This is a genomic window from Luteimonas abyssi (assembly GCF_001482195.1).
Taxonomy (GTDB): Bacteria; Pseudomonadota; Gammaproteobacteria; order Xanthomonadales; family Xanthomonadaceae; genus Luteimonas; species Luteimonas abyssi.
Window position 1 is genome coordinate 246,637 of sequence record NZ_KQ759763.1, and the last position, 57,671, is coordinate 304,307.

At 69.6% G+C, this 57,671-nt stretch carries 48 protein-coding genes (2 of these 48 only partly in view); 21 read left to right on the forward strand and 27 right to left on the reverse strand.

All coding sequences use genetic code 11. The annotated features are described in order from the left end of the window. Positions 1–930: the 5' portion of a zinc-binding metallopeptidase family protein gene (locus RG19_RS00910; RefSeq protein ID WP_058833620.1), read on the reverse strand. The gene continues 135 nt to the left of window position 1, outside the view; only the first 930 of its 1,065 coding nucleotides appear in the window; it begins with the start codon at positions 928–930; the stop codon falls past the left edge of the window. Between the two features lie 292 nt (positions 931–1,222). On the opposite strand from RG19_RS00910, the gene RG19_RS00915 reads away from it, so the two are divergent. Further along, entirely contained in the window at positions 1,223–2,044 is an 822-nt protein-coding gene (locus RG19_RS00915) for an alpha/beta fold hydrolase (RefSeq protein WP_058833621.1), read from the forward strand. Between the two features lie 156 nt (positions 2,045–2,200). Then, positions 2,201–3,295, forward strand: coding sequence for a catalase family protein (locus RG19_RS00920; RefSeq protein ID WP_058836330.1), 1,095 nt, complete (start codon positions 2,201–2,203; stop codon positions 3,293–3,295). 95 nt (positions 3,296–3,390) lie between these two features. On the opposite strand, the gene treA is transcribed toward RG19_RS00920, so the two are convergent. The 3 genes from treA to RG19_RS00935 all read right to left on the reverse strand — a co-directional run bounded on the left by treA (position 3,391) and on the right by RG19_RS00935 (position 7,062). Beyond that, positions 3,391–5,070, reverse strand: a complete 1,680-nt coding sequence (gene treA, locus RG19_RS00925) for an alpha,alpha-trehalase TreA (RefSeq protein WP_058833622.1) — start codon at positions 5,068–5,070, stop codon at positions 3,391–3,393. A 581-nt stretch (positions 5,071–5,651) separates the two neighbouring features. Further along, a complete protein-coding gene (locus RG19_RS00930; RefSeq protein WP_058833623.1) occupies positions 5,652–6,266 on the reverse strand; it encodes a flavodoxin family protein in 615 nt (204 codons plus the stop codon). 97 nt (positions 6,267–6,363) lie between these two features. Then, on the reverse strand, positions 6,364–7,062 hold the full coding sequence (locus RG19_RS00935; RefSeq protein WP_058833624.1) for an alpha/beta hydrolase family protein: 699 nt from the start codon (positions 7,060–7,062) through the stop codon (positions 6,364–6,366). Between the two features lie 303 nt (positions 7,063–7,365). Here RG19_RS00935 and RG19_RS00940 point away from each other — a divergent pair, with 303 nt between their 5' ends. Continuing rightward, positions 7,366–8,205, forward strand: coding sequence for a glucose 1-dehydrogenase (locus tag RG19_RS00940; protein WP_058833625.1), 840 nt, complete (start codon positions 7,366–7,368; stop codon positions 8,203–8,205). Between the two features lie 133 nt (positions 8,206–8,338). Here RG19_RS00940 and RG19_RS00945 read toward each other — a convergent pair whose 3' ends face one another. Then, on the reverse strand, positions 8,339–9,220 hold the full coding sequence (locus tag RG19_RS00945) for a transglutaminase-like domain-containing protein (protein WP_082672398.1): 882 nt from the start codon (positions 9,218–9,220) through the stop codon (positions 8,339–8,341). A 203-nt stretch (positions 9,221–9,423) separates the two neighbouring features. Between RG19_RS00945 and RG19_RS00950 the strand changes: the two genes are divergently transcribed. Both RG19_RS00950 and RG19_RS00955 read left to right on the forward strand, forming a co-directional pair. After that, positions 9,424–11,304 (forward strand): PAS domain-containing hybrid sensor histidine kinase/response regulator, encoded by a 1,881-nt coding sequence (locus tag RG19_RS00950; RefSeq protein WP_058833626.1) that lies wholly within the window; start codon positions 9,424–9,426, stop codon positions 11,302–11,304. 181 nt (positions 11,305–11,485) lie between these two features. Then, positions 11,486–12,697, forward strand: coding sequence for an MFS transporter (locus RG19_RS00955; RefSeq protein ID WP_058833627.1), 1,212 nt, complete (start codon positions 11,486–11,488; stop codon positions 12,695–12,697). A 25-nt stretch (positions 12,698–12,722) separates the two neighbouring features. Here RG19_RS00955 and RG19_RS00960 read toward each other — a convergent pair whose 3' ends face one another. After that, positions 12,723–13,508 (reverse strand): hypothetical protein, encoded by a 786-nt coding sequence (locus tag RG19_RS00960; protein WP_058833628.1) that lies wholly within the window; start codon positions 13,506–13,508, stop codon positions 12,723–12,725. Positions 13,509–13,696: 188 nt separating this feature from the next. On the opposite strand from RG19_RS00960, the gene RG19_RS00965 reads away from it, so the two are divergent. Further along, positions 13,697–14,242, forward strand: coding sequence for a DUF2242 domain-containing protein (locus RG19_RS00965; protein ID WP_058833629.1), 546 nt, complete (start codon positions 13,697–13,699; stop codon positions 14,240–14,242). Between the two features lie 70 nt (positions 14,243–14,312). Here RG19_RS00965 and RG19_RS00970 read toward each other — a convergent pair whose 3' ends face one another. The 5 genes from RG19_RS00970 to RG19_RS00990 form a co-directional block, all read right to left on the reverse strand. Then, positions 14,313–14,681 carry an EF-hand domain-containing protein gene (locus RG19_RS00970; RefSeq protein ID WP_058833630.1) on the reverse strand — a complete coding sequence of 123 codons (369 nt, stop codon included), beginning with the start codon at positions 14,679–14,681 and terminating at the stop codon, positions 14,313–14,315. 13 nt (positions 14,682–14,694) lie between these two features. Continuing rightward, positions 14,695–15,774 carry an endonuclease/exonuclease/phosphatase family protein gene (locus RG19_RS00975; RefSeq protein WP_202905303.1) on the reverse strand — a complete coding sequence of 360 codons (1,080 nt, stop codon included), beginning with the start codon at positions 15,772–15,774 and terminating at the stop codon, positions 14,695–14,697. Between the two features lie 115 nt (positions 15,775–15,889). After that, positions 15,890–18,154, reverse strand: coding sequence for a pre-peptidase C-terminal domain-containing protein (locus tag RG19_RS00980; protein ID WP_162267038.1), 2,265 nt, complete (start codon positions 18,152–18,154; stop codon positions 15,890–15,892). 300 nt (positions 18,155–18,454) lie between these two features. Then, complete coding sequence (locus tag RG19_RS00985) at positions 18,455–20,482, reverse strand: M3 family metallopeptidase (protein ID WP_058836331.1); 2,028 nt, start codon at positions 20,480–20,482, stop codon at positions 18,455–18,457. 160 nt (positions 20,483–20,642) lie between these two features. After that, positions 20,643–20,840 (reverse strand): hypothetical protein, encoded by a 198-nt coding sequence (locus tag RG19_RS00990; RefSeq protein ID WP_058833633.1) that lies wholly within the window; start codon positions 20,838–20,840, stop codon positions 20,643–20,645. A gap of 253 nt (positions 20,841–21,093) precedes the next feature. On the opposite strand from RG19_RS00990, the gene RG19_RS00995 reads away from it, so the two are divergent. The 5 genes from RG19_RS00995 to RG19_RS01015 all read left to right on the forward strand — a co-directional run bounded on the left by RG19_RS00995 (position 21,094) and on the right by RG19_RS01015 (position 27,932). Next, a complete protein-coding gene (locus tag RG19_RS00995) occupies positions 21,094–22,338 on the forward strand; it encodes a putative DNA modification/repair radical SAM protein (RefSeq protein WP_058833634.1) in 1,245 nt (414 codons plus the stop codon). Positions 22,339–22,546: 208 nt separating this feature from the next. Next, a complete protein-coding gene (locus tag RG19_RS01000) occupies positions 22,547–23,911 on the forward strand; it encodes a UdgX family uracil-DNA binding protein (RefSeq protein ID WP_058836332.1) in 1,365 nt (454 codons plus the stop codon). 210 nt (positions 23,912–24,121) lie between these two features. Beyond that, a complete protein-coding gene (locus RG19_RS01005; protein WP_058836333.1) occupies positions 24,122–25,738 on the forward strand; it encodes a Na+/H+ antiporter in 1,617 nt (538 codons plus the stop codon). A 171-nt stretch (positions 25,739–25,909) separates the two neighbouring features. Next, entirely contained in the window at positions 25,910–26,353 is a 444-nt protein-coding gene (locus RG19_RS01010; protein WP_058833635.1) for a PepSY domain-containing protein, read from the forward strand. A gap of 265 nt (positions 26,354–26,618) precedes the next feature. Continuing rightward, positions 26,619–27,932, forward strand: a complete 1,314-nt coding sequence (locus RG19_RS01015) for a Glu/Leu/Phe/Val family dehydrogenase (protein WP_058836334.1) — start codon at positions 26,619–26,621, stop codon at positions 27,930–27,932. Between the two features lie 32 nt (positions 27,933–27,964). Here the strand turns inward: RG19_RS01015 and RG19_RS01020 are convergent, their stop codons facing one another. The 3 genes from RG19_RS01020 to RG19_RS01030 all read right to left on the reverse strand — a co-directional run bounded on the left by RG19_RS01020 (position 27,965) and on the right by RG19_RS01030 (position 31,343). After that, positions 27,965–28,693 carry a hypothetical protein gene (locus RG19_RS01020; RefSeq protein WP_058833636.1) on the reverse strand — a complete coding sequence of 243 codons (729 nt, stop codon included), beginning with the start codon at positions 28,691–28,693 and terminating at the stop codon, positions 27,965–27,967. Between the two features lie 467 nt (positions 28,694–29,160). Beyond that, positions 29,161–30,480 (reverse strand): ferredoxin reductase family protein, encoded by a 1,320-nt coding sequence (locus tag RG19_RS01025; RefSeq protein WP_058836335.1) that lies wholly within the window; start codon positions 30,478–30,480, stop codon positions 29,161–29,163. Continuing rightward, positions 30,477–31,343, reverse strand: coding sequence for a cytochrome c oxidase assembly protein (locus tag RG19_RS01030; RefSeq protein ID WP_058836336.1), 867 nt, complete (start codon positions 31,341–31,343; stop codon positions 30,477–30,479). The genes RG19_RS01025 and RG19_RS01030 overlap by 4 nt, the downstream gene beginning before the upstream one ends. 336 nt (positions 31,344–31,679) lie before the next feature. Here RG19_RS01030 and RG19_RS01035 point away from each other — a divergent pair, with 336 nt between their 5' ends. Continuing rightward, the gene (locus RG19_RS01035; RefSeq protein WP_058833637.1) at positions 31,680–32,135 is read left to right on the forward strand and encodes a CopD family protein; all 456 of its coding nucleotides are present in this window, start codon (positions 31,680–31,682) and stop codon (positions 32,133–32,135) included. 184 nt (positions 32,136–32,319) lie between these two features. Here the strand turns inward: RG19_RS01035 and RG19_RS01040 are convergent, their stop codons facing one another. Further along, positions 32,320–33,228, reverse strand: coding sequence for an AraC family transcriptional regulator (locus RG19_RS01040; protein ID WP_157515120.1), 909 nt, complete (start codon positions 33,226–33,228; stop codon positions 32,320–32,322). Positions 33,229–33,411: 183 nt separating this feature from the next. Between RG19_RS01040 and RG19_RS01045 the strand changes: the two genes are divergently transcribed. Together RG19_RS01045 and RG19_RS01050 are read left to right on the forward strand one after the other, a co-directional pair. Beyond that, positions 33,412–34,089, forward strand: a complete 678-nt coding sequence (locus RG19_RS01045) for a glutathione S-transferase family protein (protein ID WP_058833639.1) — start codon at positions 33,412–33,414, stop codon at positions 34,087–34,089. Then, complete coding sequence (locus RG19_RS01050) at positions 34,086–34,538, forward strand: YybH family protein (protein WP_058833640.1); 453 nt, start codon at positions 34,086–34,088, stop codon at positions 34,536–34,538. The genes RG19_RS01045 and RG19_RS01050 overlap by 4 nt, the downstream gene beginning before the upstream one ends. Before the next feature lie 29 nt (positions 34,539–34,567). Here the strand turns inward: RG19_RS01050 and RG19_RS01055 are convergent, their stop codons facing one another. From RG19_RS01055 to RG19_RS01105, 11 genes are all read right to left on the reverse strand, one after another. Continuing rightward, positions 34,568–35,098 carry a DUF2231 domain-containing protein gene (locus RG19_RS01055; protein ID WP_058833641.1) on the reverse strand — a complete coding sequence of 177 codons (531 nt, stop codon included), beginning with the start codon at positions 35,096–35,098 and terminating at the stop codon, positions 34,568–34,570. Then, positions 35,098–35,469 carry a hypothetical protein gene (locus RG19_RS01060; protein ID WP_058833642.1) on the reverse strand — a complete coding sequence of 124 codons (372 nt, stop codon included), beginning with the start codon at positions 35,467–35,469 and terminating at the stop codon, positions 35,098–35,100. The genes RG19_RS01055 and RG19_RS01060 overlap by 1 nt, the downstream gene beginning before the upstream one ends. After that, a complete protein-coding gene (gene ctaD, locus RG19_RS01065) occupies positions 35,469–37,997 on the reverse strand; it encodes a cytochrome c oxidase subunit I (RefSeq protein ID WP_157515121.1) in 2,529 nt (842 codons plus the stop codon). The genes RG19_RS01060 and ctaD overlap by 1 nt, the downstream gene beginning before the upstream one ends. Beyond that, entirely contained in the window at positions 37,994–38,848 is an 855-nt protein-coding gene (locus tag RG19_RS01070) for a cytochrome c oxidase subunit II (protein ID WP_238376564.1), read from the reverse strand. The genes ctaD and RG19_RS01070 overlap by 4 nt, the downstream gene beginning before the upstream one ends. 226 nt (positions 38,849–39,074) lie before the next feature. Beyond that, complete coding sequence (locus tag RG19_RS01075; RefSeq protein ID WP_058833643.1) at positions 39,075–39,449, reverse strand: YciI family protein; 375 nt, start codon at positions 39,447–39,449, stop codon at positions 39,075–39,077. Positions 39,450–39,645: 196 nt separating this feature from the next. Then, on the reverse strand, positions 39,646–40,017 hold the full coding sequence (locus tag RG19_RS01080; protein WP_058833644.1) for a BON domain-containing protein: 372 nt from the start codon (positions 40,015–40,017) through the stop codon (positions 39,646–39,648). Positions 40,018–40,240: 223 nt separating this feature from the next. Next, a complete protein-coding gene (locus RG19_RS01085; RefSeq protein ID WP_058833645.1) occupies positions 40,241–40,630 on the reverse strand; it encodes a DUF3037 domain-containing protein in 390 nt (129 codons plus the stop codon). Beyond that, positions 40,617–41,390, reverse strand: a complete 774-nt coding sequence (locus RG19_RS01090; protein ID WP_058833646.1) for a HipA family kinase — start codon at positions 41,388–41,390, stop codon at positions 40,617–40,619. Before RG19_RS01090 ends, RG19_RS01085 begins: the two co-directional genes overlap by 14 nt. 165 nt (positions 41,391–41,555) lie before the next feature. After that, positions 41,556–41,840, reverse strand: coding sequence for a DUF4031 domain-containing protein (locus RG19_RS01095; RefSeq protein ID WP_058833647.1), 285 nt, complete (start codon positions 41,838–41,840; stop codon positions 41,556–41,558). Between the two features lie 8 nt (positions 41,841–41,848). Then, positions 41,849–42,394 (reverse strand): DUF3016 domain-containing protein, encoded by a 546-nt coding sequence (locus RG19_RS01100; protein WP_058836338.1) that lies wholly within the window; start codon positions 42,392–42,394, stop codon positions 41,849–41,851. A gap of 205 nt (positions 42,395–42,599) precedes the next feature. Continuing rightward, positions 42,600–43,304 carry an arylesterase gene (locus RG19_RS01105; protein WP_082672401.1) on the reverse strand — a complete coding sequence of 235 codons (705 nt, stop codon included), beginning with the start codon at positions 43,302–43,304 and terminating at the stop codon, positions 42,600–42,602. 200 nt (positions 43,305–43,504) lie between these two features. Between RG19_RS01105 and RG19_RS01110 the strand changes: the two genes are divergently transcribed. The 6 genes from RG19_RS01110 to RG19_RS01135 all read left to right on the forward strand — a co-directional run bounded on the left by RG19_RS01110 (position 43,505) and on the right by RG19_RS01135 (position 56,323). Next, the gene (locus tag RG19_RS01110; protein ID WP_082672402.1) at positions 43,505–44,242 is read left to right on the forward strand and encodes an ABC transporter ATP-binding protein; all 738 of its coding nucleotides are present in this window, start codon (positions 43,505–43,507) and stop codon (positions 44,240–44,242) included. Beyond that, positions 44,239–46,737, forward strand: coding sequence for an ABC transporter permease (locus RG19_RS01115; protein ID WP_058833648.1), 2,499 nt, complete (start codon positions 44,239–44,241; stop codon positions 46,735–46,737). The genes RG19_RS01110 and RG19_RS01115 overlap by 4 nt, the downstream gene beginning before the upstream one ends. A 399-nt stretch (positions 46,738–47,136) precedes the next feature. After that, positions 47,137–49,449: a type VI secretion system Vgr family protein gene (locus RG19_RS01120; RefSeq protein WP_238376565.1), complete on the forward strand. Its 2,313-nt coding sequence runs from the start codon at positions 47,137–47,139 to the stop codon at positions 49,447–49,449. Positions 49,450–49,468: 19 nt separating this feature from the next. Then, on the forward strand, positions 49,469–51,091 hold the full coding sequence (locus RG19_RS01125; protein WP_058833649.1) for a hypothetical protein: 1,623 nt from the start codon (positions 49,469–49,471) through the stop codon (positions 51,089–51,091). Then, complete coding sequence (locus tag RG19_RS01130; protein WP_058833650.1) at positions 51,088–55,779, forward strand: RHS repeat-associated core domain-containing protein; 4,692 nt, start codon at positions 51,088–51,090, stop codon at positions 55,777–55,779. The genes RG19_RS01125 and RG19_RS01130 overlap by 4 nt, the downstream gene beginning before the upstream one ends. A 7-nt stretch (positions 55,780–55,786) precedes the next feature. Then, positions 55,787–56,323: a hypothetical protein gene (locus tag RG19_RS01135; RefSeq protein ID WP_157515122.1), complete on the forward strand. Its 537-nt coding sequence runs from the start codon at positions 55,787–55,789 to the stop codon at positions 56,321–56,323. Between the two features lie 180 nt (positions 56,324–56,503). Here RG19_RS01135 and RG19_RS01140 read toward each other — a convergent pair whose 3' ends face one another. Continuing rightward, a complete protein-coding gene (locus RG19_RS01140) occupies positions 56,504–56,764 on the reverse strand; it encodes a hypothetical protein (protein WP_058833652.1) in 261 nt (86 codons plus the stop codon). A gap of 312 nt (positions 56,765–57,076) precedes the next feature. On the opposite strand from RG19_RS01140, the gene RG19_RS01145 reads away from it, so the two are divergent. Further along, a protein-coding gene (locus RG19_RS01145; RefSeq protein ID WP_058836342.1) for a class I SAM-dependent methyltransferase crosses the window boundary here: on the forward strand, positions 57,077–57,671 show its 5' portion. 413 nt of this gene lie beyond the right edge of the window; the window shows 595 of its 1,008 coding nt (coding positions 1–595); the start codon lies at positions 57,077–57,079; its stop codon lies beyond the right edge, outside the window.

The following is a 57,671-nucleotide window of genomic DNA, read 5'->3' on the forward strand; positions in this document are numbered from 1 at the left end:
GAGCGGCAACCAGGCGTCGATCAGGCGGTGCACGTCGGTCACACGGTGCGGATCGAACAGGAAGTCGGTCTCCATCGCGGGGTCGGTGGCGATATCCGGTGCGATGCGGATGCCGAACGCGCCCGCCATCTCCAGGGTGTCGACGATGTGCAGGTAGTGGGCCCAGGTTTCGGCCCAGTCCTCCCACGGATGCATGGTGGCGTAGGCGCTGACGTACGACGACTGCCAGTCGTCGGGCGCGCCTTGCCGATAGTGATGATCGAGCGCCTGGGCGTAGTCGGCGCGTTCGTCGCCGAACAGGGCCCTGAAGCTGTCCAGTGCGCCGCCGTCGCGGCCCAGCCGGTCCCAGTAGTAATGGCCGACCTCGTGGCGGAAATGGCCGAGCAGGGTGCGGTAGAGCTCGCCCATCGAGACCCGCGCGGACTCGCGTGCGGCGTCGTCGGCCTCGGCGAGCGCGATGGTGATCAGGCCATTGTCGTGGCCGGTCATGACCTTCGGCCCGTTCGGAGGATCGGCGAGGAAGTCGAAGACCAGCGGCTGCGGGTCGCCGCTGCCCAGCGTGGGGGTAGGCAGGCGCAGACGGAGCAGGGTGTAGAACAGCCGGCGCTTCGCGGCTTCGATCTTCTGCCAGGCGCGATGGTGATCCGGGTTGGACAGGTCGGGCACGGTGCGGTTGTGGCGGCAGGCCCGGCAATAGGGGTTCTCGTCGCCGGCAGGCAGCATCCAATTGCAGGCGTGTTGCTCCCAGTTGCGGCAGAAGCGGTAACGCACCAGCGGGTTGGCGCGCGCGATCCACGCAGCGCCCTCGGGTTCGACCGCGCTCAGCCGCGCCAGGTCTGGCAGATAGCCGAGCATCGTGCCGCAACGGATGCACGCGGTATTTTCGAAATAGACGACATGCCCGCAATGCTGGCATTTGAACAGTTGCATGAGGGCACATCCGGTTGGCGCGGGGCGCGCCAGCCGGCATCGTGACCGATCGCCGTGAAGATCCGGTGGCGGGTGGGATCACGCCGTCGCAAGGGCGCCTTGCGACGGCGGTCGTCGAACGGGATGCCGGGGGCGACGTGCGCCGTGGCGCGCTGCCGCATTCATGGAAACGGGATCTCCACGACGATGACCGCCAGCTGTGTGACGCGGCGATGGGGTGCGTGCATTCACGGCGACCGACGCCCCGGCTCGCCAGCATGTCCGCTCCCCTCTCGACACTCCGGAGTCCGCCATGTCCGCGTCCACTACTGCCCGCACCCGCCTGCACATCGACGATACCGGGGGAGCGGGACGCCCGGTGGTGCTCATCCACGGCTGGCCCCTGTCGGCCGAGGCGTGGAAGGCCCAGGTCGGCCCGCTACGCGACGCGGGCTATCGCGTCGTCGCCTACGATCGTCGCGGCTTCGGACGTTCGGACAAGCCCGACAGCGGCTACGACTACGACACCCTGGCGGCCGATCTCGCCGGCGTGCTGGACGATCTGGATCTGCGCGACGTCACGCTGGTCGGTTTCTCGATGGGGGGCGGCGAGGTCGCGCGCTACATCGCTAATCACGGCGAATCGCGTTTGCACAGCGTCGTGTTCGCAGCGGCGGTGCCGCCTTATCTGATGAAGCGCGACGACAACCCCGACGGTCCGCTCACCGAGGATGCGGCGAAGGAGATGGAGGACGGCCTGAAGCAGGACCGCGACACGTTCTTCGACGGGTTCACCCGGGACTTCTTCAGTGCCGATGGCACGCTGAAGGTGAGCGAGCAGGAGCGCCAGGACGCCATCGCGTTGTGCAAACAGTCGGACCAGACCGCGGCGCTGGGCTGCATGAAGGCGTTCGCAACCACGGATTTCCGTGAGGATCTGAAGCGCGTGACCGTGCCGACCCTGGTGCTGCATGGCGACAGCGATGCCACCGTGCCGTTCGAGGGCTCCGGCAAGCGGACCCATGCAGCGATCGCGGGCAGTGAACTGGTGGTGATCGAGGACGCGCCGCACGGCCTCAATGTCAGCCATGCGGAGGCGTTCAACCGGGCGCTGCTGGCGTTCCTGGCGAAGTAAGCCGATGGACGATATCGCGGATGCGCACCGGTGCCTGGTGCGCATCCGCAACTGGCGACCTTCCTCGAGGGAGTGGCGCCGGTATGCGGTGATGTCGGCTGCCGCGTCGCGCCCGATGCGCTGCGCCGCGCGAGATCCGAACAGGAGACTGGTGCCGTGACCCGATCCGAACCCCGCTACGTCAGCTACGACCCAGTGCTCGCCGAACCCCGCGCCGACGAGACGGCCCTGGCCGACGCGCTCGCCGAGACCTTGGTGGACATCGTGCGTCAGACCTGGGAGGACGAAGGGCGTGGGTTGCGTGCGGTCCACGCGAAGAGTCACGCGCTGCTCGCCGCCGAGGTCGAGATCCCCGAACTGCCGCCCGAACTGGCGCAGGGGGTGTTCGCGCGCCCAGGTCGACACCGGGCCCTGATGCGGTTGTCGACCACGCCTGGCGACCTGCTGCCCGATCGCGTGTCCACGCCGCGCGGGATCGCGCTGCGGATCTGCGACGTCCCGGGCGAGCGGCTCGAGGGTGCCGAGCATTTGCGGGGTCAGGATGTCCTGATGGTCAACGGCCCCACGTTCAATGCGCCGGACGGCGCGACGTTCCTGCGCAACCTCAAGCTCCTGGCCAAGACCACCGATCGCATGACCCGCACCAAGCAGGTGATCTCGGCGGTGCTGCGTGGAACCGAACGCATGCTCGAAGCGGCCAGCACCGAAAGCACCGCGCTCAAGGCCATGGGCGGTGAACCGCCGCTGCACCCGCTCGGCGAGACGTACTTCAGCCAGCTGCCGCTGCGTTTCGGCGCGTACATCGCGAAGCTGCAGCTGGTGCCGGCCTCGCCCGTACTGCGGGCGTTGGAGGGTCGTCGCCTCGAACTGGCGGACGACAATGCGCTGCAGACGGCACTCGTCACCCATTTCCGCGATCACGATGCGATCTGGGAGCTGCGCGCGCAGCTGTGCACATCGCTCGACGACATGCCGATCGAGGATGCCACTGCGGAATGGAGCACGGACCAAAGCCCGTTCCGCACCGTCGCCATCGTGCGCGCGCCGAGGCAGATCGCCTGGAGCGAGACACGCAGCCGGACGGTCGACGACGGCATGGGCTTCAGCCCCTGGTACGGCATCCAGGCGCATCGCCCCCTCGGCGAGATCATGCGCCTGCGGCAGACGGCCTACGCGCGTTCACAGGCGTTCCGGTCGCGGATGCAGGGACGGCCGCTGACGGACGGGTGCCCGTTCGCACACGACGATTGAGCGGACGCCCGCTCTGATCGCCCGGGTCTGCACACGCGCGCAACGTGGCGGGGCAGGCACGGCGGGGCAGACACGACGGAGGTTGCAGGCCCACGTCAGCGTACCGGCGCTGGTCGGTGATCGGGACGCGCGCCGGCGCGGTGTTCGAGATCCGGATACAACCCCAGCAGGGCCAGGGCGACGCCGTTGCTCCAGCCGAACCCGTCCTGTAACGGGTATTCGCCGCCGCCACCGCCCTGCAGGGCGCCATCGGCGTCGTATTTCTCGACCAGCTTCCGATCGCGCGCATAGATGCCCTCGACATTGGCGATGAAGCCGGCCGCGATCTCGCGGGCGAGAGCCGGCTCGCCGTGCCGCCGCAAGCCGTCCACCGCCACCCACTGCAACGGTGCCCAGACATTGGGCGCGTCCCATTGCTGGCCGCTGTCCACCGGCGTGGTGACCAAGCCGCCGGGGCGGAGCAGGTCGCGCCGGACCGCGGTCGCGGTGGACCGTGTCCTGTCCGCGGGTGCGATATCGACGTAGAGCGGAAACAGTGCGGCGGCGGTGAGCGCGTCGCGGACGCGGCCACGTTGCCAGTCGTGGTCGGCGTAGTAGCCGTCGGGGTGCCAGAGATGCGCCTGGATGGCGGCGTCGCGGCGCTCCGCGAAGCGCCGATAACGTTCGGCGCAGGCGACATCGCCTGCCGCATCGCAGGCGTCGGCGATGGTGCGTTCCAGGTGATGCAGCAGGCTGTTGAGGTCCACCGGCACGATCGCGGTGGTGCGGATGGTGTGCAGCTGCATCGGATCGTCGAACCAGCGGCTGGAATAGTCCCATCCGCTTTCCGCGCCTGCCCGCAGGTCGCGGTAGATCTCGGCGTCCGGGCGGTCGCTTTCGGCGGCGGTCTCGCGGTCCTGCATGAAGGATTCCGGGCGCGCCGTGTCGCGGTCGTCCCAGTAGCGGTTGAGCACCTGACCGTCGCGCAGGCGGACCACGCGACGATGTGCCCGGCCGGGCGGCAACGCGTCCGCGCCGTCCATCCAGTAGGCGTGTTCGCGCTGCAGTTGCGGCAGGTGGCGGACCAGGGCGTCCGGCGTCGTCTGCGCGGCCAGCCGCACCATGTGCGAGAAGAAGGGTGGCTGCGAGCGGCTCAGGTAGTAACTGCGGTTGCCGTTGGGGATATGGCCCCAGGTGTCGATCAGGTGCGCGAAGTTCTCCAGCATGTCGCCGACCAGATCGTGCCTGCCGCTCTCGGCCAGGCCGCGCATGGTGAAGTACGAATCCCAGTAGTAGATCTCGCGGAAGCGGCCCCCGGGCACCACATAGGGACGCGGCAGCGCGAGCAGGGTGTCGTGCGCGGCCGGTGCGCTGGTGCGGGTCAGGTGTGGCCAGAGCGCATCGATGTGCGCGCGCAGTGTCGGCTGCGGTGCGATGTCGTCCGCGTCGACGGTGCCGGGCAGGTCGAAATGTGCGTCGACGAAGCCAGCCAGATCGAATCCCGATGCATCGTGCGCCGCCAGGTAGGCCGCACGAACCCGGGGCGGGGCTTCATGCGGTGCCGCATCGACGAACAGTTTCTGGTCTGGAAACAGCCAGCGCGACTGCACCGACTCGAACAATTCGGGGTAGTCGATGTCCGGCTGCAGCGGCGTGGCGGCAGCGACGCTCGTGTGCGCGGCCGGTGTGGCGCCCTGCGACACGCGCGTCTGGCCGGCATGCGGTGTGCATCCCGTGGCCAGGGCGAACGCCAGACAGGCGCCTGCCAGGCGCGGCGGAAGGGTGGAGGTGCGCATGGGGTCGACCCTCGTGAGGACCGCTCCGACCTTACCCGGGCCCATGTGCAGGCGGAACCCCGAGGGGCAGATGCCGAATCCGACGCAGGGTGATCCAGTACAGCGTGATCCAGTGCAGCATGACCCAGTGCAGCGTGGACCGGGTCGGTTCTGCCTCCGGGCGAGGGACTTCGGGTTTCGACGGGACATGGGAAGCCTCGCTTCGCTTACGCCACGTCGCGACCTGACGGGCCCCGCCGGAACCGGCAGCCTCCTCGCGCGAATGTCCCCCGGCCACCGCCATCCGGCGGCGGCCTCCTCCTTGATTTCGCCGAGAAGGCCGCCGATTCCGACGGGGCTCGGCTTGCGGATCGTGCCGGCCGCAGTCGTCGATACGCCGTTGTTTCGTGGCGCTTCGCAGACGGGAGGCAGGATCGGACGATTGCGTGAGGCACCGATGCGCAGGCGCAGTCGGATGCTGTGGAGCGTGCGGTGCCGGCCAAGACGGGGCCGTCGGATCGAGACGAGACGAAGCGAAGCGCGACGCCGATGCGACCTCGCTGCCGACGGCAGCGTCCGCCGTCGGACGGAGCGGCCGTTTATCAGCCCTTGGAAATCGCCGGATACGGCTGCGCTTTCAGCACGCCGGCGAGATGCGCGGTATTGCTGGCGATGGTCCTCAGGGTCTCGGCCACCTTGTCCGGGGTGTTGTCGAGATCGTTGTAGTCGATGCTGCCCATCGCCTCGCCGACCCAGTAGGGCGGGCTGCCCGCCGGCAGGGTGAAGCCCACATCGGCGAGCGCCTGGTAGACCTCGGCGCAGACGTGGTGGGCGCCGTCTTCGTTGCCGACCACCGCCACCAGTCCGACCTTGCCGAAGGTGGGGTAGCGGCCGTCGTCGCCGATCTCGCCGAGAAACGCGTCCATGCGCTCGAGCACGCGCTTGCACACGCTCGACGGCTGCCCCATCCAGATCGGCGTGGCGATGACCAGGATGTCGGCGGCCATCAGCCGCTCGCGCAGGCGCGGCCACGCGTCGCCGTCGCCTTCGTCGGCGCTCACACCGGGCTTCACGTCGAAATCGACCACGCGGTCGTGGCGGCTTTCCACGCCATGCCGGCCGAGCGCCGCCAGAACCTCGTCGAGCAGTTTCTGGCTGGACGACGGCGCATCGCCGGACTTGAGGGTGCAGTTGAGGCCATAGGCGCGCAGGGACATGGGGCCACTCCGATCGGGGAATGCCCAGCCTGTGCCCACCGGCGTACAGGGCGCGTGTGTCGCGGACCGGGCGTGATCCGCGACGCATCGCCGGTCACTACAGGAGGTCGGCCTGCTGGATGGCGGTGTCGGTGAGCAGGCCGAAATGGCCGAGTGCATGGGTATGGCTCGCGTTTTCGCCGGGGATCTGCGAGGCATGCACGCCGTTGACGGTGCAGATCCCGCCGAAGCAGACGATCTGGTCGATCCAGGATTTGATCGACACCACGCGCAGGCCCAGCGGACGCCCCCAGAGGTGGTTCAGCAGCGGGCTGCCGATGGACAGCCCCTGTGCGCCGCAGGTGCTGGTCGCCACGTGCATCGGATAGAGGCCGCAGCTGCGCAGGCCGCGCGGTGCGCCGGCGATGCCTACGAACGTGTCGATCGCGTTCGCCAGGCCGTAATCGACGATCTGCTTCGCGGCCAGGGTGACGCCCATCGAGTGGGCGATCACGTCGATGCGTCCGGTGCACGACCGGGCGATGGCCTCGACCAGCGCCTCGCGGACCGGAATCTCTTCGCTGCCGCTGTGATCGTTGCAGGCTGCGCAGGTCTTGCTGCCCCAGTCGGGCCGCAGGATCTCGTCGTCGCGCCAGCCGCGTGCGCGCAGTTCGACGTAGGTGTTGTCGAACTGGCCGGGATGGCCGGCGTTGCCATGGACGAGGACGACGGCATCGCGACACGTGGCCCAGGCGGCCGGGACGAACGCGAGCATGAGCGCCGCGCAGGCGGCGAGGCGGATGAGCATCGAAGACATCGTGGTTTCTCCCTGGTGGCCCGGTGCGGATGACGCGGTGCGCGCGGCCTCGGGCCGCCTTCGTGGAATCGCCTTCGCGGAACCGGGCATGGCGGACGACCGGCAAAGATGCCGGCGTGGGCTGGCCGCAGGGTGGGGGAGACCAGTGCCTCGATGCCAACCGATGCAGCGGGCTGTGCCTATTGGCCGGATGGCCATCCGTGACCGGGTGCGCATTCGCATGCATCCGGCCACGCGGCCGGATCACGATGTCTGGACGGTGGCGCGCCTAGGGTGGAGTGCCTCCCCATCCCTGGAGGCGACATGAACCAGCCCCCACAGCAGCAGGACGTCCCGGGCGTCGAGAAAGCGCTCGACCCGCCCGCCGATCACGGCGAGACCCGCTACCGCGGCAGCGGCCGGCTCGAAGGCAAGGCCGCTCTCATCACCGGCGGCGACAGCGGCATCGGGCGCGCCGTGGCGATCGCCTACGCGCGCGAAGGCGCCGACGTGCTGGTGAGCTATCTCAGCGAGGACGAGGATGCCGAGACCACCCGGCGTTGGGTCGAGAAGGCCGGACGGCGCTGCGTGCTCGTCCGCGGCGACCTGTCCGATCCCGCGCACTGCCGCGCGCTCGTGCAACAGGCGGTCGACGCGTTCGGCCGGCTCGATGTGCTGGTCAACAATGCGGCCTACCAGATGTCGCGCGCCTCGCTCGACGAGATTCCCGACGAGGAATGGGACTACACCTTCCAGGTCAACGTCACCGCGATGTTCCATCTGTGCAAGGCCGCCGTGCCGCACATGCAGGCCGGCGCGTCGATCATCAACACCACCTCGATCAATTCGGACAAGCCCAATCCCACGTTGTTGCCCTACGCCGCGACGAAAGGCGCGATCGCCAATTTCACCGCGGGTCTCGCGCAGATGCTGGCGGAACGGGGCATCCGGGTGAACTCGGTGGCGCCGGGGCCGATCTGGACGCCGCTCATTCCGGCCACGCTGCCGCCCGATGCCGTGGCCTCGTTCGGCGATCAGACACCGCTCAAGCGCGCGGGTCAGCCGGCGGAAGTCGCGCCGATCTTCGTGCTGCTGGCATCCGACGAAGCCAGCTACATGACCGGCGGGCGGCACGCGGTGACCGGCGGCATGCCGATCCTCTGAGCCGGCACCTCGATGTCCGTCCGGCGGCCGCCGGTGGGACGGCGGTGGTCGGCCGCCGGCATCGGGCCGATGTCGCGTGTGTCCGTTTCTCGGAGACGCCCGGACGGCCACCCACTTGGCAGGATCCGGCCGTTCAGGCGGCGCCGTGTCGCAGACCGCGGCGTCGAGCCAACGGCTGCCGCACACCGGTCCGCCCGGCGGCGACCACCGGTCGGTGCGTAGCGCCTTCGCGCGACAGGTCGGCCCACACGCGCATGCCGTGCGTACGCAGCGGCCGGTAGTAGGTCAGGAAGGCGACGTCCGCGGCGTCGCGGCCGTGCGCGATGACGATGCGTCCGCCGCGGACCTGTGTCTGGGTGGCGTCGAAGGTGTACCAGGCATCGCCGACGTAGGCCTCGAACCAAGCGTGCAGATCCATCGGGTCGAGCCCGTGCAGCCAGCCGACCACCATCCGCGCGGGGATGTCCAGCGCTCGGCACAAGGTGATGCCCACATGCGCGAAATCCCTGCACACACCGGCGCGTTGTTCCAGCGTGGCGAAGGCATCGGTCCCGGCGTCGCTGACGCCGTAGCGGTAGGCGAGGTTGCCCTGGATCCAGGCGCGGATCGCTTCGGCCTGGCCGTACCCCGGAGCCGCGTCGCCGACGATTTCCAGTGCCCGGCTCAGCGCCTGCGCACGGTCGGACGGGCAATAGCGGCTCGGCAACAGGAACTGCAGGGTTTCGGCCGGAAGCTGCGAGGGATCGTTCGCGCCTGCGTCCGGGTCCACCGCCAGCTCGGCGGGCGTCGCGGCGGCCGCATCGATGCGGATCCGGGTCTGGCCCCGGGGCAGGGTGAAGCGACGGCAGCGGTTGCCGAAGCTGTCCGTGTACTCGCTGGCGTCGTGCACTGCGCCGAAACCGTCGTGTCCGTCGATGCGCCACCGGGCCACGCCGGTGCGCGGTTGCAGCAGCGCCACCACCGGGCAGGGCGCATCGGTCTCGACCGTGAACTCGCAACCTGCCTGAACGTGCATGACGCGGACATCCTGTACTCGGGGATGCAGTGTGCGTGTGGACGTGTGCAGCCCATGTGCGTGCCGGGTTCGGCGCGCCTACCGGTGTGGCGTGCGCCGGCGCCCCGCCGGCGCCGCCCCACTTCGCGCGTCATACACGCGCCAGACCCGCATTCCGTATAGAGTCGGGCGCCTACGGGCACGCCCCGATCGCCCGCACGACGATGACCGACCCCGATCCGTTCCGCGATCTCGCCGATGCCGTCCCGGCCATCCTCTGGACGACCGAAGCCGACGGCCGCTGCAACTTCCTGTCCCGGGGCTGGTCCCTGACGACCGGCCAGACCGAGGCCCAGGCGATGGCGCACGGCTGGTTCGATGCGGTCCATCCCGACGACCTGCCCGAGGCACGCGTGCGCTTCGCCCGCGCGCACCAGGACCGCCGACCGTTCTCGATGGAGTACCGGCTGCGGCGCGTCGACGGCCAGTACCGCTGGACCCTGGATGCCGGCAATCCACGTTTCGGTGCGGACGGCACGTTCCTGGGGTTCGCGGGCTCGGTCGTCGACATCGACGACCGATACCGCTCGGAAGCGAAGTATCGCGCGCTGTTCGACTCCATCGACGAGGGGTTCTGCATCTTCCGGATGCTGTTCGACGACGCGCAGCGTCCCGTCGACTACCGGTTCCTGGAGGTGAACCCGACGTTCTCGCGGCAGACCGGCCTGGTCGATCCGGTGGGACGTACCGCGCGCGAACTGCTGCCCGACCTCGAGCCGCACTGGTTCGAGATCTACGGTCGGGTGGCGTTGACCGGCGAGGCGCATCGGTTCGTCGAGCAGTCGGCGGTCATGGGACGCTGGTTCGAGGTGTATGCGTTCCGCATCGGCGCGCCGGCCGACCACCAGGTGGCGTTGTTGTTCTCGGACATCACCCGGCGTCGGCGCCAGGAGCAGGCGTTGCGCGATGCGGACCGGCGCAAGGACGAATTCCTGGCGACGCTGGCGCACGAACTGCGCAACCCGCTCGCACCCATCCGCACGTCGCTGTACGTGCTCAAGCTCGACCAGGGCGCCGGTACCACGACACGCATGCTGGACATCCTGATGCGCCAGGTCGACCAGCTGACCCATCTGGTCGACGACCTGATGGAGGTCTCGCGGATCACGCGCGGCCGGATCGAGCTCCGGCCGGTGGAGATTCCGCTTTCGGCCGTATTGCGCAACGCCGCCGAGAGCGTGCAGCCCGCGCTGGACCAGCTCGGACAGACCTTGCGGATCGATGCGGACGTGGACGCGGTGATGTTGCGGGCCGACCCGGTCCGCCTGGGGCAGGTCTTCGTGAACCTGCTCAACAACGCGTCCCGGTACGGGGGCGTCGGCAGCACCATCGACCTCGAGGCGCGCCAGGACGCGGAGCACGCCGTCGTCGTCGTGCGCGACCGCGGCGTGGGGATCGCGCAGGAGCACCTGCACACCATCTTCGACCTGTTCACCCAGGTCGACACCGACCAGCGTTCGTCCGGCGGACTCGGCATCGGGCTGGCGCTGGTGCGCAGTCTGGTGACGATGCACGGCGGCGACGTCTGCGCGCTGAGCGAAGGACTCGGACAGGGCGCGGCCTTCCAGGTCCGCCTGCCGGTGAGCGGGGATGTCGCCCCGTCGGACGCGATCCCGGCCGAGCCGTCGCCCGACCGGGCCTTCGCCGGTCTGCGCGTGCTGGTGGCGGACGACAACCGCGATGCCGCCGAGAGCCTGGGCGAGTGGTTGGGGGCATTCGGCGCGGACGCCATCGTGGTGCACGACGGCCGGGCGGCGTTGCGCATGGCGCAGATGCGGATGCCGCACGTGGCCCTGCTCGACCTGGGCATGCCCGAGCTGAGCGGGCTGGAACTCGCGCGCCGGCTGCGCGACATCCCCAGTCTGTCGCGGATGTGCCTGATCGCGATCACCGGCTGGGGGCAGGCGCGCGACCGCCTGGACACCGAGGCCGCAGGATTCGACCACCACATGACCAAACCTCCGGACATTCCCGTCCTGCGCGCGATGCTGGCCGAGGTGCGCGCGCGCGTGCTGGCGGACCGAGCGTCGGGCGTGGAGGCCTAGGGCGCGCCGGACCGGGCGATCCGGCGCCGCCCGGAGCGGAAGACATGCCGGGGTCCGACGACGCCGATCGGACGCACGGGGTCTGGCATGTTCCTGAACGCGGTTTCGACATTCGTTGCGAACCGGTGGGCAACGAAGATGTTGCGGCGCACAATAGACCGCCCGTGCTGCGAATGCCGAGATGGCCGCCCCCGCGTCGAATCCCCTTCCCCCGGAGCTCACCCCGCGCCAGCAGGGCTGGATCCTGTTCGCGCTGGCGATGGGCGGGTTCGCCATCGGCACCAGCGAATTCGCCCCCATGGGAATGATGCCGGACATGGTGGCCGACCTCGGGATCACCGAGCCGCAACTGGGGCATTCCATCAGCGCCTACGCACTCGGCGTGGTGGTGGGCGCACCGCTGCTGGCGATCCTGGGGGCCCGGCTGTCGCGGCGGCACCTGCTGCTGGCGACGATGGCGTTCTACGCCCTGGGAAATCTCGCCAGCGCGCTGGCGCCGGGTTATCTGTCGCTGACCGCGCTGCGGTTCGTCGCCGGACTGCCGCACGGCGCCTACTTCGGGGTTGCCGCGCTGGTCGCGGCATCGATCAGCCCGCCGGGACGACGCGGGACCGCCATGGCGCGGGTGATGCTCGGCCTCTCCGTGGCGCTGCTGGTCGGCAATCCCCTCGCCTCGTGGCTGGCCCAGGTCCTCGACTGGCGCTGGGCCTTCGGCCTGGTGGCCGCGATGGCGTTGCTGACGATGGGGCTCGTGGCCCGCTTGCTGCCGCCCGATCCCGCCGAGCCGCGGCAGAACCCGCTCCGCGAGCTGCGCGATTTCAACCGTGCGCCGGTGTGGCTGGCGCTGGCCATCGGCGCGATCGGTTTCGCCGGCATGTTCAGTGTCTTCAGCTATCTGGCGCCGACGATGATCGAGGTCACCGGCATCGCGCCGCGTTACGTACCGCTGGGGCTGGTGGCGTTCGGCATCGGCGCGATCCTCGGCAACCTGGGCGGCGGTTGGCTGTCGGACCGGTTCGGGTTCCGCGCCGCAGGCATGGTGCTGGTGTGGTCGATCGGGGTGCTGCTGGCTTTCCCGCTCGCCGCGCAGACGCCGTGGTCGGTGCTGCTGGGGGTGATCGCGGTCGGCTCGATGGGGGCGCTGGCGACGATCCTGCAGGCGCATCTGGTCGACGTGGCGGCCGGCGCGCAGACACTGGCCGCCGCCTCGAACCATTCCGCGTTCAATCTGGCCAATGCGCTGGGTCCCTGGCTGGCCGGCATGGCGATCACGGCCGGCTATGGCTGGACCTCGACAGGGTATGTCGGCGCGGCGATGGCCGCGGCGGGCTTGCTGCTGTACGGCCTGGCGCGCCGCGACGCCCGCCTGCGCGAGGCCGACTGCGCCTGCTGACCTGCACGCGGCAGCGGCACGCCGGTCACGTCGCCGTCGGGTCGCCACCGCCGGGCAGTGCACGCTCGACCCGGTGCCAGGCATCGCGGACCGCATGCCGGGCCTGCGGCCAGTCCAGCCGGGAGTTGCCGCGCTGCCGGGCCCAGGCGTCGGCCAGCCGGGCTTCCGTCGCGTCGTCCCAGCGCGCATCCGATGCCGCCGTCGCGCGTGCCCGCGTGCCGTAGCGGTACGCCGCGCGATAGTCGTCGTAGGTGTGGTCGTCGCTGTAGGCCTCGTTCTCCGTGTAGCGCTCGGCGTAGTACGCGTCGGTCTCGGCATAGGTCCGGAACGTGCGGTCGGCCCGGGCGTAGGCGTCCGCGACGGCGGGGCGGGCGTGGTTCCACGACAACAGCGATGCACCGCGCGCCTCTTCCCAGCGGTCGCGCAACTCGGGCTCCAGTGCGTCGAAGTCACACGTCGCCTGCGCCGTGTTGCGCGCTTCGGTGCCGTAGCGATAGGCGGGCGCGTAGTCGCGGTCGAAGTCGGCATCGCGGGGGTAGTAGTCGCGATCCGGCGCGCTCGCGCGCCAGTACTCGACTTCGGTCGTGGGATCGACGCGTTCGGCGACGGCCTTGCCGCCAGCGGCACCGCCGAGTGTGCCGATGGCGCCACCGATCAGCGTGCCGATCGGACCGAACAGGCTGCCGACGGCGGCGCCCGCGACCGCCCCGAGGGTGCCGCCGGTGGCGACGCCGACCGGGTGCGCGCCGGCTTTCCCCGAGATCGGATCCCGATGCGCGTCGGGCTGTTCGGGCGCGGATTTGTCGCTCATGCGTGCGATCCTCGAGTTGGACGTGACCTGCACTGTCGGCCACCCCGCCGTGCAGGGGGTGTGCACCGTCGCCTGGCGGAGTGCGCGTATCGAGGAACGGTTCAGCCGGCGCCGTTCATGTGCGGGATGGGGCCGGGACGTCTCCACCGCCTAAGCTATCGAGCCGTTCAGCCACGATCGCCCCACGCATGCGCCTGCCCGCCCTGTGTTGTCTCTTCGTCGTCGCCGGTGTCCTCGCCGCCTGCGGGGGCAAGGCCGAGCAGACCCGTCCGGCGCTGTTGGGCGAGACCTTCGCGTTCGACGAGATGTACTCGCGCGCGTTCGAGACCACGCCGGATGTCGCCTGCGAGTCGGCGCGGCGCGCGCTGCTCGGGCAGGGCTACGTCGTCGCTCGCGCGGATGCGGGCACGGTGGAGGCGAGCAAGAATTTCCAGCCGGAGGCCGATGCGCATCTGCAGCTGGCGTTGCGCGTGTCGTGCGTGCCCCAGGATGGCGGCACGCTGATGTTCGTCAGCGCGCTGCAGGACCGGTATGCGCTGCGGCGCAGCGCCAACTCCGCCAGCCTGGGCGTCAGCGCGCTGGGCTCGCTGTCGCTGCCGATCGGCAGCAGCGAGGATTCGCTGGTGCGCGTGGCCAGCAGCACCGTCCAGGATGCGGAGTTCTACGGGCGGTTCTTCGAACGGGTAGGCCATTACCTGCCGGCGCACGTGGTCGATCGCGACGGCGACGACTGACCGCCGCCGGCCGGTCTGGTCGGCCGGCGGCCGCTGCGCGCGACGCGACGCACCGCGCGCGGGCCAGGCCTCAGCGGATCCAGCTCCGCAGTTCCTCGCGGCTCAGGCGGCCGTCGCCGTCGGTGTCCACGCCCGAGAACTCCGCCGCCAGCGTCGGGTGCGCGGCGGCTTCGCGGCGGCTGATGTAGCCGTCGCCATCGGTATCGAGCGCTTCGAAACTGATCCGGTACTGGTCGGAGGCGGCCGGGTTCGGCTCGTGCGAGCGGATGATGATCTGCTGCTGCTCGGGCCCGTCGAAGGTGACGACGCCGGTCTGCGCGGCCTGCGAGGTCGCGCGCTGGGGGCCGCTGCCGGTCTGGGCGATGCCCTGCGTCTCGACCTGCGCGAGGGCGCAGACGGGCAGCAGGCAGGCGGCGAGGGCGAGCATGTGGTGACGCATGGCGGTTCTCCTGTCAGTGGCGTCGGATGTCGTGGACAGCGGCGTCCGGTGCGGCGCCCGCCGCACGCCGCGCATCGGCGCGGTCGTCGGGGTCGGCATCGAGTCCCGCCTCGGCGTCATTCTCGCCGGGCTCGAGCGCCAACTCCACCAGGATCGGGAAATGGTCGGAGCCGATGTCGGGCAGACGCTTCACGGCGACGAGGGTGAAGTGGCGGCTGTGGAACAGGTGGTCGAGCGGCCAGCGCAGCCCGGGCCATTTCGCATGGAAGGTGTTGTACATGCCGCGGCCGATGCGCGGGTCGAGCAGACCGCTGATCTTGCGGAACAGCCGGGTCGTGCGCGACCAGGCGACGTCGTTGAGGTCGCCGGCGACGATGGTGGGCAGCCGGCTGGCGGCCGCGGCGCGGCCGACCACGACGAGTTCGGCATCGCGTTCGTGCGAGCCGTCGGATTCGGTCGGGCTGGGCGGGCGCGGATGCAGGCAGTGCAGGGCGACGTCATGTGCGCCGTCGAGTCGCAGGCGCACGTGCATCGAGGGAATGTCGTCCTCGACCAGATGCTTCACCTCGGCGTCGTGCAGCGGAGTGCGCGCATACAGGTGCATGCCGTAGAGATTGTCCAGCGGTTGCCGCAACGCATGGGGAAACAGATCGCCGAGGGTGTCGAGGCGCGCTTCCCACCAGGCGTCGGTCTCCACCGCGATCAGCACGTCCGGGCGGATGCGCCGCACCAGGTCGAGCAGCGGCTGCGCATCGCGGTTGGTCATCAACACGTTGACCGCCATGATCCGCAGCCGTGGCGCATCGGCGTGCGCGCTGGCGGCGACCTCGGTCGGATGCAGGCGGGTGTAGGGCAGGATCCACCACGCCTGGTACAGCATGCAGGCGGCATTGGCGGAAATCACCGAGACGTCGGTGACGTCGTGCATCGGATGCAGGAAGCACTGGGCCAGCAGCACGCCCGCCGACAGCAGCAGCAACTGCAGGCGCGGGAAATCGAAGATGCGGATCCACCAGGCGCCGCTGCGCGACAGGGGCAACAGGGTGGCGGCGACGAGCGCGAGGGTGAGTGCGGCGAAGAGGCCGGTGACCAAGTGCATGCATCCGGGAGCGGGGCCCGGATTCTAGGAGGCGCCGTGTCAACGTCCGCTCAGTGGGGCGACGCGCCGGCCGCCGACGCCGGGAAGAGGCGTCGGCGGCCGCGCGGGGTCACCAGCGGGCCAGGATGCTCAGCCCGGTGTAGTCCACCTTGCCCTGCACGCGGACGTACCAGGTGCCGGTCCGCGGTTCAGTGATGCGGATCGTCTCGTTGTTGCCGGGGCGGTCCGAGGCCGCGTCGTGGCTGTCGTCGGTCGGCGGCGCGCCGTGGCGGAGCTGCAGGCGCACGTCGCCGCGACCGCCGTAGGTCAGTACCGACAGGCTGGGGGTGTCCTGGGCCACGTCGATGGTGAACAGGCGCTCGCTGCCGGCGGCGCCGTCCAGGCCGTCGACCGGGACACGGTTGGCCAGCGGCCGCGTGGGCGTGCCGCCGCCATCGTCGTCCACGGCGAACAGATGCAGGCCGGAGCGTGCGCCGATCGCGGCCAGGCGGCCGTCGTCGAGCCGGGTCAGCCGACGGACCGGGTCGCCACCGAGCGAGGCCGGTGCTCCGACGGGCCGCGGCGCGGTCGGATCGCTGACGTCGAATTGCTGGACGCCGTCGTCGTGGCCGTACCAGGCGTGGTCCAGGTGCTGGACCACCGCGACGTCGTTGTTGAATCGCGCCAGGTCGTGACGTCCGACCAGGCCGGGCGCTGCGGGATCGGCGATGTCGATCACCTGCAGGCCGTTGCTGCAGGCCAGATAGAGCAGGTCCACGTCGTGGTCGATGCTCAGGTCGACGGCATTCGCGCAGTCCTCGCCCAGGAACGCCAACGGCGCGGGCGCGGCCGGCTCGGCCAGGCTCCAGACCTGGAGCCCGGAGGCCTCGCCACCGGCCGGCGTGCCGGCCAGATAGGCGTGGCCGTCGTGCACGGCGAGCCGATAGGGGCGCCCGCCGAGCGCGGCCTGCCAGACGACCTGCGGATTGGCCGCGTCGGCGATGTCCACCACGGCGAACAGCGGGCCGTTGGTGTTCTTGGCGACGTAGGCCAGAGTGCCTTCGATCGTGACGACGCTGGCGAACGGGAATTCGAGCCGGCCGATTTCGCGCGGCGTCTCGCCGGCAAGATCGACGGCGATCAGCCCATAGCCCCACGAGGCCAGCCAGGCCGTGTCGCCATCGACGTGCATCTGTTCGAACGCGCGCGCTTCCAGGCTCTCCGGCAGTTCCGCTTCGAACCGCGCGATCGGGGCCAGGGTGTCGGGATCGTTGAGGGTGAGGCCGTAGTCGGCCTGCAGCACCACCAGACGGCCGTCGTGTTCGGCCACATCGGCGGGCCGCACGCCGGGCAGCCACGGCGCCGTGCCCGGACGGGGCGCCTCCGGCTGCGAGGTGTCCACGAACTGCAAGCGGTCGAGCGACGTGGGAATCAGCAGGCCGTGCCGACCCAGGCCGACATGGCCCATCGCGCCCAGCATGCGCAGGTCCAGATGTCCCACCGAGGCCGGTGCCGCCGGATCGGCGATCGACCAGATGTCCATGCCCTCCCGGTAACCGAAGGTGTAGACGTGGTTTGCCCCGGCACGGGCGCCGTTGGTCGCGGGCGGGATGGCGGTATCGCCCAGCGGCAGCAACTGGGTCGGGTCGGCGACGTCGTAGACGGTCAGCCGGTTGCCTACGCCGATGACGCGGTCGCCGTCGGGAATCATGGTGAAGTTGTCGGTGCCGTTGAGCGCGTAGCTGGCGACCTCGAACGGTGCGGTCGGCGCCGACACATCGTAGATCCGCAGTTCGGTGCGGAAATCGAAACCGCGTCCGACCGTGGTGATCCGGTCGCCCTGCGCCACGATGCTGCGGTACTGGTTGCTGGTCGGCAGCCCCGTGGCGGTGAAGCGCGGGGCCTCGGGGTCGGCCAGATCGCCGATCAGCACGCCTTCGCCGTCGTCGAACAGATACAGCAGGCCGTTGGCTTCGACGAGCCCGTTGGCGAACAGGAACTCGGCATCGGCATAGGGATCGTCGGCGACCAGCGCCGGCGCTTCCGGGTCCTGGAGCGACCAGACCGCCACGCCCGCCTGGCCGGTGTAGCTGCGCCAGGCGCCGTAGAGGTAATCGCCGACCTGCGCGAGCCCGGCCAGGGTGCCGCCGGCGGGGGCGGCGGTGGCGAGCTGGCGCGGGGCGTCGGGATCGGCGTAATCCCACGCCGACACCGTGCGGCCGGAGGGCAGATAGAGATAGCGGCCGTCGAAGACGGCCTCGGCCTCGATCTCGCCGCCGCGAACCTGCTCGAGGACCAGGGGGGAGTCCTGGGCGGCGGTGGCCGCGACGGGAACGGTGGCCAGGACGGTCAGCAGGGCGAGCGGCAACAGGGCCTTGGAAAACGTCGGATGCAAGGGGGGCTCCTCGGGGGCGTGCGGCGGGCTTGCCGCGTCGTCGCCCGAGGGTTCCACGGCGGCGGTGCCGGACACGCTCCAACGCCATTCCAATCACATGACATCGCGTCGTCGTCGCTCCAATCTGTGCCCCCGGTCACGCCGCAGCCGTCCCCGGCGGCCGCCTGGCCGGGCGACCGCGACGCGAGCCGGGAGACGCCACCCACCACGCGACGACGGGCGGGGGTGGCCATCCGCTGCCTGCATCCGGGACCACGATCGCGGCGAGCACCGGCTATCCGGGCGGCCAGTCCCGCACGGCTAGGCCGCCATGCCGCTGTGGCGCAGCAGCGCGTCGATCTCCGGGTCGCGGCCGCGGAAGGCGCGGAAGTTCTCCAGTGCCGGCCGGCTGCCGCCACGCGACAGGATCTCGCCGCGGAACCGGGCACCGGTCGCGCCGAGCGCGTCGGGCTGCTCCTCGAACGCGGCATAGGCATCGGCGCTGAGCACCTCGGCCCACTTGTAGCTGTAGTAGCCGGCCGCGTAGCCGCCCGCGAAGATGTGCGAGAACTGGTTCGGGAAGCGATGCCAGGCCGGTGGCCGGTTCACCGCGACCTCGTCGCGGATGCGCTCGATCACCGCCATGATGCCGTCGGCCGGCGGCTCGGCCGCGGCATGCACGGTCATGTCGAACAGGCCGAACTCCAACTGGCGCACGGTCTGCATGCCGCTCTGGAAGTTGCGCGCCTCGCGCATGCGCTCGAACAGGGCGTGCGGCAGCGGTGCGCCGGTGTCGACGTGGGCGGTCATGGCCTCCACGCGATCCCATTCCCAGCAGAAGTTCTCCATGAACTGACTGGGCAGCTCCACCGCGTCCCACTCGACGCCGTTGATGCCGGCCACCGACAACTCCCCGATCTCGGTCAGCAACTGGTGCAGGCCGTGTCCCATCTCGTGGAACAGGGTGGTGACTTCGGTGTGGGTGAAGGTCGCCGGCCGGCCGTCCACGCCGCGGCCGAAGTTGCACACCAGATAGACGATCGGGGTCTGCAGCGTGCCGTCGCTGCGCTGGCGACGGTTGCGGCAGTCGTCCATCCACGCACCGCCACGCTTGCCTTCGCGGGCGTAGAGGTCGAGATAGAACTGCCCCACCAGCCGCCCGTCGGCATCGACGAGGCGGTAGAAGCGAACGTCCTCGTGCCAGACCGGCGCGGTGTCGGGCAGCACGCGCAGGCCGTAGAGATCGTGGATCACGTCGAACAGGCCGGCCAGCACCTTCGGTTCGGTGAAGTAGGCCTTGACCTCCTGTTCGGAGTACGCATAACGCGCCTGGCGCAGTTTCTGCGAAGCCCAGGCCAGGTCCCAGGGTTCGAGCGAGTCGAGGCCGAGTTCGTCTCGGGCGAAGGTTTCGAGTTCGCCGCGGTCGCGCCGCGCGTGCGGCACGGCGCGCGCGGCGAGATCGCGCAGGAACGCCAGCACCTCGTCGGGGGTCGCGGCCATCTTGGTCGCCAGCGACAACTCGGCGAAGCTGGCGAAGCCGAGCAGCCGGGCCTGCTCGGCGCGAAGGGCGAGGATCTGTTCGATCAGCGGTCCGTTGTCGCGCTCGGCCGGGCCGGTCTCGGAGGCGAGCACGCCGTAGGCGCGGTAGAGGCGCTCGCGCAGGCCGCGGTCGTCGGCATAGGTCTGCACCGGCAGATAGCAGGGCATCTGCAGGGTCAGCCGCCAGCCGTCCACGCCGGCCTTCTGTGCGGACGCACGGCACTGCGCGACGACATCGGCGGGCAGTCCGGCCAGTTCGGCGGCATCTTCGGTCACGTAGGCCCAGGCGTCGGTGGCGTCGAGGACGTGCTCGGAGAAACGCGCACCGAGTTCGGCCAGGGTCTGCTGCACTTCCGCCAGGCGCGCCTGGTCGGCGGTGTCGAGTTCCGCGCCGCCGAGGCGGAAGTCGCGCAATGCGTTGTCCACGGTGCGGCGTCGGGCGGCATCCCAGCCGGCCGCTTCCGGCGCTGCGGCCAGCGCCTTGAACTGGGCGTACAGGGCCGGATTCTGCTGCAGCGTGCTGTGGAACCGGCTGATCTTCGGCAGTGCGGCGTTGTAGGCGGCGCGCAGCTCCGGTGTGTTGACCGTGCTGTTGAGATGGCCGACCTGATTCCAGGCCCGGCCGAGACGCTCGGTGGCGTCGTCGAGCGGTTCGACGAAGCTGGCCCAGGTCACGGGCGACACGGTTTCCGCACGCTTCACCGCGGTGTCGGCCTCGGCGAGCAAGGCTTCGATGGCGGGCGCGATGTGGTCGGGACGGATCGCGTCGAAACGCGGCAGGGGCGGGGACTCGAGCAGGGGATTGGTCATGGCCGTCATCGTGGGGGCGACGCCGCCGCAAATCCAGCCGGCGTGCAGATCCCGCAGGCGACGGGACGGCCGAGGCAATGCATGCGTCTCGCCGGATGACGATCCGGCGCGCCGGCCGGGTCGGCGTCGGGGCCGGAGCGGTCCCGGTCGATGTACGGCCTCAGTTGCCCGCGAGGATGGAGACGATGCGGTTCTGCATCCAGGTGGTATCTTCCGCGGACAGGCCGGCCCTGGCGAGCGGGCTCGTCTCGCGAGAGAACGCGGCCCAGAAGTCGCTGTCGTGCGGATGTTGCAGGCGCATGGAAGGCAGGCGGTCGTGCAGACCGTCCAACCACTGATCGAGCTCGATACGGGTCATGACAACCTCACGGTAGCGCCGACAGGGCCGGGGTGCGCCGAGCCGTCGCGAGAAAGAAAGTGGTCGCGTCGCGCGGGAGCCCGTCGTGGGAGGCGAACGGAGTCGGGCGCGACACGGACGCCTACCGTAAGCAGGAGGCCGGAAGCACGGCGTGAAAGATCGACGCCGTTCGCGCGACGTATGCGCATTCATGTTCATGGGCCTGAACGTATTCGTCTCACCGATTGAGATTGCGGCACGCCATCGTGCATGCATGCAGACGCTCGAGAAACTGGAAATCCTGGCCGACGCCGCCAAGTACGATGCCTCGTGCGCGTCGAGCGGCGCGTCGAAGCGGCATTCGTTGGGCACGGGCGGGATCGGCAGCACCGAAGGCATGGGTATCTGCCATTCGTATACGCCGGACGGGCGTTGCGTGTCGCTGCTGAAAATCCTGCTGACCAATTTCTGCATTTACGACTGCGTCTACTGCGTCAATCGGGTCAGCAGCAATGTACGGCGCGCGCGGTTCACCACCGACGAGGTGGTGCGGCTCACACTGGATTTCTACAAGCGCAATTACATCGAGGGCCTGTTCCTCTCCAGCGGGATCATCCGCAACGGCGATTACACGATGGAGCAACTGGTCGAGGTCGCGCGCAGTCTGCGCGAGGATCATCGCTTCGCCGGCTACATCCATCTCAAGACCATTCCGGAAGCCGCACCGGAGCTGCTCGCCGCCGCCGGCCGGTACGCGGATCGCCTGAGCATCAACGTGGAGCTGCCCACCGAGCAGGGCCTGGCCGAACTCGCGCCGGAGAAGACGCTGCCCGGTATCCGTGCGGCCATGGGCGAGTTGCGCTGGCGGATCGAGGAAAACCAGGAGCAGCGGCGCGCGGAACCCGTGCGCAAGGCCAAGCCGCCGCGCTTCGCGCCGGCGGGGCAGAGCACGCAGATGATCGTGGGTGCCGACGGGGCGAACGACCGCAGCATCCTGACCGCGAGCGACAATCTTTACGGCAACTATCGCCTGCGGCGGGTGTACTACTCCGCGTTCTCGCCAATCCCCGATGCCTCCATCCGACTGCCGACCAAGGCGCCACCGCTGGTGCGCGAGCACCGGCTCTATCAGGCCGACTGGCTGCTGCGCTTCTACGGCTTCGGCGTGGACGACATCGCGCCGCCGGATGCCGGCGGCATGCTCGATCTCGACATCGACCCCAAGCTGGCCTGGGCGCTGCGGCATCCTGAGCGATTTCCGGTGGATCTCAACCGCGCGCCGCGCGAGATGCTGTTGCGGGTGCCGGGGCTGGGCGGACGCAATGTCGCGCGGATTCTCGCCTCGCGCCGGCTCGGCGCGTTGCGGGTGGACGACCTGGTGCGGTTGCGGGTGCCGTTGAAGAAGACCCTGCCGTTCGTGCAGTTGCCCGATCACCATCCGCGCGCCCGCCTCGACGACCCCGCACGTCTGCGTGCGCAGCTGGCACCGCCACCGCGGCAGGCGGACCTGTTCGCGTGAGCCGGTCCGTCATGCGCCGCCTCGCGCCCCACTTCGTACCAGCGCCCGCGAGGCATGTCTGCATGCGCGTGCCGTCCTGGGCGCGCCGACGCGAGTGCGGGCGCATGAGGGCGCCCGGGTGAGCGTGGCTGGGGACCTGTTCGCCACCGGCGCCGACGCGGGCGTGCACGCCCGCGTCGATCCGCCGTGGGACGGCGAGGCCTGGCGCATGCAGGCGCGGCAGGCGTGGTGCGCCGGCATCGCGCCGGAGCGGTTGATCTGGGACGGCGACACCCAGGCCCCGCTGGCCGCGGCCACCGCGCTGGACGCGCTGCCGCCGCGGCGCCCGCCGCCCCAGGTGGATGCGGCCTTCCCCGCACTGGCCGCCGCGGTCGCCTGCCACACCGACCCGCAACGCTTCGCGCTGCTGTACAGGCTGCTGTGGCGCATGGCCTCGGGCGAGCCGCGCCTGCTCGCGCGCGCCAGCGATCCCGACGTGCACCGGCTGCGCCTGCTGGAACGCGCGATCCGCCGCGACAGCCACAAGGCCAAGGCGTTCGTGCGCTTCCGCGAGGTGCCGGGCCGGCCGGATCACTTCATCGCCTGGTTCGAGCCGAGCCATCGCATCGTCGACCGCATCGCGCCGTTCTTCGCGCGCCGTTTCGCCGGCATGCGCTGGGCCATCCTCACCCCCTACCGCAGCGTGGCCTGGGACGGCGAGGCGCTCGGGTTCGGCCCCGGCGGCCACCGCGCCGACGCGCCGGCCGAGGATGCGCAGGAAGCGTTGTGGCAGGCGTACTACGCCAACATCTTCAACCCGGCGCGGTTGAACCCGACCATGATGCGCTCGGAGATGCCGCAGAAGTACTGGAAGGGTCTGCCCGAGGCCGCCCTGTTGCCGACGCTGTTGCGGGAGGCAGGCCCGCGCGTGCGCACGATGGCCGAACGCGCGCCGGAGCCGCCGCGGCGGCGGATTCCCGCACCCGCGCCCGAGGCCCCGGTCGAGGTGCAGGGCCTGGAGGCCGTGCGCGTGGCCGCGGCCGCCTGTCGGCGCTGCCCATTGTGGGAGCCGGCGACGCGGACCGTGTTCGGCGAAGGGCCGGCCGATGCCCGCGTGGTGATCGTCGGCGAGCAGCCGGGCGATGCCGAGGATCTCAGCGGCCGGCCCTTCGTCGGTCCGGCGGGGCAGTTGCTGGATCGCGCGCTGGGCGAGCTGGGCATCGACCGCTCGCACCTGTGGCTGACCAACGCGGTCAAGCATTTCCGTTTCGAGCCGCGTGGCAAGCGGCGACTGCATCGCAATCCCGAGGCCGGCCACATACGCGCATGCCGCCCGTGGCTGCAGCAGGAACTGGCTGCGCTGCGGCCGGACGTGGTGGTGTGCCTGGGCGCCACCGCCGCGCAGGCGGTCTTCGGCAGCGGGTTCCGTCTGATGGCCGGACGCGGTCGCTGGCATGCGCTGGCCGATGCGCGTGCCCTGGCCACGGTGCATCCGGCGTGGGTGTTGCGACAGCGCGATCCGGCGACGCGGGACGCTGCATATGCCGGGTTCGTCGAGGATTTGCGGCTGCTGCGCGAGGCGATGCCCGGCTGACGGTGCGTGCCGCTGAAGCGCAGGCGGCGCGGTATCGACGCGCCGGATGGAGCACTGCGCGTGCGGACGGATGGGCCGCTGACCGACCCCTGACGCGCTGCCGGACACCGCGAGCGTGTCCATCGCCGGCCGCTTCGCGGATCAACATCGCGGCAGGGGCGCGGTATCGTGACGGGCAGCCGCGGCGGTGCCCGTGGAGCGGTGTCCGCGATGTACTCGATCGAGATCGTCCTGTTGATGCTGCTGCTGGTCCTGGCCAGCGGGTATCTCGCGCGCCTGTTGCCGTGGCTGCCGTTGCCGCTGGTGCAGATCGGGTTCGGCGCGCTGGTCGCGGCCGGGTTCCAGGAAGGCGTGCAGCTCGATCCGCAGGTGTTCTTCCTGCTGTTCCTGCCGCCGCTGCTGTTTCTGGATGGCTGGCGCATTCCCAAGACCGGCCTGTTCCGCGATCGTGGGCCGATCCTGGCGCTCGCGCTCGGCCTGGTGGTCTTCACCGTGCTCGGCATGGGGCTGCTGCTGCATGCGCTGATCCCCGCGTTGCCGCTGGCGGTCGCGTTCGCGCTGGCGGCGGTGGTGTCGCCGACCGACCCGGTGGCGTTGTCGTCGATCACCGCCCGCGCGCCGCTGCCGCCGCGGCTGCGGCATATCCTCGAGGGCGAATCGCTGCTCAACGATGCCTCGGGACTGGTCTGCTTCCGGTTCGCGGTGGCGGCGGCACTGACCGGCGGCTTCTCGCTGCTGTCGGCATCGGCCACGTTCGTCTGGCTGGCCATCGGCGGGGTGGGCTGCGGCGTGGCGATCACGGTGGCGGCCAACCGCGTGCACGCACGGCTGTCGCGCCGCCAGGGTGAGGAGGCGGGCATGCCGATCCTGCTCAGCGTGTTGATCCCGTTCGGCGCCTACCTGCTGGCCGAGCGTATCGGCGCCTCGGGCATCCTGGCCGCCGTGGCGGCGGGCATCACCATGAGCTACGTGGAGCTCAGCGGCCGTGCGCTGGCGACCACCCGCGTCCAGCGGGCGGCCGTCTGGGACATGCTGCAGTTCGCGCTCAACGGCATCATCTTCGTGCTGCTGGGCGAACAATTGCCCGGCATCCTGGCGCGTGCCGCCGCACACCACGCGCTGGGACAGCTCGCGCTGTATGCGTTGGCGGTGAACCTGGGCCTGGTCGCGCTGCGGCTGGTCTGGGTGTGGGCCACGTTGCGCCTGCTGACGGTGCGCGCCAAGCGCAACGGGACCGCTGCGTCGGGCACGGGCGGGCGGGCGGCCATCGTGGCCGGCACGTTGGCCGGCGTGCGCGGTGCGATCACCCTGGCCGGTGTGCTCAGCCTGCCGCTGGTACTGGCCGACGGTACGCCGTTCCCCGGCCGCGACCTGGCCGTCTTTCTCGCCGCATCGGTGATCCTGTGGTCGCTGCTGGTGGCGAGCGTCTGCCTGCCGTGGCTGGCCGGTCGCGTCCACGTGCCGGCGGAGCCGGAGTTGCAGCGCGCCGAAGATGCCGCGCGCCTGGCCGCTGCCCGGGCCGGTGTGCAGGCGGTGGAACGGGCGCAGACCGCGCTGCCCGAAGCGCGCCGGGATCCCGACCTGTACGCCCAGGCCGCGGTCCGTGTCATGGCGCTCTACGACGAGCGGCTGAAGCGTGACGGCAGCAATGGGCTCGACGCCGATGTGCTGCGGCGCGCCGATGCCGCCGAGCGCGGTCTGCGCCTGGCCGGCTTGCAGGCCGAGCGCGATTGCCTGTTCGACCTGGCCCGTCATCGGCACATCTCCGATGAGCTGGCGCGACATCTGGTACGCGAGATCGATCTGCTGGAAGCGCGTTACCGCTAGTGGACGCATCGCGGGTCCGATACCGACCGGCGTTTTCACGCATCGCCGACGCCTGTGAACAGGCACGCAACCCCGGTTCGTCCGGGCCGCGTTTTTCACCGCCCCGTGCGCGAAGCGTACCGAGACTTCGCGCCACCCGGGTATCAGCCCGATCAGACAGGAATCCGACCGATGAAGATTCGTCCCATGAAGCGTCCGATCGCCCGCTCGCTGCTGCTGGCGCTCGCGCTCGGTGCCGCCGTCGGCGTGCAGGCCCAGGACACCATGACCGAGGTGCAGGTCCGCAGCGCGCTGGAGGCGCAGGGGTACTCGCAGGTCAGCGACATCAAGTTCGAGCACGGCCTGTGGTCGGCCGACGTGCGCAGCGCCGACGGCAGCGAGCTCGACGTCCATGTCGATCCCGCCAGCGGCGAGGTCTATCCCGACAATGCCGTCGCCAACATCACCGCCAACGAGGTGCAGGCACAGCTGTCGGCGGCGGGCTATACCCATATCGAGGATGTCGAGTTCGACGACGGCATCTGGAAGGCCGAAGCCCGCAACCCGCAAGGGCAGAAAATGAATCTGCGGCTGGCGCCGACCGACGGTCGCATCCTGCACGAGCGGGCAGACTGAGCATCGCGTTCGCGCCTTCGGGACCCATCCGACGACGCCCGGCCGATGCCGGGCGTCGTCGTGTTCGAACTGTGCGGACCGACGGGGCATCGTCATGGACCGATGACGCGCCACGCCAGTGCAGGACCGCAGCCATCGCCTCGTGCAAGCACGCGGGAAGAAGGCCTGGCGTCGACGTGCGGACGCGCGCCGCGCGGCCACGCTCACCGACGCTCGACCCCGCGCCTGCGACGCTGGCGGTCCCGACCCATTCCGCATCGCGCCCATGTCCGAGACCGAAGCTGCCGACCTTTTCGATGAAGCCTGGACCCGCGTCGCGGCCACCGCCGAGCGCATCGGCACTCATCCCGACGTGCTCAAGGTGCTGCATTACCCCAAGCAGACGGTCGCGGCCAACCTGCTGATCCGTTGCGACGATGCATCGCTGGCGGCGTTCAAGGCCTGGCGCTGCCGGTACAACGACGCGCTCGGCCCGACCAAGGGCGGCATTCGCTTCCACCCCGGCAGCAGCATGCGCGAGGTCATGGCGCTGTCGCTGTGGATGACGCTCAAGTGCGCACTGGTCGACATTCCCTACGGCGGCGGCAAGGGGGCGGTGTGCGTGGACCCGAAGAACCTGTCCGACACCGAGCGCCAGCGACTGGCGCACGCCTATACCCGCGCCTTCGCCGACGTCATCGGCCCGGATCGCGATATTCCGGCGCCCGACGTGGCGACCGACGAGCGGGTGATGGCGTGGATCGCCGACGAGTACGCGCGCCTGTGCCGGGTGCCCGAGCCGGCCGTGGTGACCGGCAAACCGGTGGCCTATGGCGGCATCGAGGGTCGTACCGGTGCGACCGGCGCCGGAGGGCAACTCGTGCTGGAAACGCTGGCCCAGTCGCTCGGCCTGCCGCAACGCTGGCGGGTGGCGGTGCACGGCTTCGGCAATGCCGGCGGCGAGATCGCCGAGCGCCTGCATGCGCGTGGGCATCGCATCGTGGCGGCCGGCGACCGGGGCGGCGCGGTGCTGAGCGCGGGCGGCCTGGATGTGCCGGCACTGCGCGACGCCAAGCGTCGCCACGGCAGCGTGCGCGCCGCCGAGGTGGAGGGCGTGCGCCGGCGCCGCGACGGCGATGCCGTGCTCGGCGTGGATTGCGACGTGCTGGTGCTGGCCGCGATGCAGGACACGTTGACCGGCGACAATGCCGGCGATGTCCGTGCGCGCGTCGTGCTCGAACTCGCCAACGGACCGACCACCCCCGCGGCCGACCGCACGCTCGCCGCGGCCGGCGTCGCGGTGATCCCGGACCTGCTCGCGAATGCGGGTGGCGTGGTGGTGTCCTATTGCGAGTGGCTGCAGAACCGCAGCCGCGAACGCTGGACCGCCGAGCGGGTCCGCGAGCGCCTGGAGGCGGTCATGCGGTCGGCCGCCGGACGCACGCTGGCGGCGAGCGAGGCGGAAGGATTGACCCTGCGCGACGCCGCCCACGCGCTGGCATTGCGCCGGCTGGAGGCGGCCATCCTGGCGACGGCACCGGTATCGCCATCGGACCATGCCGAGGCGCCCGGTCGCCGCGGTCGCGCGAAACGACGTTGATCGAGGCCGTCGCGGCAGCCGCTGCCGCGCGATCAGCGCCGCGTGCCGCGCATCCGCAGCCGGACGGTCTGCAGGCCGAGCACGAGGGCCACCGCCAGGGCCGCCCATCCCGCCACGGCCACCTGTCCACGACCCGCCAGCGCCACGGTCACGCCGATCAATCCCCACGCCGCTGCTGCCGCGTAGGCCGCATCGCCGCGCATGCGGCGATGGACCGCCAGCACGAACACGGCGATAGCCGCCAGCAGCGCCAGGTTCCCGCCCAGCGCCACCTCGCCGGGCGGCATCGCGCCCGCACCGATGAGCGCCTGGCCGATGTTGAGGAACGCGGCCACCGACAGCCAGCCCGCATGCAGGGCGAGGGCGGTGCGGGTCCAGAGATCGGCCCCGCCCCGCGCTGCGACCGCTGCGGCCCAGAGCAGCGATGCGAGCGCGAGCAGGATCAGCGCCACGCAGATCCACAGCCATTCCTGTGCGTAGGCGGGCATCCACAGGGTGGTGCACGCGAAGCCGATCGCCGCGGCCGGCGCGATGCGCGCCAGCAACGCATCGTGCCGACGCGTGCCGGTGATCTGGCGGAGCGCGTAGACGATGTCGAGCAGGAAGATCAGGCTCCAGATCGAGAACGCGTAGCCGGCCGGCTGCAGTAGCAGCGGGTAGCGCGACGAGATCTCGGCCTGGTCCGGCCCGAAGGCGCCGGTCTGGGAAAGCCAGCCGACGATGGGCATGGCCAGGGCAGCGAGCAGCATGAGCAGGCGCATCGGTCGGTCCAGGAAAAACGGGTCGCCATCGTCTCGGGACCTGCGCGTGGACGTGGTGAAGGACCGGCGCTGCAGTGGCGTACCGGTTCACCCCCGGCGCGCACTGCGCCCGAGCGTGCCGGGTCCGAACGGTCGTATGCCGGTTCGGGGTCGCGGGGCCGGGCATCGGGGGACGACGTCGCGGGTCGCGCATGATCGACGCCGCGGCCCGCCGCTGCCCGGCGTATCGGGCAGCAGACGGCTCGCGCTCACCTAACGCGCGACGCGCCCGGTCAACGGAGCCAGGCTGCGCCGATGGCCAGCGCGACCAATACCAGGCAGGCGACCGCGGCGATGCGACGGGTATGGCGGTGCATCATCGGCCTGACCTCATTCGTGTGACCTCATGGGTGTGCCCTCGCTCGTGTGCGCTCATCGGTCTGTCGTCGCTCTCGTGCCCTCGCCGGCATGCGCCCGCCGGCGTGGCGTCAGACCATGTCGAACCGTTCGACATACAGGTTGCGTGCGGGGATGCCGCGGTCCAGCAGGACGGGTTCGACCGCATCCGCCATCGGGGGCGGACCGCAGACCCACGCCATCAGGCCCTCGATGTCGTCGGGCAGGTGGCGCGCCAGCAGATCCGCATCGAGATGGCCGGACTCGCCATCCCAGTCGTCGGGTGGGGACTCCAGCACGTGCACCAGGGTCAACGGCAGCTCGCGCGCGAGCGCTTCCAGCTCGTCCCGGGCGATGACGCTGTCCCAGTCGCTGCTGGCATAGAACAGCCAGACCGGTTCGTGCGCGCCGCGCTGGCGGGCGGTGCGCAGCATCGACAGGAACGGCGTGATGCCGACCCCGCCGGCCACGAAGATCGCGCCGCGCGGCGCGAAACCGGGATGCCAGGTGAAGACGCCGTAGGGCCCTTCCAGCCAGGCGCGCGTCCCGGTCTCGAGGTGTTTGAGGCTGCAGGTGAAGTCGCCGGCCGCCTTGATCGTGAACGCCAGTTCGGTGTCTCCGGCCGCCGAGGTCATCGAGAACGGGTGCTGTTGCAGCGTCCAAGGGGTCTCGCCCAGCGTCAGCCAGGCGAACTGGCCGGGCACGAAGGCCATGCCGGCATGACCGTCCGGCCGCAGCCGCAGCGTGGTCGCGGCGTCGCGCTCCGCCGTCACGCCGACCACGGTCCAGGGACGCCGGCGCGCACGTTTCGGACGGACCAGCCGGCTCTCGACGATCAACCACAGGCTGGCGCCGACCAGCATCAGCAGCGTGGCCTTCTTCCAAAGCGGCGCGGTGTAATGATCGACCATCAGCGCATGGCCAAGGCCCAGGCTCACCACGAACAGCGCCAGCACGCCGTGCAGCAGGCGCCAGCGCTCGTAGTCGAGTCCGAAGCGCAGGCGCCAGAGGGAAGTGACCAACAGCAGGGTCGTGGCCGCCAGGACCGCCCACAGCGACAGCGCGCGCAGCAGCTGGTCGCGCGGGTCCAGATAGGCCAGCAATGCGGGATCGGCGGCGAACATGGTCAGCGGATGCGCCAGCACCAGCGCCCAGGCGAACTCGCCCGCACGTCGGTGGAAGCGCAACAGATCGTCCTGGGCGAACCCGCGCGCGAACCAGCGCTGCCGCCCCGAGATCACCGATTGCGCCGCCAGCATGCCCAGGCCGAGGAATCCCAGCATCGCGGCGACCTCCTGCAGGCGCGTGCGGAACGCCGGCGCCTCGCCGCCGATCGCGACCAGCACCGGCAACAGCGCCAGCACCATGTAGGCCAGCAGCCATGCCGACGCACGCAGCCATCCGAGATTCATGGCGTGCGCTCCGGGGCCGGCGTGCGCCGCGCGCTCCGCCGCAGCCCTTGCCACAGCAGCCACAGCGCGCCAATCAGATACGGAATGCAGCTCGGCACCCACATCAGGATGCCGGCCAGTTGCTGGTCGGCCAGCGGGGCCAGACCGATGTCCGGTGCGCGCGCGGCGTAGACGGGATACAGGGCACGTGGCGCGAACGTCAGCAATGCGCCCAGGAAGCCCATCTGCATCATCACCGCCAGCAATGCGACCACGCCGCCGCCGGCCCCGGTCTGCGGCTCGCGCAGGCGACGCCAGGCCGCAGACCAGAACCACACGCCGGCGAGCAGGAACGAGCTGTGCATCAGGTGATGCAGCGCTTCATGGGCGAGCACCGCCTCGAGTGCGCCCGGCAGGTGCCAGGCCCACATCACCGCGCTGTGCGCGATCGCCGCCGGCGCCAGCCAGTCCGACACCCGCGACAACGGCCGATGCAGTGCGGCGTGCAACGCACCCGACCAACGCCGCGGCAGCGCGTATGCCACGACCGCGAACGGCTTGCCGGCCAGCACCAGCGGCGGCACCACCGCCAGCAGCGCCATGTGCTGGGCCATGTGCGCGGCCAGCGACCACGCACCGAACGCGTCCAGCGGCCAGATGGTCGCCAACGCCATGACCGCCATCCCCGACCAGAACGCGAGCACGCCGCCCGGGCCCACGCCGCGCCCGTATCCCGCCTGCCGCCACAGCCGGCGCAGGCCCACGGCGTACAGCAAGGCCAGCAATCCGAAGGGCACGAGCACCATCGGCGACAGCGTCCAGGCCTCGGCGAGCGCGGGCGGATGTGCGTGGTCGGCGTGCGCGTGCGCGGCAGCTGGCAGCATGGCCAGCGCCACGGTCGCGAGGCATCGGGGGCGGATCGACATGTCGCGACGCTAGCAGGGCGGGTGCAGCGTCCGTGTCGACGTGGAGGCGTGAACCCGGGAATTTCGTCGCCCGCCCTCCACAAGGAACGGCCAGCAGCGGCCGGGCATGGCAGCGGAGATGGCGCCTCCACACCCGCGCGGCGGCCGGTCGTCTACGGTGTCCTGCCGGGTGCAGAGATACTCTGACGCCTGCGGATGTGTGGGCGACCGCGCGCCTGCCGCGCGGCTCGACCGATGCACGGACACGGACGGCGACACGGCTTCGCCGCGGATCACGAGGGTGTTGGAGATCGCATGTACTTCTGGCTCAAGTTCTTCCACATCGCCGCGATGGCCGTCTGGTTCACCGGCCTGTTCTTTCTGCCGCGGCTGTTCGTGTCCCATCAGCGCGGCAGCGCCGACGGCACCGAGCGCTTCTTCAACCCGGTCGCCAACACCCTGTTCTTCTGGATCATGACCCCGGCGGCGATCGTCACCATCGCGCTCGGCCTGATCCTGATCGCCTGGATTCCCTCCGGCGCGTGGCTGGTGCTCAAGCTGATGGTCGTCGCTGTCGCCGTGCTGTTCCACCTCTACTTCGGGCTGCTGCTGTACGAGCTGGGCAAGGGCAACGACCGCCACGGCCCGCTGTTCTATCGCGTCCTCGGCTGGGTGCCGCTGGTGCTGCTGCTCGCCATCGCCGCCCTCACCGCGGGCAAGTTGCAGACAGTGGGAGACCTGCCGCCGCCGCCGGTGCATGCGTCACCATAACTAGTGTTTGAATGATCGATACTCGATCCCGTGGACCGAGGCTTCGGGGCCAGGCGTGAGCAGCTGTGGGACGCAAGGTGGGGCGGTCCAGGCGCGAATCGGTCCCTGCGTCGTCCACAGCAGGCGTTGCCCGGCCGAGGTGGCTGTAGGTGCGAAAGGTGAAACCGGGATCAGGGTGCCCTTTCTATGTCGAAGTGCACCCTGACCCCTGTTCCGGCGTCACGATGTCATTTCTCGGAGATTCTCCGAACGCGCGTTTGTACTCGCGATGAAACTGGGACACGCTTCCGTAGCCGACCGTGTAGGCCACCTGAGCAATGTTGCCGGGATGCTCGGCAAGCAGGGAGCGCGCCTCCAGCAGCCGCATCTGCTTCTGGTATTGCAGCGGCGTCATCGAGGTCAGCGCCTTGAAATGCTGGTAGAACGATGCTGGGCTCATCGCGGCTGCCGCAGCAAGCGTCTCCATCCGGATCGGTTGCTGATAGTGCTGCCGTAAGGCGTGCACGGCTTCGAGTACGCGCCGAACGGCACCTTTGGCAAACACCAGGCCACGCACGTCCTGTGCCTGCGGGCCGGAAAGCATCCAGTAGCAGAGTTCGCGCAGGATCAGCGGCTGGATGGCCGCAATGGCTTCCGGTTTCTTCGCAAGCGCAAGCAGCCGGGTCAGGCAATCCATGACCTCCGCCGGGCAGTCATACACGAAGATTCCGCCGCCTCTGCCCGGCGATATCGCCGGCGGCGGCGATGTCATCGTGTCCGCCGCATCACGCATTGGCGCGAAATCGAGCTCCAGGGCAAGCCCCAGGTATGGTTCGGCCGGGCTGGCGCGCGTGACACTGGCAAATGCGGGCACGTCGATGCCGACCACCAATGCCTGGCCATCGGCATACCGGAAGACGCGCTCGCCAACGGACACCTGCTTGGTCCCCTGGATCGCGATGGCTAGCACTGGCTTATAGAGCACCTGCATCGGCAGGGACTGGTTCTCGGAGCGGATGACGGTCAGGCCCGGCAACACGGTTCTCGCCACACCGTCCTTGCCCGGATGATCCCTCAGCGCCGCTTCCACGGAACGCTTTAACGCGGTGAACATGATCGTCTCCTCTACCGGGCACAACGGCCGAGGAGGCCCAAGCGCGGACGTGTCGATCCAGCATAGGTCAGATCTGGAAGATTGTGCATCCAACGCAGGGATTTGGGCACGACTGCCCGGGCGTGTGTCCCTAATCTGCGGCGAAATGCCGAGCCTTCGGCGCCATAGCGAGAAACGGAACCCATGAAGCTCTACGACGGTGGCGTGTCCCCCAACCCTTTCACAGTCCGCTTGTTCATCGCCGAGAGAGGAGGCTTGTCCCTGGAGGTAGAGGCCGTCGATCTGTTGAACCTGGCAAATCGTAGCGAGCCATACCTCTCGGTCAACCCGCGTGGCGAGGTCCCGGCCCTGCGGTTGGATGACGGTACCGTGCTGACCGAGATCACCGCGATCTGCGAGTATCTCGATGAGGTCGCGGCCACCGGGCCGAGCCTGGTTGGCCAGACCGCCGAGCAGCGCGCGGCCACGCGGATGTGGACGCGACGAGTGGATCTGGAGGCCGCACAACGATTCATCGATTGGTGGCGTGGCAGCGAGGATGCCGACGCGTTCTATCGCGGCCATCGGGTGACGCAATCGGCAGGTCGCGAGGCAAACCGGCGCATCGCCGAGCAGGGGTTCGGCCGCCTGGACCAGGACCTTGCGGGCCGTAGCTTCTTCTTCGGCGAGCGTCCAGGCCTGGCGGACATCCTCCTGTTTGCGTTCATGTTCACCATGAAGGATGCGATTCCGTGGTTGAACCCGCCGGACCGGACGAACGTCGCCGGCTGGTTCACGCGCATGAGCGAAAGGCCATCGGTTTCTGCCGCCCAGCAGCCCGTGCGCCTCATCCACGCCAGTGCCGGCGGCTCGGGCGCATGACCATGGCCACCATTGGGACCGGCGATTCGGCGGCTATCGAGCAAACGCTGCGAGCGGCGGCCGCTGATGTGGAGGCCGGTGACGTCGATCGCCTGATGGCGTTGTTCGATGAGGGTAACGATGTCTTCCTTTTCGACTACTCGCCGCCTCGCCTCACGACGCTGGCGCAGCTCAGGCAGAACTTTGCTGCCTCGCTCGACGATATCGACGAGGCGATGACCTGCGACTACCGAGAGATCCACACGCAGATCCTCGCGCCTGATGCGGCCTGGTCCTGGGCGATCATGCACGTCGCCTTCCGCACCAGAAACGGCCAGGCGGTCGACCTTGTTGTCCGCGTCACGGACATTTGGCGCAAGCGCGAGGGACACTGGCGCGTCGTCCACGAGCACGCCTCGTTCCCGGTCGACATCGCCACCGGCGTGGCTGACCTACAGTCGACAAGCTGAGAAAGCGGCGGCCGGGCCCGGTGCGGCGGCTACTCCGCAGGCGGCTGCTCGTCGCTTGCATGCACATGCGGATTGCCCTCGCCGTACACGCCGATGCCGTGGCGGAAGCTGAGTGTGCCGCCCAGCCAGCCGGCGCTCATCACCAGCAGCATCAACATGCCCGACTGCAGCAGGCCCCACGGCCACACCGCGGCGACCGGGTCGGGTGCGCGCAGCCACACACCCAGCCCGGCCATGGCGAGCACCATCACCGCGACGATGAAATGGTTCCAGGCCGAGACGTGTCGGCGCACCACCTTGATCAGGAACATGTCGGCGGTGCCGACGACGCCGGCCAGCACACCGAAGGCCAGGCCGACGACGTTCATCCAGTACGCGGTCTGCGCCCAGAACGGCTGCCCCAGCCAGAGCGTGAGGATGTCGGCCGGGAACACCAGGCTCAGCAGCGCGATGGGATAGACCACCAGCATCGGGTGCAGCGGATGCTTGGCGATCGCCACCCGACTGCGCACGGTGTGGCTGGTGGTGTCGGGCCGGGGTTGTTCGAGAGTCTTTCGCATCAGGCGCAGGGCGGCAGCATGAGGACGGGCACGGTGGTGAAGGTCACCGCGATGAGGGCGAGCACGGCGGCGAGGCCGGCGACGGCCGAGACGAACCGGTGCCGCCGTTCTGTCGCATCGGACTGTGGCCGCCGACGAAGTGGGTGCCATGCACGCCACGCCTGCAGGCCGAGGGCGGCGATGCCGGCGTAGGCCAGCAGCGTGAAGGCGATCAACAGCCAGGTGGCGAGCTCGGCACCGGCGAAGCGCTCGCGCAAGACATGTTCAGCGCAGGCCACGCCCTGCAGGCTGTAGACGGCGACGAAATGCAGCGCCCACACCGTCAGCGGCGCGGCGATGCCGATCAGCCGGAAGGGCAGCGGCGGCGCCATCAGATCACCCTCGGAAACATGTGGATCACGATCCAGGCGACGATGCCGATGCCGACGGTGTAGCGCCACAGGCCGGTGGCGATGCGGGCTTCCAGGGGGCGGGCGGCATCCACGTAACCGGCGCGCGCGCGTGCCGCGACGAAGCCGGACACCAGTACCGCCACGACCACGTGCACCAGGTGGAAGCCGACCAGCGTCCACACCACCGAGGCGTAGGCGTGGGCCTGCGGCGGCCCGACGGGATCGGCCAGCGCGCTCACATGCACGATCGCCATGACGGCACCGAGTGCGGCGGTCGCCAGCAGTGCGGGCACGGCGGACGTGCCGCGCCGCAACGCGCGTCCGGCCCACCAGGTGGCGGCGCCTTGCGCCGCGAGCAGCGTCAGCGCCGCCAGCGGCAGGCCGAGCGGACCGATCGTCATGCCTTCGGGCGGCCACGCCGGCGTGCCCAGCCAGAGATAGAAGTACGCGAACACCAGCGACGCGAACAGCGAGCCGTCGATCAGCAGCGCGATCACCAGCGCCCACCAACCCGGCGCGTTGCGCGCGCCGTACTGCGTCGGCAGGACGCGGCCGTCGCCGATGTCGAGCGCGCGCGGCGCGTGGCGGTCGCCGGTGGTCCACAACCAGGCGCCGAACAGGCCGAGCAGTGGCAACACCAGCAGGGCCGCGCCCCAGTAGACCTTGCCGATGAAGCAGGCGAGCAGGGCGGCGATGTTGAGCGCCGCCAGCAGGGGCCACCAGGTGGAGGTGGACACGCGGATCACCTGCTCGGGCTCGGCGCCGAGCAGGCCGGTGCCGAGGACTTCGCGGCGACCGTCGCGGGGATCGCCGAGCAGGCCGTCGGCGCGCGCGCTGTCGTCGGCCAGCGCCGGCGTGGTCCACAACGGATAGCGGTCGTCGACCTTCGGTACGGAGGCGAAGTTGTATTGCGGGACCGGCCACGCGAGCGCCCACTCCATGGTGCCGGCGTCCCACGGATTGCGCTGGCGGGCACGATGTCCGTGGCGGAACGACAATGCCACGTCGATCAGGATCGCCACCATGCCCACGGCGAGCACGAAACCGGCCGCCGTCGACAGCAGGTTGAGCCAGTGCACATTGAGGTCGAGCGGGTAGGTGTAGACCCGTCGCGGCAGGCCGAGCAGGCCGGTCAGGTGCATCGGCAGGAAGGCGAGATTGAAGCCGATGAACACCATCCAGAACGCGGTGCGGCCGATGCTCTCCGACGGCATCCGGCCGCTGACCAGCGGCAGCCAGTAGTACAGACCGGCGAACATCGGAAACATCAGCCCGCCGATCAGTACGTAGTGCAGATGCGCGACCACGAAGTGGGTGTCGTGGGCCTGCCAGTCGAACGGGACGAAGGCCAGCATCACCCCGGTCAGCCCGCCCAGCACGAACACGAAGAAGAACCCGAACAGGTGCAGCATCGGCAGACGGAAGACCGGTCGTCCCGCCCACAGCGTGGCGATCCAGGCGAAGGTCTGGATGCCCATCGGGATCGCCACCGCCATGCTCGCCGCGCTGAAGAACGCCAGCGCCAGCAGCGGGATGCCGACGGTGAACATGTGGTGCACCCACAGCCCGAAGCTGAGGAAGCCGGTGCCGACCAGCGCCAGCACGATCCAGGTGTAGCCGACGACAGGCCGGCGCGCGAACGTCGCCACCAGCATCGAGATCACGCCCGAGGCCGGCAGGAAGATGATGTAGACCTCCGGGTGCCCGAACAGCCAGAACAGGTGCTGCCACAGCAGCGGATCGCCGCCACGGGCGACCTCGAAGAACGCGAAGTCGAACGCGCGCTGGATCTCCAGCAGGATGCTGGCCAGGATCAGCGGCGGGAAGCCGAACGCGATCATGAAGGCCATCACCAGGATCGCCCAGCAGAACAACGGGATGCGCTGCAGGCTCATGCCCGGCGCGCGGGTGATCAGGATCGCGACGATGAGTTCCACCGCCGCGGTGACCGCGGCGATCTCGGCGAACGTCACCCCGATCAGCCAGAAGTCCGCGCCCAGCCCCGGGGAATACGTCGCATCGGTGAGCGGCACGTACATGAACCAGCCGCCGTCCGGTGCGGCGCCGAACAGGAAGCTGGAGTACAGGAACAACCCGCCGAACAGGTAGCACCACCAGCCGAACGCCGACATCCGCGGGAACGGCAGGTCGCGCGCGCCGAGCATCTTCGGCACCAGGTACATCGCGAAGCCTTCCATGATCGGCACCGCGAACAGGAACATCATCGTGGTGCCGTGCATGGTCACGAACTGGTTGTAGCGCTCGGGATCGAGCACCTCCAGGCCGGGCCAGGCCAGTTGCAGGCGGATGAACATCGACAGCATCCCGCCGACCAGCAGGAAGGCGAAGCCGGTCAGGATGAAACGCAGTGCGATGGTGCTGTGGTTGACCGCGGTGAGCTGGCCGATCAGTCCAGGCGCGTTGCCCCAGATGCGCGCCAGCGCCTGCAGGCGGCGGCGGTTCTCGGTCTCGTCGATGTGGCCGGGGCCCTGGGCGGCGGAGGTCATGGGCCCGTCTCCACGTCGGTTGCCGATGGCACGACATCCGGCTCGCGCGCGGCGTCGGATCCCATGCCGACGGCATGCCTGGCACGCGTGCGCGCGCGCAGTGCATCGGCAGCATTGCCAGCGCGTGCACCTGCACCGGACCCATCGCCACGTCCGGTGTCGGTGGCATCGGCGTCTCCACCGCCGTCGCGCCAGGCGAGCCACGCATCGGGCGGCATGACATCCACCGCGAAGATCATATGGGTGTGTTCGAGCCCGCAGAACTCCGCACATTGGCCGCGCATCGGTCGCCCGCCGTCGTCGTCCACGCGGAGCCGCAGGACGTTGACGCGGCCGGGGACGGCATCGATCTTGCCGCCGAGGCGCGGAATCCAGAAGCTGTGCACCACGTCCTCGCTGTGGATCCGGAACTCCACCATCTCGCCACGCGGCAGGTGCAGGGTGGTGCCGCTGCGGGCACGTACGGCGCCGTCGGCGTCGAGGTAGCGGAAGTCCCATTCCCACTGACGCGCGAACACGTCGATCACATGTTCCGGCTGCACGCCGACGCCGGTGACGCGGGCACTGATCCAGGTGCCCCACGCGAGCAGGCCGACCAGCACGGTGGTCGGCAGCACCAGCCCGCCGACCACGATCAATCGAACCGGCTGCGACAGCGCACGCGTATTGCGGCCGCGAAACAGCGCCCAGCACACGAAGACCATCACCAGCAGCCAGACCGATCCGAACAGCCCGGCCATCAACCACCAGGTCTGTGCGATCGCTTCCGCGGACGGGCCGGCGGGATCGAGCGTGGATTGCGGACCACGCGTACAACCGACGGACACGAACACCGCAGCGCATGCGGTCAAGAAAATGCGATGGCTGCGCCGCATGGCTGTCCGATCGTCCTCAGCAGGTCCCCGCGCCGTCGGATGAGGACGCGGTACAACGCTAAAGGGCGACGCGGGCAGACGATGTGAATGCGGCGATCACGTGCCTGTATCGGACGCCCGGAATCGTCCGCGGGCCGATGATCACCGCGAGGAATGGCCACGGACTCGGGCGACAGGCGCCCTTGCTCCGGGGCGATCTGCGTCAGGCGCCGACGCGTGCGCGTACCGCGGCCACGTCGCGGACCTGGCGGATCTCGATGCAACCGGTCTTCGACCAAGCGAACCCTTCGGCGATCCGCACCGCCTCGTCCAGGCTGTCCGCCTCGATCAGGTTGAACCCGGCGAGCACTTCGCGGGTTTCCGCGAACGGGCCATCGGTGATGGTGGTGCGTCCGTCGTGCACTCGCACGCTGCGTGCGGTGGCCGGCGATTCGAGTTGCTGGAAGCCGAGCAGGGTGCCTTCGGCCCGCAGCCGGTCGGCCTTGAGCAGGCAGTCGCGCATCATGGTGTCGAATTCGCCTTCGGGCAGGGCGGCGAGCTTGTCTTCGTCGATGTACACCAGCAGGAGATACTGCATCGAGGGCGATCCGGGAACGGTGAGCGGCGAGGATAGTGCGCTTCGCGGCGTTGCGCATCCGCCATCCGATATGCCGTGCACGGGCGATGCCGGCGGCCCGAAGTATTGCGTGTCTGAGTGCGGCCAAAAAAAACGCGGCGCCGTCGGGCGCCGCGTTCTTCACCCGTCATGCAGACAGGCGGTATGGAACGAGGTGTCAGTTGGCGGCGTGCGCGCTCGCCACCGTCAGGTCGGTGTTGTCCACGCGGACCACGCCCTCGATCTCCTGGGTGATCTCGACGGCCTTGTCGGCCTGCATCTGGGTGTCGACGTTGCCCGAGAGCGCGACGACGCCATTGGTGGTCACGACGCGGATGTCGGTGCCCGCCACGTCGGAGTCGGCGACCAGGCTCGACTTCACCTTGGTGGTGATCCAGGTGTCGTTGACGGGCTGGTCGGAGTCCGCCGCCGCCATGCGATCGGTGTTGGTCGGCTCCTGATCCTGAGCCATCGCGCCACCGGCGACGAACATCAGGCCAGCGGACAGGGCGACGGCAAGAGCGGCGTTCTGGGTGCGGAAACGATTCATGGCGGTGTTGCCTCGTGCAGTGAATGTGGGACCGAGTGTTCCGCCACGACCGTTCACGACGCGTGACCGCGAACGCCCGATTCGTGAAAAAACCGGGCAAAACCGCTCACGAGCGGGAACGCAGGCTGAGCGGACACCGTTGGAAACGATTACTGACGGCACGACGGTTCGGCGAAGATTGCCCGCAGCAGCGAACGGCGAGCGATTCGCGACGGCGTGCGCGTCAGATCCGCACCATGCGTCGCATCAGATGCTCCAAGGTCGCGTCGGGGGTCGCGTGACAGCGGCCCATGTGCACGGTCGAGGTCTGCACGACCGCACTGCGTTGCGCGGTGAGCCAATGGAAGCGCGCGCGATGCGGCAGCAGGCCGATCGGCCCTGCTTCCGCGCCGCCGGCGCAGAGACGGGGAATCGCCGCCAGCGCGCGTGCGATGCCATCCACGTCCGCGCCGGGACACAGCGCCAGGAGCCGCGCGGGATCGAGTTCGATGCGGGCTTCCAGCCAGCGCAGGCGTTCGCACGACAACAGGATGCCGACGTTGATGAACTCCTCGCGCTCGACCCGCGGCACCACCCGGATCACGGCGTAGTCGTAGGTGTCAGCCCCGTGCACGGCGGATCTCCTCGACGAACGCCTCGCGGCCGTGCAGGCGACGCGTCAGCCAGGTCACGTAGGCGTCGCGTTGTGCCCGAGGTGAGCCGAACGCATCCGGCCCTTCGAGCCAGGCATCGGGCAGGGCGGCCACGATGTCGGCGATCACGGCATCGTCCAGACGCGATGCGCAGTCGGCATCCGCCGCGGCGATGTCGTCGGCCCACGGCAGCAGGACGTGATCGCGGATCAACGGAAACGCTGCGGTCGCGCGGCCGGTGTCGCCGTCCCAGCCGTGCTGGAAGTACAGCGACGCGCCATGGTCGATCAGATGCAGCCGCCGGTGCCACAGCATCAGGTTGGGATTGCGCACGGTCCGGTCGACATTGCTGACGTAGGCATCGAACCAGACGATCCGCGAGGCGAGTGCGGCATCGGGATCCCAGGCGAGCGGATCGAAGTTGATCGCACCGGGCAGGTAATCGAGCGCGAGGTTGAGGCCACCGCTGGCCTGGATCAGGTGTTGGATCTCCGGGTCGCCCTCGGTCCGCGCCAGCACCGGGTCGAGTTCGGCGAACACGAGTTCGGGCACCGGCAGCGCCAGCGTCTGCGCGATGCGCCCGGCGATCCATTCCGCGACCAAAGCCTTCGCACCCTGGCCGGCGCCGCGGAACTTGAGGACGTACATGCCGTCGTCGTCGGCTTCCACCACGGCCGGCATCGAGCCGCCCTCGCGCAGCGGCGCCACATAGCGGGTGATCTGGACGGTGCGCGATGTCATCGCCGCGCAGGATAGCGGTTCGCGTCGTCGTCGTGTCGCACGAAGGCCCGCCCTGCGGAGCGGGATCGCGCGGTCGTCGCGATACGCACGAGCGACGCGAGGCGGTGCGCGGAATTGCGGGTGCCGTCCCTGGCGGGCGGCATGCCGGTGGCGCCAGGGGGCGCGTCAGTCGGCTTCGCCGCGCCCCTGTGCACGGGCACGGGCGATCACGGCGCGGACCTGCGCGCGATCCTGGTGGCGCGAGATCGCCACGGCGCCCAGCGACAAGGCGATCTCGCGCAGGTCGGCGGGGATGTCGTAATGCGCGCCGCTGGTCTTGTTCTGGAACGCGCGCCTGGGCATCCCCAGTCGCGTTGCGAAGGCGTGCAGTTCGTCGAGCGTGTCGGCCATCAGGTGCGCCCAGCGGCGGCCACGCCACAGGGTGACCGCATCGTCCACGTACACCGCCATGCCCGGCGTCAGCGTGCCGGCGCCGGAAACTCGCGGCGGACCCAGTCGTCGATCATGCGCTTCTCGTAGTACAGCGGCTGGCTGGTGCGCCCGGCGCCGATGCCGGAGGTGAGGTAGGCCGGGTCGCGCAGGATCCGCTCGCCGTCCTCGATCACCTGCCCGGAGGCCGTGGTCCGGCGCAGGGTCAGGATGAGCTGCGGCCAGTGGATGTCGCGCATCATGCGGACGCGATCGAAATCCGGGCCGCGCCAGGGCTCGTAATCGCCCGCGCGACGAATGTCGGTGATGGTGATGTCGGCGCGCTCGCCCTCGGGCAGGCGTGCAGCGACGGCCTTCTGGAGATGTTCGGCCAGATCCTGCACCCACGTGCCGCGCCGTGCCTCGGCCCGGTTGCCGCTGCGGCTGAGATCGGTGAAGCCGTTGGGATCGGTCCAGGCCACGGCGACATGGTCGAGTTCGGGCAGGGCGCGCGGCAGGTCTGGATTGGTCACGGTGCGGGCCGGCATGTTGCCGCACGCGGCCAGCACGGCGGCGAGCAGGACGGCACCGGTCATCCGGAGCGCGGACAGGTGCAGGAGCCGGTGGCCCTGGAGTGTGTGCGTGGCGCGCATCGCGGTGGCCTCCATCGGAAGGGTGCGTGGTCCCGAGTGTGCGAGCGGGCCGGCAGGCTTTCAAGGGCCGCCCGGAGCGGCACGAGGCGCGCCTCGGCCCGGTTTCACCGGGCGATGCGCTCAGCGCCGCGTGCTCACCGCCAGGCGCTCATCGGGCGAGTTCGGCATCGGCATCGTCCACTAGGGGCTCCAGCGCGCGCCAGACGTGATCGCGCAGGGCCGGCTGGACGGCCGCGGTCGGATGCATGTTGTCGGACTGGAAGCCCGAACGGTCCAGGGCGATCGGCTCGAGCAGGAACGGCAGCAACGGGATGTCGAAGAACCCGGCGAGCTGGGTATAGACGCCTTCGAATCCCAGGGTGTAATCCGCGCCGAGATTGGGCGGCATGCGCATGCCGACCAGCAACACGCGGGCGCCGACGAACTCCGATGCACCGATCATGCGCGCGAGGTTGCGGCGCATCTCGCGCAGCGGCAGGCCGCGCAGGCCGTCGTTGGCACCGAGAGCGATCACCACCACCGCCGGGCGTTCGCGCACGACCGCGTCGACGATGCGCGCCGAGCCGCCGGCCGTGGTTTCGCCGCTGATGCTGGCATTGACCACGCGCCAGTCGGGGTGCTGCTCGCGCAGATCGCTTGCGAGCAGGCCGACCCAGCCTTCATGTGCGGCCATGCCGTAGCCGGCGCTCAACGAATCGCCCATCACCAGCAGGGTACGGGTGGGGGGTGACGCGGTGTGCGTGGCCGCGGGCGATTGCGCCCAGCCTGCAGCCGAGGTCAGCAGGGCGAGGCAGGCGAGCAGCCAGGCGGCGGCGCGATGCGGGCGAGCGGCGAACGGAGACACGAACGACATGGAGGCGTGCACGAAGTGGGGAACGAACACGATAGCCCAGCCTGGCCTCCGCCAGACCGAGCGCACGGTGAACGGGGCGCAGCGTCCCGAGTTTCAGGCATGCGGTCCCGCGCGGGGAGCCCGTACACTCGGTCGTTCATGTTCGGGCTCGAGATCCGCACCAGCGGCCGCCCGCCTCCATACCGATGCCAGGAAGTCGCATGCCCGATTCGCCGTCCGCGCCCGTCGCCTCCGCCCACGCCTCGTCCGCATTCGCCGCGCCTGCCCGGCAGCCTGCCCTGCGCGTCCGCGATCTCGGCAAGCGGGTGGCCCTGCCCGACAGTGCGCTGACGATTCTCGACGGCATCGGCTTCGACATCGCACAGGGCGAAACCGTCGCCATCGTCGGAGCGTCGGGTTCGGGCAAGAGCACGCTGCTGTCGCTGCTGGCCGGGTTGGACCTGCCCTCGTCGGGCGAGATCGAACTCGACGGCACCGCGCTGTCGGTACTGGACGAAGACGGTCGTGCCCGCGTGCGCGCCGACAAGGTCGGCTTCGTGTTCCAGAACTTCCAGTTGCTGCCGTCGCTGACCGCACTGGAGAACGTGATGCTGCCGCTCGAGCTGCGCGGCGACGCCGATGCGCGCGGACCGGCCGAGGCGGAGCTGACCCGGGTCGGGCTGGGCGAGCGCCTGGGGCATTACCCGCGCCAGTTGTCCGGTGGCGAGCAGCAGCGCGTCGCCCTGGCGCGCGCCTTCGTGACGCGTCCGTCGCTGCTGTTCGCCGACGAACCCACCGGCAACCTCGACACCCGCACCGGGCAATCGGTGATCGAGCTGCTGTTCGCGATGAATGCCGATGCCGGCACCACCCTGGTGCTGGTGACACACGACGACCACCTCGCCGCGCGCTGCGGCCGCGTGCTGCGCATCGACAGCGGGCGGCTGGTGGACGCATGAGGACCGTACGCCTCGCCTGGACCCAGTTCGCCCGCGACCTCGCCGCTGGCGAAGTGCGCATCATGCTGGCCGCGCTGGTGCTGGCGGTGCTGGCGGTGAGCGCGGTGGGTTTCGTGACCGACCGTGCCGAGCGTGCGCTGACGCAGCAGGCCAATCGTCTGCTCGGCGGCGACGCGGTGCTGCGGTCCGATGCCCCCATCGACGCCGCGGTGACCGCCGCGGCCGATGCCGCCGGCCTGCAGCACACCGCGACGGTCGAGCTCGACAGCATGATCCGCGTCGGCGACGACCTGCGCCTGGGCGACCTCAGCGCGCTGGGCGAGGGTTACCCGCTGCGCGGAGCGTTCCGGATCGCCGAGCGTGGCGACGGCGACGATCGCGAAGCGGACGGCATTCCGGCGCCGGGCACGGTCTGGCTCAGCCGCGCGGGTGCCGACACGCTGGATGCACGGGTCGGCGACACCGTGTCGCTGGGCGAAGCGCAGTTGCGCCTGGCGGCCCTGGTCACCCAGGAGCCCGACGCCTCGATCGATTACTTCAATGTCGCGCCCAAGGTCTTCCTCAACGTCGCGGACCTGGAGGCGACCGGGCTGGTGCAGGAAGGCAGCCGGATCCGCTACCGGCTCGTGGTGGCCGGCGACCAGGATGCCGTGGAGCGTTTCGCCGGCGGTCTGCGCGACGATCTCGGACGTGGCCAGCGGTTGGAAACCATCCAGGATGCGCGGCCGGAAATCCGCTCGGGTCTCGATCGCGCCGGGCGTTTCCTGGGCCTGGCGGCGCTGGTCTCGGTGGTGCTGGCGGCGGTCGCGGTGGCGATGGCCGCGCGCCGGCACAGCGAACGCCATCTGTCCGGCGTCGCGGTGATGCGCTGCCTCGGCGCGAGCCAGCGCACGCTGGTGGGGATCCACGTGGGCGAGCTGGTGCTGCTTGGCCTCCTCGCCAGCGCGATCGGCGTGGTGCTGGCGTTCGGCCTGCAGTGGGCGGTCGGCGGCTGGATCGCGCGCACGCTCGAACTGGAACTTCCCGGCGCCGGCTGGCTGCCGGCGCTCGAAGGCCTCGGCGTGGGCATGGTGGTGCTGCTGGCCTTCGGTGCGCCGCCGGTGCTGGCCCTGCGCCGCGTACCGGCATTGCGGGTGATCCGTCGCGATCTCGACCCGGTGGAGCCGGCGGCGCTCGCGGTCGCCCTGGCCGGGTTCGTCGGCCTGGGCGCCTTGTTGTGGTGGAAGGCCGGCTCGGCCGATCTCGCCGGCGCCATGCTCGGCGGCATTCTCGCCACGCTGGCGGTCCTGGCGTCGATCGCCTGGGCGTTGATCGCCCTGGTGCGGCGCTTGCGTGGGCGTCTGCGCGGCGGCCTGCGCTATGGTCTGGCGAATGTGAGTCGGCGCGCTGGGGCCAGCATCGCGCAGGTCTCGGCGCTCGGGCTCGGCCTGATGGCGTTGCTGCTGCTGACCTTCGTGCGCACCGATCTGCTCGACCGCTGGCAGCTGCAGCTGGCCGAGAATGCGCCCAATCGTTTCATCGTCAATGTGCAACCGCATCAGCTCGACCCGGTGCGCGTCTTCATGGACGAACGCGGTCTGGAGGCGCCGGAGCTGTTTCCGATGGTCCGCGCGCGCCTGGCTGCACGCAACGGCGAACCGGTGACCGGCGAGACCTATGCCGGCGAGGATGAGCAGACCCGCCGCCGCGCCGAGCGCGAGTTCAACCTGTCGATGTCCGGCGATCTGCGCGACGACAACCGTGTGGTGGACGGGCAGTTCTGGACCGGCACGCCGGCCACGCCGGAGTTCTCGGTGGAGGAGAACTTCGCCAGCCAGCTCGGCTGGCAGGTCGGCGACCGCATCGTCTTCGACATCGCCGGCCAGCCCTTGGAGGCGCCGATCACCAGCCTGCGCAGCGTGGATTGGGAAAGCTTCCGGCCGAACTTCTTCGTGCTCGCCTCGCCCGGCGCGCTGGACGGCTACCCGGCCAGCTACATCACCGCGGTGAGCGTGCCGCCGGAGCAGACCCGCTTCACCGCGGATCTGGTCGGCGCGTTCCCGAACCTGTCGGTAGTCGATGTCGACGCGGTGCTGGCGCAGGTCCGCACCACGGCCGATCAGGTGTCGGTGGTGGTGCAGGCGGTGTTCTGGTTCTCGCTGGTCGCGGGCGTGCTGGTGCTGCTGGCGGCGGTGAGCGCCAGCCAGGACGAACGCCTGCTGGAGGGCGGGGTGATGCGCGTGCTCGGCGGCAGCCGCCGGCAACTGCGCATGGCCCAGGCCACCGAATTCGCCGCCATCGGCCTGCTGGCCGGCCTTGTCGCGGCCATCGCCGCCTCGGTGCTGTCGGGCGTCATCGCCACCCGCGTGTTCGACCTGCCCTGGCAGCCGAACTGGAGCATGGCCGCCTTCGGCGGCGTCTTGGGCATGGCGATGACCCTGCTGGCCGGCATGATCGCCACCCGCCGCGTGGTGGACGCCCCTCCGGCGTTGACGTTGCGGGAGTTGCAGGGCTAGCCACCTGGTGCGGGACGGACGCCCGCCTGCTGGTCGCCCGCTGTCACGATCCCGCCCCTGGGCACCCGGCCTGCCCCGTCGGGCCGCCCCGGCCGTCACGTTCTCCGCGCCTGCGGACAGGGCTGGAGAACGATGGCGGTGGCGTTGCAGCCCTTCCGCTAGGGTCCGCCCTACTGGTCACCAACACCCTGAATACGGATAGTCCGGGCCATCCGCATGCCGCGCCTGGCTGAACGGGCGAGCCGCATCCCGGGCCCGGTTATCCTCCGCACATCGCGTCAGCGCCCGGGTCGGGAGTCTGCGCCGAGGGCGCGCTTGGGGGAGCGTTGGAGCTGCAGTTCATCCGGCGGACGATGAGCGATCGATCGTGCGCGGACCGACACAGGGAGTGGTGGTGCGATGAAGCAGGCGAGTGCGTGGGGCGAGTCGACGTCGGAGATGCTGGCCAAGGTGGCCCGGCTGGGGCAGGACACGCGTCTGATCCGGGCCAGGGCGCCGGTGGAGGACGGCACCTACGTCATCCATCGGGTGCAGGGCAGCGAGGCGCTGTCGACGCCCTACCGGTTCACCGTCGACATGCTGTCGCTGGATGGTCTGCTGGAGCTCAAGCAGGTCATCGGGCAGCCGATGTGCGTGATCGCGAAGGTCGAGGATGTGGGCGATCGCGTGTTTCACGGCTACGTGCGGGAGTTCGCGCGCGTCGGCATGGACGGCGGTCTGGCGCGTTATCGGCTCGAGCTGGCGCCGTGGTTCAGTTTCCTCGACGTCACCAGCAACTGCCGGGTGTTTCAGGACCTCTCGGTGCCGGACATCGTGGGCGAGGTGTTCGAGGCGTACGCGGACCTTGCGCAATTCCGCTTCGATATCGACAAGACGCGCTATCCGCCGCTCAAGTACTGCGTGCAGTACAACGAATCCGATCTCGCGTTCGTCTCGCGGCTGCTCGAGGACGCCGGCATCCACTACAGTTTCGAGCACACCCAGGACGGGCACACGCTGGTGCTCGCCGACGACAGTACCGATTGCGCGCAGATCGACGGCGACGAGCAGGTGCTCTATCACGCGACCGACGACGACAACCCGCATTACGGTCTGGAAACCTGGGTCGCGCGCCGCCGCATCGGCTCGACGCTGCAGGCGCTGAAGAGCTTCGACTTCAAGCAGCCGCGTTCGGCATTGTCGGTCGATCAGCCGCTCGACGTGCCCTGCGGCCGCTTCGCGCGGCTGGAGTCGTACCGCTATGAGGGGGCCGCGCGTTACGGCGACAGCGATGTCGGCCAGGCGCTGGCGGGGTTGCGTGCCGAGGAGACGGCCTGGCAGACCAAGTTGTTCGAAGGCAGCGGCAACCATCGCATGCTGCAGCCGGGGCGCTACTTCCTGCTGCGTGGTCACTACGACCATACCGAGACCGACGAGCAGGCGCGTCGCTTTCTGGTGGTGCGCGCCGATTACGACATGCGCAACAACATCAGCGACGGACTGGAGGAGGCGGGCGACGTCGCCTATGCCTGCACCGTCACCTGCCTGCGTCGCAAGGTCCCCTATCGCCCCGTGCGCGCGACGCCACGTCCGCGCATGCCGGGACCGCAGACCGCGACCGTGGTCGGCCCTCCGCACGAGGACATCCATGCCGATCGCTACGGCCGGGTGAAGGTGCAATTCCCGTGGGATCGGCTGGGGCAGTTCAGCGAGTCCAGTTCGTGCTGGGTGCGCGTGGCCAGCCCCTGGGCGGGCGCCGACATGGGCGGCGTATCGGTGCCGCGCGTGGGCCAGGAAGTGGTGGTGGATTTCCTCGATGGCGATCCGGACCGCCCGATCATCGTCGGCCGCGTCTACAACGAGGACAACATGCCGCCCTTCGGTCTGGAGGTCAGCGGGATCAAATCCAAGACGGTCAACGGCGAGGGGTTCAACGAGCTGACCATGCACGATTCGCCGGGCAAGCAGATGCTCAACATGCATGCCCAGCGCGACATGGCGACGACGGTCCAGAACGACCAGACCGCCACCATCAACAACAACAAGAGCACATCCGTCGCCAGCAACCACAGCATGAGCGTGGGCGCGAACCAGAACATCGCGGTCGGCGGCACGCGCGGGATCGAGGTGACCGGCGACGACAGCCTCGGGGTGACCGGCGCGCGCACCACCAGCATCGCCGGCACCTGCACCACCACGGTCACCGGTGCGACCACCGAAACCCTGCAGGGCGGACGGACGGTCACGGTGGACGTGGGGCATACCGAAACCATCAACGGGCCCTACGAAACCTCGGTGGTCGGCGACTTCACCAGCAACCGCACCGGTACCTGGATCGAGACGGTCACCGGCACCTCGACCCGCAATGTCACCGGCCTGGTCAGCGAGACGCTGGACGCCGGGCGTACCACCCAGGTCACCGGGGACGACACGCGCGGCGTCAGCGGAAAGGTCGACGACAACAACCAGGGCGATCGCACCGTGTCGGTAGGCGGCAAGCTCGAACAGGGCGTCGCCACCACGATGGAGGTCTCGTCGGGCGGCGACATGACGATGGGCTCCGGCGGGACGATGGCATTGGGCGCGGCCAGCGAGGTGGCGATCGGTGTAGGCGAGTCGTCGGGGATCTCGATCACCGGCGGCGAGATCGTCATCAGCTCCGGTGGTTCGACCATCGTGATCGACGCCAGCGGTGTCACGATCAATGGCGCCAAGATCAATCTGAACGCCTGATCGGCGCGGGAGAGCACGCATGGGTGATCCCGTGAGCCCGGTCGAGAAGCGGATCGACCTGTTGGCGCGGTTGTGGCTGGAGGTGGCGCAGACCCCGGATCTGCGCGTGGTGGTCTGGCGGATTCCTCCGAACGCCGATGCCATGCTGGGCGCGTTCTTCGAAGCGCACCGGCAGGCGGACGAGGCGTTGACGCCCGATCTGTTCGTGACCTTCGATACCGCATTCGACACCGGTTTCGGCTACAGCCGCGCGCTGATCGACGCGTTGTGGGAGGGCTACGCCAACAGCCGCGAGACATTGATCGACCAGGGGGTCGGCATCGGCTGGCGCGGCGCGCACGAGACCTGGTCCGACTCGGCCAGCGGCGTCGTGGGCATGTTCGCGTCGTTCGCCGATCACCATCGCGCACGGATGCGGTTCTTCGTGCCGGTATTGATGCCGTCGCAGGTCCTGGGGGTGGAAGCGTTCGGGCACTGGATCGATCATGCGGTCGGCGCCATCGCGGACGCGCCGATCCGGCTGGCGCTCGTCGATCATGCGGACAATCCGCATTGGGACGCCCTGCAGGCGCGGCATCCGGATCACGTCCGGATCGTGGAGGCGCCGATCGACATGTTCGACATCGCCCGCGAGACCGCCGCGCAGGCCGGCGGCGCGGGCCCCGCGGTCGCCTACCGGCAGATGTTCACCGACGTGCTGGCGGCCACCGAAAAGGGCTCCGCCGCACAGGCGGCCTCGCGTGCGGACAGGGCCCTGGCGCTGGCGGCGCGGCAGGGGTGGCACGACCAGCAGGCCGCGCTGAACATGACTGTCGCCGGCGCGCACCTGAAGGAGCGCGACACCGCCAAGGCGATCGCCCGCTATCGCGCCGCGCGCGAGAACGGCGCGCAGGCGCACGCGGCGGGCAACCCGGCCGGCCTGCACCTGGTGATGCAGGCCTGGTTCGGTGAAGGCGGTGCGTGGTTCCTGGCCGACCAGCCCGAACGTGCGGCCGAGGCCTATCTGGGCGGTGCGGAGGCCGCGCGCAGCGTGCCCAACCCGATGTTCGCCCTGGAAGGGCAACGCATGGCCGGCTTCTGCCTGGCGCGCGCGCGTCAGCACGGGCCGGCGCAGGGACACTACCTGCGCGGTCTCCGCGACGCTCGCGACATGGCCCCCGACGACCGCCCCATGACCACGTTGCCGTTGCTGCTGCAGGACATGCTGCGGCTGGAGGACGCCTCGCGTACCGGCAGGCTCGAAGCCGTGGCGGAGGGCTACCAGCGCCGTGTCGCCGACGCACAGGCCGAGGCCGAACGCGACGCCTCGCGTCTCGGCCAGCAGCCGGACCCGAAGGCGATCCGGCGGATCGAGGCACGGATGGAAGATCGCTTCGGGCAGGCGTTCGATGCATCGCGCCAGGAGCGCGAGCGCCTGATCGCCGGTGGCAACGAAATGTTCCGCAAGATCGTATCCGTCGGGCGCGACTATCTGCACGACGGCTGGAACGGGCTGCCCGACATCAAGCATCCGCTCGATGCCGAGCCGGCCACCTGGGAGGCATTGCCGGAGTACGCGCAGTTGCCGGATGCGGCCTCCCTCGAAGACGACGGCGCCGGGACGGCCGCCGCGGAGCCCATCGCCATGGAGAAGACGGCATGACGGTCGCCGCCAAGCATTTCGATCCCCAGTTGGGGATCGACATCCACATGTACGTGTTTCCGCCGTTACCGCTGCCGATTCCATTGCCGACGCCACACATCGGCATCGTCATGGATCCGTTCGACTACATCCCGGTGATCGGCGCCAAGACCCACGTCAACGGCGTCAAGCGCGCGTCGGCGGCCAGCATGGGGCTGGACATCCACATCCCGCTGGGCCTCTTCCATCCGGCCTTCGCGCCCAAATTGCCCACGGGGCCGCATTTCGACGACGAGATCTTCATGGGCAGCAAGACGGTGGCGGCCGACGGCCTGCCGTTCTCGCGGCTGACGATGCCGGTGCTCAGCTGTCAGGCGTTCGGGATGATCGCCCCCGTGCGACCGAACAAGCCGAAGCCGAAGAAGCTGTCGCTGGTGCTGCCGACCACGCTCAACGTGGCGATCCCGAACAATGTCGTCGTCGGCGGGCCACCCACGGTATCGCTGCTCGCGGTGTTGATGCGGGGAGGATTCGCCCTCCTGGGCAAGCTCAACCGGACGTTCCGGCTCACCCAGCGTGCGGGTGCGGCGTTCCGGCGGTTCCGGCAGCACGCGTTCCGCAACATGAAGCCGGGCAACCTCAAGTGCAACGTCCTGCGTGCCGAGCCGGTCGATATCCGCGACGGCAGCGTCTCGGTGGTGCACGAGGACTTCGTGGTGCCCGGACGCCTGCCACTGACGTGGACGCGCGAATACGCTTCGGGCGATCGGTACGAGGGTGCATGCGGGCACGGCTGGCAGAGCCCGGCCGATGTCAGGCTGGAGTTCGACGCGGCGGATGACGTCGTCTTGCTGCACGGTCTGGGCGGCGTCAGCGTGTTTCCCGAGCGCCCCGGCGCGCCCGAAGACGGCGACGTGGTCGAGCCCATCGACGGCGCCCGTCTGGAACTCCACCGTGGCGCGGCCGGCGACGAATGGCGGGTGCGGACCAAGGACGGCCTGATCCAGTGCTTCATCGCGGCGCCGGCCGGTGTCGCCGCCATCGGCCCGCGGGTGCTGCAGATCGCACGCATCGAGGATCGCTGCGGCAATCACTGGCGGTTCGAGCGCAAGGACGGGCACCTGGTCCGCATCGTCGAAAGCGGTAGCACGGATGCGGACGGCACGCCGTTGCAGGGGCGTTACATCGAGGTGGACGCCCGCCACGGCCGCATCGAAGGTCTGCGGTTGTTCGATCCGCAGAGCGGTCTGCACCATCCGCTCGTACGCTATCGCTACGACGCCGCGGGCGACCTGGTCGCCGCCATCGACCCGCTCGGCGCCGAGCGCACGTTCGAGTATGTGCAGCACCGCATGGTCCGGCACACCGACCGCCTGGGGCTGTCCTTCAGCTACGCCTACAACGCGCGTTGGCAGGTCGTCCACGCCTGGGGCGATCATGGTCTCTACGACTATCGCTTCCGCTACGACGATGTGCTGAACGACGTCGAGATCACCGATTCTCTCGGCCACGTCTCGATCGTCAAGTTCGACGCGTACCGCCTGCCCCTGTGCGAGATCGATCCGCTCGATGGCGTGACGGTCTTCGAGTACGACGACTACGGGCGAACCACCGCCATCGTCGACCCGATGGGCCTGCGCACCGAGTTCGCCTACGATGCGCGTGGCAACCAGACCCGTCTGGTCCAGCCCGACGGCACCGCCGTGGTCAGCGAGTACGACGCCGACGACAACCTCGTGACGGTGACCGACCCGGGTGGCCATGCCTGGCGCCAGCACAGCGATGCGCGCGGGCTGTTGCGCGAGCAGGTCGATCCGCTCGGCGCGACGACGCGCTACGACTACGACGCCCATGGGCAGTTGATCGTGCATGCGAGCGCCCGTGGGGCGATCACCCGGATCCAGTACGACCGGCACGGGCAATTGGCGGGTGTGATCGATCCGATGGGCCATTCCAGCCGGTTCGACCACGACGCGCTGGGCCGGCTGCTGCAACAGCATGATCCGCTCGACCAGGTGACGACCTACAGCTACGACGCCAAGGGCCGGCTGCTGGACGTGCGTTCGCCGGGCGGCGGGCAGGTGCGTTGCGAATACGACGCGGAGGATCAACTGATCCGCTATGTGGACGAGGCCGGCGCACAGACCCGGTTGCAGTACGTGGGCATCGGCCAGATCGCCAAGCGGATCCAGCCGGACGGGCATACGGTGGAGTACCACTACGACACCGAAGAGCAGCTGGTCGGACTGACCAATCAGCGCGGCGAACGTCACGAACTCAAGCGCGATGCGCTGGGACGCATCGTCGAGGAAGTGGACTATTGGGGCCAGGCGCGTCGCTACGAGTACGACGCCGCAGGCCGCTTGCGCGCCACTATCGACCCGCTCGGACAGCGGATCGGCTTCGACACCGATCCGCTGGGTCGCATCGTCCGCAAGCGGTTACCGGATCTGCGGCAGCCGGGTCGGCAGGTGACCGAGGGCTTCAAGTACGACGCGCTCGGGCAACTGGTCGAACTGCGCAATCCCAGCCGGCATGCCGTGCGCCGGTTCGATCCCGCCGGACGCCTGGTCGAAGAGGTTCAGGACGGCTTTGCGGTGACATGCGGGTACGACGCCGACGGCAACCGCACGCTGCGCGAGACCGGCGCGGGCCATCGGGTCGCGTGCACCTACGACCTGCGCGGGCAGGTGATCGAGATCGGCATCGACGACGAAGCGCCGATCCGTATCGAGCGGGACGCGCTCGGTCGTGCCACCCACGAACAGCTTGGCGAGCACGTCCAGCGTCGCTTCGACTACGACGCGCGCAACCTGCTGACCGCGCAGCGCGTCCTGCGCGATGTCGCGCCGCTGTTCGACACCGCCTACGGCTACGACACCGCCGGCAACCTCACCCGGCGCGCCGACAGCCAGCAGGGCACCGACGAATACCGCTACGACATCCTCGGCCGGCTGCTGCAGCACACCGATCCGAAATCGCGCGTGGAACGCTTCTTCAACGATCCGGCCGGCGACCGCCTGCAGACCCGAATCCACGAGGTGAAGCTGCGCAAGGTGGTGGGCGGCGAGGACGAGGATCAGGTCCAGTGGACGCGCGAGGGCACCTACGAGGGCGTGCATTACGTGTTCGACCGCGCCGGCGACCTGATCCGCAAGGGCCGCCCCGGCGGCCCGGATGCCGGCGATCTGGACCTGGTCTGGGACGCCAACCATCGCCTGGCCGAGAGTCGCCGCGGCGGCCAGACCACCACCTACGGTTACGACCCGCTGGGCCGGCGCGTGTTCAAGCGCAATCCCACCCACACCACGTGGTTCTACTGGGACGGCGACGCCCTGCTGGGCGAAGTGAAGCAGGCCAACGACGACCCCGAGGCCGCGCCGCTGTGGGTCGGCAACGTGGCCGATCTGGCGGGGGCTCGCAAGCGGCGGGACCGGTTGAAGGCGTTGCATGCGCGCACGCGGGAGTACGTGTACTACCCGGGGACCTTCGTGCCGTTGGCGTTGATCGATCCCCCTGTCGCCATGGGCACGTCGAGTCAGAACATCGCCGTAGATGATGCGCAGAAGCCGCATTCGGGCCCCGTCGGATCGGCGTCCTCGCGGGACCTGCCTGGAGCGGCGCCGCAAGCCACGGCTGGACGGGGCGTGCCAGCCGATCCCGGCACCTCCGGGCTGGGCCTGCCGGGGGGACTGCACCTGCGGGCATCCGCACAGCACGTCGCCCTAGGGGATCGCCCAGCGTCGGGCCTTGTCCTGGGCGGGGCGGGGGCGGTGTTGGGGGCGGGCCGCGTGTTGGACGGGGGACGTGGGAAAGAGACCGTGCTGGGCGGCGATGTCGCTCCCGGGGCCGGCATCCCACGGCCTGGGAACGGCGGTCGCGAGGTCGAGGCGGTGGCGGGTCCTGCGGGTCGGCGCAAGGACGTTCCGGCGCTCCCCCGTCCGCGGCCGGGCGCAACCGAAGACGCCCAGTCGAACACAACGAACCGCGTGTTTCATTTTCATGTGGATCCCAATGGATGCCCTTTCCGATTGAGCGGCTCGTCCGGGCAGATCGTATGGTCGGGCACCTTGACCGCCTGGGGCCTCATGGCCGATGCGGGCGGGAGCAGTATCGACAATCCGCTCCGATTCCAGGGGCAGTACTTCGACGAAGAAACGGGACTGTCCTACAACAGATATCGATACTACGACCCCCACACGGGACAGTACGTGGGACGCGATCCCATCGGTCTGCTGGGTGGCATGAATCCGTACCAGTACGGTCCCAACGGGCAGCAGTGGATCGACCCGCTCGGTCTGGCCAAGGCGAAGATCGACCCGGCCACCGGCGTTCACAGGATGCCGCCCTGGATGCCGGGCATGCGTGGCTGGGAGAGGCAACATCTCGTGCCCTTCGCGGTCTGGCGCGACTTCATGCCGCAGTTGACGCAACTGGGTCTGACCATGGCGGATGTCAACGGTGCACACAACATGATGTACATGCCGCGATTCGCGTCCGCGAGGCCGGCGCAGTATCCCAACATGGGCTTGCATCGCGGCTTCCATCCGATGCATACCGCATACAATCAGCGCGTCGCCCGCGAACTCCGCCAACTCATGGCCGGCCTTCAGGGCAGGAGCTCCTCCGAGGCGAGGGCGGCATTCAGGCAGTTCCAGTTCAGTCTCAGACAGAGAACCCGGACGGGTCGGGTTACGTGCGCGAGGTAGCACATTGATGGCCGAAGGATGTTTCCAACTCTTGAGTCCGAGCCGGTTCGGTGATTTCTCGATCGCAATGCGAGGAGAGGACGAATACGGGACCGGGTACTTCGTCGACGGAGTCACCGAGGCGATCGAGATCGCCCGCGTGGATGTCGACGTGGATGTGAGCATCCAGGCCTTCCGCAAGGCTGCGCCGGATTACTTGCAGACGACGAAGGGAGTGCCTCTTGTCTCACAGGCGTTCAGAGACGAGGCGCTTGTCCACTTTGCGAACGACATCGACGTCGTCGAGGCGCAGTTGCATCTTAATGGAGGGACTGTCGATTTCTTCGCGCTGCGGTTGAAGGCATTGGCGCTGATCGACGTCGATAGGTCGCTGTTCTCGGACATCGGTGGTATCCGGATACTGACCGATCCCGTGTTCGATCCATCAGTGCCGGACTTCTATCTGGCCCGCGACGAGGCGTTCAGGGACTTCATCGTTGCGTCCGGTGCGCTGGTCGCGCTGATCGTCGATAAAAAACTGCGAGTGGAGTACATGCAGTATTGAGGCCGTATCGAGGCCGTCGACTGGCACGGGCTGTCATGCATTGAGAGACCGGCGCACCTCCACTGTTTTCCGGATCCAAGCGAAGGCAGTCGCCGGCCGCACGCCCACCTGCCCCACTCGTGCTGTACGGAGCGGGTCGGCAGACCCGCTCCGCCAGTCAGCGCCCCTCCAGCCGAACGTCTAATCGTCGGCGGTACTTTCCTCGGCGTTGAACCGGCGCGCATACGCGCGCTCTTCACTGATGCGAGCGACTTCAGCGTCCGGCAGTTCCGGCGCACCATAGACGGCGTAGGCGATCTCGCCATCCTGGTGGCCCAGGCGGCGCAGCCGGTAGCGGGTCGCGCCGGAGCCGGTATCGGGCGGGTAATGGACCGGCGGGGTGTCGCCTTCCAGATCGACCTCGCCATTGTCGACGGGGCCTCCGACGAAGAGTGCGCGCATGTGGGATGTCCTGTGCGGAAGAGATGCTCGCAGGGTGGCGGTCCGGATGTTCGGTGTCGATGAAATCGGCATGAGCGATGCGTACATTGCGCTTGCGGTCACGACCGTAGCGGTGGGGGCGGTGGCTTGAGCGGCGGGCCGAAGGGGCGGGCAGGACAGCGATCGCGTGGTGGCGACGCGACACGCTGGCGCCTGGATGAACGCACGCGTCGCGACGCCGACATCATTCGGCGCCCGCTGGGCGGGTTCCGTAGAATCCGCAGTCCGCCCGCCTCGTGAACCGCCGTGTCCGATCCTGCGCTCGATGCCTTGATGTTGCCCTTCGCCGAAGCGCGCCTGGCGCGCGTGCCCGGCGCGCTGTTTCTCGGCGCGCGGGCCGGCGTCGCCCTGCATGCATCGCAATGGCCCGGCCTGGTGTGCGTGCAGGGATTCAGGCCGCAGGCGCAGGCGCTCGAGCGCGACGGGTTCGCTGTGCGCGACGACATCGATGCGTTGGCCGGCGATGCGGGCTGGCCGCTGGTGCTGGTGGTGCCGCCGCGGCAACGCGAAGCCGCGCGTGCCCTGTATGCGCAGGCGTTGGCCCTGGCGGCGCCGGATGCGATGGTCGTGTCGGCGGTGCCGAACGAGGAAGGCGCGAAGTCGGCGGAAGCCGACTTCGTGCGGATCGCGGGTCCTGCTGGGTCGTTGTCGAAGCACAAATGCCGGGTGTTCTGGGCGCGGGCTGGTGCCGGCGGCGACGCTACGCTCGCCGCCGCCTGGCGCGAGGGCGACGCGATCCGCGAGGTCGCGTCCGGCTGGTGGAGCCGGCCCGGCGTGTTCGCCTGGGACCGGATCGACATCGCGTCGGCGTTGTTGATCGAGCATCTGCCGGACACGCTCGCCGGCGACGGCGCCGATCTCGGCGCGG

Bases quoted from the DNA above. Each gene is read 5' to 3' on its own strand.
- RG19_RS00915 (WP_058833621.1), top strand. From the start codon at position 1,223: ATGTCCGCGTCCACTACTGCCCGCACCCGCCTGCACATCGACGATACC.
- treA (WP_058833622.1), bottom strand. From the start codon at position 5,070: ATGCGCACCTCCACCCTTCCGCCGCGCCTGGCAGGCGCCTGTCTGGCG.
- RG19_RS00930 (WP_058833623.1), bottom strand. From the start codon at position 6,266: ATGTCCCTGCGCGCCTATGGCCTCAACTGCACCCTCAAGTCCGGCGAT.
- RG19_RS00935 (WP_058833624.1), bottom strand. From the start codon at position 7,062: ATGTCTTCGATGCTCATCCGCCTCGCCGCCTGCGCGGCGCTCATGCTC.
- RG19_RS00940 (WP_058833625.1), top strand. From the start codon at position 7,366: ATGAACCAGCCCCCACAGCAGCAGGACGTCCCGGGCGTCGAGAAAGCG.
- RG19_RS00945 (WP_082672398.1), bottom strand. From the start codon at position 9,220: ATGCACGTTCAGGCAGGTTGCGAGTTCACGGTCGAGACCGATGCGCCC.
- RG19_RS00950 (WP_058833626.1), top strand. From the start codon at position 9,424: ATGACCGACCCCGATCCGTTCCGCGATCTCGCCGATGCCGTCCCGGCC.
- RG19_RS00955 (WP_058833627.1), top strand. From the start codon at position 11,486: ATGGCCGCCCCCGCGTCGAATCCCCTTCCCCCGGAGCTCACCCCGCGC.
- RG19_RS00960 (WP_058833628.1), bottom strand. From the start codon at position 13,508: ATGAGCGACAAATCCGCGCCCGAACAGCCCGACGCGCATCGGGATCCG.
- RG19_RS00965 (WP_058833629.1), top strand. From the start codon at position 13,697: ATGCGCCTGCCCGCCCTGTGTTGTCTCTTCGTCGTCGCCGGTGTCCTC.
- RG19_RS00970 (WP_058833630.1), bottom strand. From the start codon at position 14,681: ATGCGTCACCACATGCTCGCCCTCGCCGCCTGCCTGCTGCCCGTCTGC.
- RG19_RS00985 (WP_058836331.1), bottom strand. From the start codon at position 20,482: ATGACCAATCCCCTGCTCGAGTCCCCGCCCCTGCCGCGTTTCGACGCG.
- RG19_RS00990 (WP_058833633.1), bottom strand. From the start codon at position 20,840: ATGACCCGTATCGAGCTCGATCAGTGGTTGGACGGTCTGCACGACCGC.
- RG19_RS00995 (WP_058833634.1), top strand. From the start codon at position 21,094: ATGCAGACGCTCGAGAAACTGGAAATCCTGGCCGACGCCGCCAAGTAC.
- RG19_RS01000 (WP_058836332.1), top strand. From the start codon at position 22,547: ATGCAGGCGCGGCAGGCGTGGTGCGCCGGCATCGCGCCGGAGCGGTTG.
- RG19_RS01005 (WP_058836333.1), top strand. From the start codon at position 24,122: ATGTACTCGATCGAGATCGTCCTGTTGATGCTGCTGCTGGTCCTGGCC.
- RG19_RS01010 (WP_058833635.1), top strand. From the start codon at position 25,910: ATGAAGATTCGTCCCATGAAGCGTCCGATCGCCCGCTCGCTGCTGCTG.
- RG19_RS01015 (WP_058836334.1), top strand. From the start codon at position 26,619: ATGTCCGAGACCGAAGCTGCCGACCTTTTCGATGAAGCCTGGACCCGC.
- RG19_RS01020 (WP_058833636.1), bottom strand. From the start codon at position 28,693: ATGCGCCTGCTCATGCTGCTCGCTGCCCTGGCCATGCCCATCGTCGGC.
- RG19_RS01025 (WP_058836335.1), bottom strand. From the start codon at position 30,480: ATGAATCTCGGATGGCTGCGTGCGTCGGCATGGCTGCTGGCCTACATG.
- RG19_RS01030 (WP_058836336.1), bottom strand. From the start codon at position 31,343: ATGCTGCCAGCTGCCGCGCACGCGCACGCCGACCACGCACATCCGCCC.
- RG19_RS01035 (WP_058833637.1), top strand. From the start codon at position 31,680: ATGTACTTCTGGCTCAAGTTCTTCCACATCGCCGCGATGGCCGTCTGG.
- RG19_RS01040 (WP_157515120.1), bottom strand. From the start codon at position 33,228: ATGTTCACCGCGTTAAAGCGTTCCGTGGAAGCGGCGCTGAGGGATCAT.
- RG19_RS01045 (WP_058833639.1), top strand. From the start codon at position 33,412: ATGAAGCTCTACGACGGTGGCGTGTCCCCCAACCCTTTCACAGTCCGC.
- RG19_RS01050 (WP_058833640.1), top strand. From the start codon at position 34,086: ATGACCATGGCCACCATTGGGACCGGCGATTCGGCGGCTATCGAGCAA.
- RG19_RS01055 (WP_058833641.1), bottom strand. From the start codon at position 35,098: ATGCGAAAGACTCTCGAACAACCCCGGCCCGACACCACCAGCCACACC.
- RG19_RS01060 (WP_058833642.1), bottom strand. From the start codon at position 35,469: ATGGCGCCGCCGCTGCCCTTCCGGCTGATCGGCATCGCCGCGCCGCTG.
- ctaD (WP_157515121.1), bottom strand. From the start codon at position 37,997: ATGACCTCCGCCGCCCAGGGCCCCGGCCACATCGACGAGACCGAGAAC.
- RG19_RS01075 (WP_058833643.1), bottom strand. From the start codon at position 39,449: ATGCAGTATCTCCTGCTGGTGTACATCGACGAAGACAAGCTCGCCGCC.
- RG19_RS01080 (WP_058833644.1), bottom strand. From the start codon at position 40,017: ATGAATCGTTTCCGCACCCAGAACGCCGCTCTTGCCGTCGCCCTGTCC.
- RG19_RS01090 (WP_058833646.1), bottom strand. From the start codon at position 41,390: ATGACATCGCGCACCGTCCAGATCACCCGCTATGTGGCGCCGCTGCGC.
- RG19_RS01095 (WP_058833647.1), bottom strand. From the start codon at position 41,840: ATGGCGGTGTACGTGGACGATGCGGTCACCCTGTGGCGTGGCCGCCGC.
- RG19_RS01100 (WP_058836338.1), bottom strand. From the start codon at position 42,394: ATGACCGGTGCCGTCCTGCTCGCCGCCGTGCTGGCCGCGTGCGGCAAC.
- RG19_RS01105 (WP_082672401.1), bottom strand. From the start codon at position 43,304: ATGTCGTTCGTGTCTCCGTTCGCCGCTCGCCCGCATCGCGCCGCCGCC.
- RG19_RS01110 (WP_082672402.1), top strand. From the start codon at position 43,505: ATGCCCGATTCGCCGTCCGCGCCCGTCGCCTCCGCCCACGCCTCGTCC.
- RG19_RS01115 (WP_058833648.1), top strand. From the start codon at position 44,239: ATGAGGACCGTACGCCTCGCCTGGACCCAGTTCGCCCGCGACCTCGCC.
- RG19_RS01120 (WP_238376565.1), top strand. From the start codon at position 47,137: ATGAAGCAGGCGAGTGCGTGGGGCGAGTCGACGTCGGAGATGCTGGCC.
- RG19_RS01125 (WP_058833649.1), top strand. From the start codon at position 49,469: ATGGGTGATCCCGTGAGCCCGGTCGAGAAGCGGATCGACCTGTTGGCG.
- RG19_RS01130 (WP_058833650.1), top strand. From the start codon at position 51,088: ATGACGGTCGCCGCCAAGCATTTCGATCCCCAGTTGGGGATCGACATC.
- RG19_RS01135 (WP_157515122.1), top strand. From the start codon at position 55,787: ATGGCCGAAGGATGTTTCCAACTCTTGAGTCCGAGCCGGTTCGGTGAT.
- RG19_RS01140 (WP_058833652.1), bottom strand. From the start codon at position 56,764: ATGCGCGCACTCTTCGTCGGAGGCCCCGTCGACAATGGCGAGGTCGAT.